Here is a 55822-nt window from a genome sequence, read left to right on the forward strand (position 1 = left end):
TCCGGGCACCCCGACGCGCTCCTCGGTGACGTCCGGCGCCACCTGCCAGGGGGTGTCGAGCAGGGTGTCGTCGTCGTGCTCGGCCAGCCAGGTGCGCGCCGCCAGCCCGGCGAGGACGGCGGGCCCCATGGGGCTCGCGACCGGGGTGCGCACGTCCGTGAGGTCGGTCCACGGCTCCCGCCCGGTGAGCGGCCGCTGCACCGTGACGACGCCGAAGCCGAGCCGGTCCACGCCGCGCTCGGCGAAGTCGTCGAGCCACGCGGCATACAGCGCGTCGAACTCCGGGGTGCCGGGCTGGTGGCCGCCGTCCCGGATCCACGTCTCGGCGTAGTCGGCGACGTCCTGCTCCTCGCGCTGCACGACCCAGGCGTCCAGCCCGGCGCCCTCGAACCACGCCGCGACGCGGTCGGTCCACCCCTCGCCCGGGCCCAGCTCCCAGTTGGCGAGGAGCTGGCCGATCCCGCCGGGCCGCAGATGCGCCGCCAGGTCACGGACGAGCCCGGCGACGAGCGCGTCACCGGCCCGTCCACCGTCGCGGTACTCGTAGAGCGGCACCCCCGGACGTCGCGGCGTGACGACGAAGGGCGGGTTGCTCACCACGAGGTCGAACTGCTCGCCCGCGACCGGCTCGAGCAGGCTGCCGCGGCGCAGGTCAGCGTCGATCCCGTTGAGCGCCAGGGTGAAGCGCGCGAACTCCAGGGCCCGCGCGGAGGTGTCGGTCGCGACGAGGTATGCCGCGTGCCCCGCCAGGTGCAGCACCTGCACGCCGCTGCCGGTCCCGACGTCGAGGGCCCGCTCCACGCGCGGTCGCGGGGTCCAGCTCGCCAGGGTGGTGGAGGCACCGCCGATCCCGAGCACGTGGTCGACCGGCAGCGGACCGCCGGTGGCCATCTCGGAGCGGTCCGAGACGACCCACCACCGGTCCTCGTCGGTGGCGTACGGCCGCAGGTCGCAGGCGGCGACGAGCCCGTGCTCGTCCTCGACGGCCAGCCGAAGGTCGACGAGCCCGCCCGAGCCGGTCCGCGGCAGCGCCCGGTCCACCTCCGGCGCCGGGACCGCGCGCCCGAGGGCGAACAGCCGGCAGAGCACCGCGACCGGCTCCTGCGAGCCCTCCGTGGCGCGCAGGGCGGGGAGCGGCTGCTCCCGGTGCAGCGCGGCCACGGCCACCGGCCCGAGCACCTGCGCGAGCCGGTCGACGGTGTAGTCGACCTCCTCGAGGTCGGCCCGCAGCCCGGCGAGCCCGGCCGCGTGCTCGGGCCCGGACGCCGGCGGCGGGAGGCTCAGCTCTCCACCGCGGTCGCGGGCTCGCTGTCGCCGATGGCGATGTCGCGGCGCTTGGACACCACGACCGCCGCCACGATGACCGCGAAGGCCGCGAGCGCGATGCCCCACCGGATGGCGGCGTTGGCGCCGTCGCCGTAGGTGAGGCCGATGATCGCGGGGGCGATGAGGAGGGCGACGAGGTTCATCACCTTGATGAGCGGGTTGATCGCGGGGCCGGCGGTGTCCTTGAACGGGTCGCCGACGGTGTCGCCGATGACGGTCGCCTCGTGGGCCGAGGTGCCCTTGCCGCCGAAGTTGCCGTCCTCGACGATCTTCTTCGCGTTGTCCCACGCCCCGCCGGCGTTGGCGAGGAAGACCGCCATGAGCACCCCGGTGCCGATCGCGCCGGCCAGGTAGCCGGCCAGGGCGCCGACGCCGAGGCCGAAGCCGACCGCGATCGGGGCGAAGACGGCGAGCAGGCCGGGGGTGGCCAGCTCACGCAGCGAGTCGCGCGTGCAGATGTCGACGACCCGGGCATACTCCGGCTTCTCGCTGTAGTCCATGATCCCGGGCTTCTCGCGGAACTGCCGGCGCACCTCGAAGACGATGGCGCCCGCCGCGCGGGTGACGGCGTTGATCGCCAGGCCGGAGAAGAGGAAGACGACGGCGCCGCCGATGAGCACGCCGACGAGGGCGCGCGGGTCGAAGACGAGGAAGGACTGGAGCACCTCGCCGCTCGCGTCACCGGCGGTCTCCAGCGCCTGGAGGATCGCGTCGAGGTAGGACCCGAAGAGCGCGGTCGCGGCGAGCACGGCGGTCGCGATCGCGATGCCCTTCGTGATCGCCTTGGTCGTGTTGCCGACGGCGTCCAGCTCGGTGAGGATCTGCGCCGCCTCACCGTCGACGTCGCCGGACATCTCCGCGATGCCCTGGGCGTTGTCGGAGACCGGGCCGAAGGTGTCCATCGCCACGATGACGCCGACCGTCGTGAGGAGACCGCAGCCGGCGAGCGCCACGAAGAAGAGGGACACGATGAGCGAGCCGCCGCCGAGGGTGAAGATCGCGAAGATCGCGGCGGCGATCGTCACCGCGGTGTAGACCGCGGACTCCAGACCCACGCCGATGCCGGAGAGCACGACGGTGGCCGGCCCGGTGAGCGAGGTGCGCGCCACGTCGTTGGTGGGCTTGGTCTCGGTGCCGGTGAAGTAGCCGGTCAGCCAGAGGATGAAGGCGGCCAGCACGATGCCGATGACCACCGAGACGGCACCGCCCACGGCGGCGTTGATCTGCTCGCCGCCCCCGGCGCCGTCCTGGAGCGCGAAGCCCGCGGTGACCTCGAGCGAGCTCGGCAGGAAGAGGAAGGCGGCGATCACCGAGGCCACGGCGGCGATGGCGGCCGAGATGTAGAAGCTGCGGTTGATGGCCTGGAGGCCGTTCTCGCCCGCCCGGGCCTTGGTGATGAAGACGCCGATGATGGCGGTGATGACACCGATGGCCGGGACGACGAGCGGGAAGGTGAGCCCGCCCTGGTCGCCGAGCGCCGCGGTGCCGAGGATGAGCGCCGCGACGAGGGTGACGGCATATGACTCGAAGAGGTCGGCCGCCATGCCGGCGCAGTCACCGACGTTGTCGCCCACGTTGTCGGCGATCGTCGCCGCGTTGCGCGGGTCGTCCTCGGGGATGCCCGCCTCGACCTTGCCGACGAGGTCGGCGCCGACGTCGGCGGCCTTGGTGAAGATGCCGCCGCCGACGCGCATGAACATCGCGAGCAGCGCGGCGCCGAAGCCGAAGCCCTCGAGCACCTTGGCGGCGTCACCCTGGTAGACGAGGACGACCACGGCGGCGCCGAGCAGGCCGAGGCCGACCGTGGCCATCCCGACGGTGCCGCCGGTGCGGAAGGCGATCCGCATGCCGTCGTCCCGGCCGGTGGTGCGGGCCGCCTCGGCGACCCGCATGTTGGCGGCGGTCGCGAGGTTCATGCCCAGCCAGCCGATGGAGGCGGAGAAGACGGCGCCGAAGAGGAAGGCGGCCGAGCGGCCGATGCGGATCATCATGTCGTCCGCCGGCAGCGCCAGCAGGAGCACGAAGGCGACGACGGCGAAGACGGCCAGGGTGCGGAACTGCCGCCCCAGGTAGGCCGAGGCGCCCTCCTGGACCGCGCCGCCGATCTCCTGCATCGAGCCGGAGCCGGGCGAGGCGGCCAGCACCTCCTTGCGGAACATGAAGCCCATGACGAGGGCGACGAGGGCGATGCACAGCACCACGATGACGATCGAGGTGTCGGCACCCGAGAGCGAGACATCGCTCACGGCGGCGACTGGGGACATGTGTGCCTCCTGGGCTGGCCCGCACCGTTGCGGGCGACGGCGCGGGCGAGCCCGCGGGACATCGTTCGGATGGGGTCACTGTAGTGATCTGGGACACGCAGTCCTAGTACCCGCCCCGTCGGGCGGCGGGTGGGTCGGTGCCCCGGCGTAGCGTGGACGTCGAGATGGACGACGCTCAGCAGACGGGCCTCGACCCGCGGGCCACCCTGGACCACCTGTCCCGCGGTGCGCGCGCGGACCGGCTGGTGCACGTCCGCACGGTGGCGGCCCGCGAGGGTCGGACGGTGCCCTGGCCGACGTGGTGCGCGCCCCCGGTCACCGCGGCGCTCCACGGCGAGGGCATCCAGGTGCTGTGGGAGCACCAGGCCACCGTCGCCGAGCTCGCCCGCGCCGGCCGGCACGTGGTCGTCGCCACGGGGACGGCCTCGGGCAAGTCCCTGGGCTACCTGCTCCCGGTGCTCACCGCCCTGTGCGAGGGCACGGAGGCGGTGACCGGGCGCGGTGCGACCGCGCTCTACCTGGCCCCGACCAAGGCGCTCGGCGCGGACCAGGAAGCGCGGCTGCACGCGCTCGCCGTGCCGGGCATACGGGTGGCCCGGCTCGACGGCGACACCCCGACCGAGGAGCGGCGGTGGATCCGGGAGCACGCCCACTACGTCCTGACCAACCCCGACCTGGTGCACCACACCCTGCTCCCCGGCCATGAGCGGTGGTCCGCCTTCCTCCGGGCGCTGCGGTATGTCGTCGTCGACGAGTGCCACGTCTACCGCGGGGTCTTCGGTGCCCACGTCTCGGCGGTGCTCCGCCGGCTGCTGCGCGTCGCGGCGCGCTACGGCTCCACCCCCACCGTCATCCTCGCGTCGGCGACCGTCGCCCGGCCCGAGGAGCTGGCGGGCGCCCTCGTCGGCCAGGAGGTCGCCGCCGTGACCCAGGACGCCTCGCCGCGGCACGAGAGCGTCGTCGCGCTGTGGCAGCCCGGGGAGACCGAGGACGGCCGGCGGCGGGGCACCGTGACCGAGGCGGCCGACCTCCTCACCGACCTCGTGGACGCCGGGGTGCAGACCGTGGCCTTCGCGCGATCCCGCGTCGGGGTGGAGCACGTCGCCGCCCGCGCCCGCGAGGCGCTGGAGGCCCGGCACGCGCGACCCACCACCTCGCCGGTGCCGCAGGTCGCCGGCTACCGCGGGGGCTACCTGCCGGAGGAGCGCCGCGCCCTGGAGTCCTCCCTGCGCGACCGGTCCGTCATGGGTCTGGCCGCGACCAGCGCCCTGGAGCTCGGCATCGACATCGCCGGGCTGGACGCCGTGGTCATCGCCGGGTGGCCGGGCACCCGCGCCTCCTTCTGGCAGCAGGTCGGGCGGGCGGGGCGCCGCGGCGCCGCCTCCCTGGCGGTGCTCGTGGCCGCCGACGACCCGCTGGACTCCTACCTCCTGAGCCACCCGGACCTCGTCTTCGACGAGCCGGTGGAGAACTGCGTGCTCGACCCGGAGAACCCCTACGTCCTCGGCCCGCACCTCGCCGCCGCCGCGGCCGAGCTGCCCCTGACCCTGGAGGACGAGCGCTGGTTCGGCCCCGGGCTGGCCGGCCTGGCCGAGCAGCTGGTCGTCGGGGGGATCCTGCGGTCCCGGCCCACGGGCTGGTACTGGGCTCGGCCCGAGCGGGCCACCGACCACGTGGCCCTGCGCGGGGCGGGCCAGACCGTACAGATCGTCGACCGCTCCAGCGGCCGGGTGCTCGGCACGGTCGACGAGGCGCGAGCGCTGGGCACCGTCCACGAGGGCGCGGTCTACGTGCACCAGGGCGAGCCCTACGTCGTCACCGAGCTGGACCTCGACGGCGCGGTCGCCCTCGTCGCCGCGGGCGACCCCGGGTGGACCACCCGGGCGCGCAGCGAGAGCAGCTTCGCCATCCGGGAGACCCTGGACGTGCAGCCCTGGGGGTCGGCCACCCTCGCCTCGGGGCGGGTCGAGGTCACCACCCAGGTCACCTCCTTCCAGCGGGTGCTGCCGGACGGCACCGTCATCGGCACCCATCCCCTCGACCTGCCGTCCCGGACCCTGTCGACCCGGGCCGTGTGGTGGACCCTGCCGGTGGAGGAGCTGGCCCTCGCCGGGGTCGCGGAGCAGGACGTCCCGGGCGCGCTGCACGCCGCGGAGCACGCCTCGATCGGCATGCTGCCGCTGCTGGCGACGTGCGACCGGTGGGACATCGGCGGCGTCTCGACCCCCTCGCACCCGGACACCGGACTGCCCACCGTCATGGTCTACGACGGCTACCCCGGGGGTGCCGGCTTCAGCAGCCGGGCCTACGCCGAGGCCGCCCACTGGCTGGCGGCGACCCGCGACCTCGTCCGGTCCTGCCGCTGCCGGGATGGGTGCCCGGCGTGCGTGCAGTCACCGAAGTGCGGCAACGGCAACGAGCCGCTGGACAAGGCGGGGGCGGTGCTCGTGCTCGACCACCTGCTCAGCGAGCGGACCGTCGTCGTCCCGACCGGCTAGAGGACGCGCCGGGCGGGCTGACCTGCGATACTGTCGCGCCGTGGGGCAGGCATGTCAGCCCCTGCCCGGGGCGGCTCCGCCGCAGCTCACGAAAGGTCCGTCATGGTTGTCTTCGGCCTCATCCTCCTGCTCGTCGCGCTCGCCATCGTGATCTACATGTGGCTCGCCACCGCGGGCATGGACCCCATCGCCATCACCTACGGCTTCCTCAACGTCGAGATCACCCCGATCTGGCTCTTCATCGTGGGTGGCATCACCCTGGCCGCGGCGACGTGCGGGCTCTGGCTCCTCGCGGTCGGCACCCGCTCGAAGGCACGCCGGGCCAAGGAGGTCCGCCAGCTGCGTCGCCAGGCGACGGACTCCGACCGGCGCACGGAGCGCGAGCGGGACGCCGCACAGCTCGGCAAGGGCAGCACGTCCGGGTCGGGCACCGCGCCACGGGGCACCGGGTCCTCCGGCTCGGGCGAGGGTCCCATCCTCCCGCGCCCGGCATCCGACCGTCGTCCCGGGAGCACCACGGGCAGTGGGGGCACCACCGGCACCTCCTGACGGGAGCGGCGGGACTCGACCCCCCTGCGGTCGAGCCCCGGCACACCGATGTCGCCCCGCCGCAAGATCGAGGTGCCTCCCCGCTGTCCCGTGCACCAGGAGACCTCACCCCGCACAGGTGAGGACAACCTGACTTCTCACCTGAGCGGACGGATGCCAGGGCAGCTGCTCGCAACGGTGAAACTCGCCGGTCTGCCCGCAGCCCGTGACGGCGAGGACGGAGGGGGGCGAGGTCGGTCCCGACCTGCGCCAGCGACGCCGATAACGGTGAAACTTCACCGGTGAGCGCAGACGCTTCGCTCGGGTGGGCAGCACCATGGGCGCAGGACCGCCGCAGAAGGGGGAGTCGATGTCGGGGAGGCGAGGGCCGTCCACGAGGAGCGTGGTGCACGCGAGCCCGTTCGACGCCGCGCTGCGCACCGCCCTGGCCGACAGCGGGCTCACCCTGGAGCGGGTGCGCGAGCGGCTGCGTCGCCGCGGGCTGTCGGTGAGCCTGTCGACGCTCAGCCACTGGCAGACCGGGCGCAGCCAGCCCGAGCGGGGGACCTCGCTCCAGGCGGTCCGGGAGATCGAACGCATGGCGGGGCTCGCGCCCGGCAGCCTCATCTCGCTCCTGGGACCGAACCGGCCGCGGGGCCGGTGGAGCCACCCCGGCGCGGCGGCCCTGGTGGCCGCGGTCGACCGGTCGGTGTCCAGCGAGCTGAGCGCGACGCTGGAGCCGCTGATCCAGCGGTCGGCCGGGGTGCTGACGACGAGGATGATCCACGAGACCGCCCACCTCGACGCCGAGGGTCGGCTCCGATCCGTCCGGACCAGGCTGGTCGTCGAGGCGGCCAGCGGCTTCCCCGATCGGTACATCGCCGTCTACGTGGGCTACGAGGGATCCTCCTCCGGCCTGCTCGGTACACACCGCGGGGTGCCGGGTGGGCCGGGTCCGTCGGCACGGGACCGCGCCGATCATCGCCGCCGAGATGCTCTTCAGCGCGCCGTTGCTCCCGGGTCAGCACCACGTGCTGGAGTACGAGACCTCCGACCGCGGTCGCTCCACGACACCCCGCTACGCGCGGTTCGTCCCCAAGGGGACCTCCTCGGCCGTGCTCTCAGCGGTCTTCCACCCTTCCCGGGTGCCCGCCCGGTGCTTCGGGAGGTTCGGGGACGAGGAGCAGCGCGAGGTGAGCCTCGGCGCGGACCTCGCGGCGCACCTGCTCAGCCTCAGGCAGGGCGCGGCACCGCTCGAGCTCTCCTGGGAGTGGGGCGAGGCGGCACAGCCCCGGCGCGCGCCCGTGCGGTGACGGTCCACGGCGTGGGCGGCACCGGCGTGCGCACGGTCACGACGACGTCCGGCCAGGTCCGACCACCGGCCTGCTCGGCCGCGCAGCTCTGCAGACGCGAGTGGTGACGGGCCGCGACCTCACCGGCGGTGGTGCAGGCCTGCGCCGTGCCCGCTCCCTGGACCGCGGCGCCGGCGGCCGCCAGGGACGCGAGGTCGGCGGCGGTGCGTGCCTGCTGCCCGGCCACGAGCACCGCGACCAGGCCGAGGGCCAGCACCAGCACGCTCACCAGGCCGGCGACCACCCCGACGGCCAGCAGGCTGGCCGAGCCGGCCTCCCGGTCCAGCCGGCGCAGCCGCCCCAGCCGGTCCGGTCGGCGTGTCACGGCGCCGCTCCCGGCTCCCACAGGGCACGGGCCGAGGCTCGGGCCGCAGGGAGCCCCGGCAGCCAGCGGGCACGGGCGGGAGCGCCGACCTGCACGGTCGCGCCCTGCGCGTCACCGCTGATGCTGATGCGCGCGCCCTCCGGTGCGCGTGAGGCGGCCAGCTGCTCCACGACAGCGGTCTCCTCGCCGCGGGATGCGGCGCGCGCCGCAACGCGCGCCGCATCCTCGCACCGCACCTGGTCCACCCCGAGGGCGAGCGCGGTCAGGCAGATCGCGAGCACCAGCACGACCGAGGGGATGGTCAGCGCCAGCTCGGCGCTGACCATCCCGCGCTCCGTGGACCGGTGCCCGCGACGGCTCACAGCGACACCGAGAGCGCGGTGGTGATCACCGAGGTGACGACCCCCTTGATCGCGCCGGACTTGAGGATGGCGAGCAGCACGGCGGCGAAGGCGCAGGCCGCGATGGTGCCCACGGCATACTCCGCCGTGGTCATCCCTGCCTCCCCGCGACGCCGCAGGTCCTGCAACATCCCGCGCAGCCGGATGGTGGTGTTCTTCATGGTCCCCTCCTTGTGGGTTGGTGCGCCTCCGGGTACGGAAGCGCTCGTGTCGGCCGTCCGTCGGCCGGTTCGTGGGCCTCACCAGGACAGGTCCCGGACGAGGGCGAGGACGAGCGGGGCCACCGTCGTCAGGACGAAGGCCGGCAGGAAGGCCAGCCCCAGGGGCAGGACGAGGCGGACGCCGAGCCGGGCGGTCGCCACCTCCGCGCGGGCCACGGACCCGCGCCGCAGGTCGGTGGCGGTCTGCCGCAGCGCCGGGCCCGGGGGCACACCCGCCAGGGCCGCGACCTCGATGGTCCGGCGCGCGGGCTCCCACCGCGCGCCCGCCCGGTCCCAGCTGGGTGCGGCGTCGACGCCGTCCAGCAGGTCGAGCCCCACGGCGTCGAGCTCGGCCCGCAGCGGCTCGTCCAGCTCGAGAGCGACGGTGCGGGCGGCCGTGCCGAGCGACACCCCGCCCTGGAGGGCGAGCGCCATCAGGTCGAGAGCCTCCGCCACGTCCGCGGAGCAGGGTCCCCGGCTGTGCGTGGCCGCCGGGCGGTCGGCGGGGGTCCAGCTCGCCCGCGGGGCTCGCACCCGGACGAGCGGGACCAGCGCCGCCGTCGTCGCGACGAGCAGGACGAGGAGCGAGGGATCCACGGCGGAGGTCGGCACGCTCATCGGACGTCCGCCATGACCTGCGCGACCAGTCGCCGGACGAGCAGCTGCCCGACCAGGAGAAGCACCGCCCCGGCGCCCAGGCAGAGCAGGGCCGGTGGTGTGCCGTAGAGCGCGACCGGCCCCACGCCCAGCACCGCCGAGAGGGCGACACCCGCCACGGGCAGCCAGGTCAGCACGGTGGCGGTGGCCCGCGCCCCGGCGCTCGCGGCCCCGACGGCACGCTCCAGCCGCTGCCGCTCCCGGGCCACGTGCGCGCTGACCCGTAGGGCGTCGGCGATCGGAGCCCCGCTCCGGGTGGCCACGGCCCAGCTGCGGGCGACTGCCGCCAGGGTGGGGCTCCCGGTGACGTGGCCGAGACGACCCCAGACCGGTGCCAGCTGCTGCCCCTCGCCGGCAGCGCGGGCCAGGGGCTGCCAGTCGGGTCCCTCCGCAGCATCAGCGTCCCCGGCCCGCTCCGGCACGGCGAGCGCGACCGCGCGTGCCACGGGCAGCCCTGCCTCGAGGGCGGCGGCGATCGTCCCCACTACTGCCAGCTCCAGCGTCGCGCTCCGCTCGGCACGGGCGGCCCGCCGTCCTGCCCGCGTCCGCCACCGGAGCACGCGGGAGCGGCCGGCGCCCGGGCTCCCCGTGCGGCGCGAGCGCCCGTCGGACTGCTCGGGTGCCGCGAGCGGCGAGGCATCTCTCGCGGCCGGGGGTGCGAGACCAACGAGCGCGGCCATCGCCGCCAGCACGGCCAGCAGGACGACCAGGACGGCGCTCGCAGGCACCGCGCTCACCACGGCAGCTCCCCCCGGTCCAGCCCGGTCCGGCGCACCAGGTGCTCGAGAGCAGGCCCGGGGCGCCAGGCCAGGGGGCCACCGGTCAGGGCGGGCACGGCCAGGACGCCGCCCGCGGGGTCCGGACGCAGCACAGCCACCTCGCGCAGGGCCCGCCGGCCCTGCGCGTCACGAGCCAGGTGCAGCACGACCTCGATCGCGCTGCCCACCTGGGCGCGGACAGCCGAGCGGGACATCTCGGCCAGCGCGCCGAGCGCCTCGAAGCGCGCCACGACGTCGCCGGCCGAGTTGGCGTGCACGGTGCCGCAGCCCCCTTCGTGGCCGGTGTTGAGCGCGGTCAGCAGCTCGCGCACCTCTGCCCCTCGCACCTCCCCGACCACGACCCGGTCGGGTCGCATGCGCAGGGACTGCCGGACCAGGCTGGTCATGGTGACCTCGCCGCGGCCCTCGACGTTGCGCGCCCGGCCCTGCAGGTGGACCACGTGGGGGTGGTCGATGCGCAGCTCCCGGACGTCCTCGACGACCACGATGCGGTGGCCCGGGTCGCACCGCGAGAGCATCGCCCCGAGCAGCGTGGTCTTGCCCGTCCCGGTGCCGCCGCCCACGACGAAGGAGACCGTGGATCCGATCACCGCGTCGAGGACCCTCCTGCCCAGGTCGTCCATCGTGCCCCAGGCCTGCAGGTCCTCCAGGGTCGGCACCCGGCGGCGCGGGACGCGCAGGCTGATGTGCGCCGTGCCCTCGACCAGCGGGGGCAGCACCGCGTGCAGGCGCACTCCGCCGGGCAGCAGGCCGTCGACCCAGGGGCTCGACTCGTCGAGGCGTTGTCCGGCCACGGCGGCGAGCCGGACGGCCAGCCGCCGCACGCTGCGCTCGTCGGCCAGCCGGACCCCGGCCCGGTCCACGCCGCTGCCGCGGTCGCACCACACGCTGTCCGGCCCGTTGACCAGGATGTCGGTCACCGCGCCGTCGGCGAGCAGCGCTGCCAGCGGGCCGAGGGCGGCCCGCAGGTCCGGCTCGGCCGGCGGCGACAGGCTCGGTGGTGAGGTCATGGCCCGACCGTGCCCTGCCCGGGACGGCCGCACCAGGGCTCACCCCGGATCTGTGGACGACCGGCCTCCGGGGCGCAGGGTGTGGACGCGCGGGACAGGACTCAGGACAGAACCCTGGCGATGCCATCGCTGCTGGTCGGAAAGGCCTGGGAAAAGGGGACGGCCCCGGCGGGGGGGAAGCCGGGGCCGTCGGTGTCCAGGATCAGGGGGGGATGACCCTGAACACCCGCGCTCAACTCTTGCGAGGAGCGCTGTTCCTCAAGTATGCCTCACCGGAGAACCCGATTGCAAGCTGTACCCGACACCTCGGGTGCTGGACATCTGCGCTGGTCGCCCGGCCTCCCGGCATACCCCCGGGGGGTTGGTGACGAAGCGGTCTCACCCCGACGGCGACGCCCCTCCGCGCGCGCCCGCCGGGTCGGGCGTCCCGAGGTGCCCGGCCCGGACCGCGTCGGCGATCCGCTCCCCCTCGGCGGCGGCCCGTGCCACGGACTCCGAGCAGTGGACGAGCCAGAGCCGGACCCCCTCCCGGTCACCGCTGGCGTAGGCGGCCAGGGCCCCGCGGTAGTCGGTCCCGGCCCGGTCGGCGTGCCCCGCCTCCGGCACCGCCACCCCGGTCGGGTCCACGCCGCACACGGTCAGCACGGAGCGCTCGAGCGCCCGGGCGACCAGTCCGTTGCCCGCGACGAAAGGCCGCGCCACGGCGATCTCGGCGTGCGCCACGGACGCGACGAGCAGCGCCGGCGACCGGCCGGCCACCGCCGACCCCAGCAGGGCGTGGACCGCTCCGAGCCGGGCGAGCGCCTCCTCGGCGGACGGCGCCGGACCGAGCACCTCCTCGCCGGTCGTCGGCTCCCCCGGCCGCCGCGGACGACCGAGCTGGTGCTCCGGGGACAGCCCGGCGGCCGCGGCCGTGTGCAGACCGGCGACGAGCTGGGCCGGGGCCCGCAGCTGCGCGACCGCCACGCCCTCCGTGCGGGCGGTGACTCGCGCGGCGGCCAGGACGGTGCGCCAGACCGGGTCGGACGCCCGGGAGGTCCAGCCCTCGGCCCCGCGCAGGAGGTCGCGCACCACGTCGACGCTCGCCTGCGAACCGGCCGGCTCGGCCCCCTCGAGGAGCGCCGTCGCGGTCGCCCCCCGCACGCGCGACTCGGCCGCCGCCTCCGGCGTCCGCCTCCGCAGCCCCTCGTGCCACCGCAGCCGCGTGCAGGCCTCCCGCGCGACCTCCATCGACTCCGCCACCCCGTCGAGCCGGGCGAGGCCCGAGACCGCGCTCTCTGCCGTGCCGCTCATCCGGCCACCCTACGACCCGGGCCGAGGTCGGGGCCGGGCCCGCCCGCCCTCACGCAAGCCCCTGTACCTGGCCATTTCTTTAACAAATCTTTGCCGAAAGTGGCCTTGAGCACGGTGGGCATCCTGGCAGACTGGACATATCGACAACAGGAGCCCCCTCCTCGGAGGGCGCGGCTCCGCCGGCTGTCACGGGACCGGTTCGTCGACATGGTGCCCGCTCGGCACTGAACAGGGGGTGCCGAGCGGGCACCATGGCTTTCCCCAGTGGCCTCGGGGCGGCAGCGAGTCCGCGCGTGCTGCGGCCCGGACCAGCACGGGATAGCATCCTCGGCATGGCAAATCCTGCGGAAACTGACTCCACAACGCTGACCGGCAGCACCGGCAAGCGTTCCCTCGGCGAGCTCGTGTCGGACGTCTCGCTGGACGTCTCGCAGATCGTGCGCGGCGAGGTCGAGCTGGCCAAGGCCGAGATCAAGCAGGACGTCGCCCACGCGGGCAAGGGCGCGGGGATGTTCGCCGGTGCCGGCGTGCTCGGTCTCTACGGCCTCGGGCTGCTCTGGCTCGGCCTGGCCGGGGTCATCGCGATCTGGCTGCCGTGGTGGGCGGGTCTGCTCATCATGGCCGGCTTCCTCTTCCTCGTCGCCGGGATCCTCGCGCTCATCGGCAAGGGCCAGGTGGGCAAGGTCCACGGCAAGCCGGACCGGGCGATCCGTGAGGGCAAGGAGACCGTGGACACGGTCAAGGCGGCCGCCCAGGGGCAGCAGCGCAGCGCCGCCATCGAGACCTCCCAGAGCTGACTCAGAGCCGCAGCTCCCGGGTGGGGGCATCCGGCCACGGCACGGTGAGCCCGCCCAGGTCCAGCACGCGGTCCAGCACGCCGGCGGTGAACCCCCACAGCAAAAGGCCGTCGACGTCCCACGCCGGCCCGACGAAGCCCGAGGGGTGGTGCACCCGGAACCGTCGCGCCGGGTCGACGAGGTCGCGCACCTCCGGTTGCAGCACGCGGGCGACCTCCCGCGGGTCCTTGGCCCAGAGCGTCTCCGGGGTGGGCTCCCGCCACCACGCGAGCACCGGGGTCACGTCGTAGCCGGAGACCGGGATGTGCAGCGTGGGCAGCAGCGCCAGCACGTCCACGGTCGCCGGGTCGAGCCCGACCTCCTCCCACGCCTCGCGCAGGGCGGTCGCCGCCGCGTCCCGGTCGCCCGGCTCGGTGCCGCCGCCGGGGAAGGCCGGCTGCCCCGCGTGCGAGCGCATGGTGTGCGCCCGCTCCGTGACGACCACCGTGCTCGCCTCCGGGTCGCCCGCCGTCCGCACGCCGGGCGCGAAGAGCACGAGCACCGCCGAGTGCCGCCGGCCCCCGTCGGGCGGCGGCAGGAACCGGCTGAACCGCTCGCCGGGGATCGTGGGCGCCCTCGTCGCCAGGTCGGTGAGCCAGCGCGGTGGCGGGGCATGCGCGGGGTCGACGCTCATGCGCGCGGACCGGTCCGCACGAGCTTGGCCGCGGCAGCCGCCTCCGTCGGCCCGGCGCCGTAGGACGGGCACTGGCGGGCCACCGGGCATACCCCGCAGGCGGGACGCCGGGAGTGGCAGATCCGCCGCCCGTGGAAGATCAGCACGTGCGAGAGCTGGGTCCAGTCCCGCCGCGGGAAGAGCTCGCCCACCTCGCGCTCGACCGCGACCGGGTCCTCCTCGTCGGTCCACCCGAAGCGTCGCACCAACCGCCCGAAGTGGGTGTCGACGGTGATGCCCGGCACGTCGAAGGCGTTGCCCAGCACGACGTTGGCCGTCTTGCGACCGACGCCGGGCAGGCTCACCAGGTCGGTCAGCCTGCCGGGGACCTCGCCGTCGAAGCGCTCGACCAGGGCCGCCCCCAGCTTGAGCAGCGACTGGGTCTTGGCCCGGAAGAAACCCGTGGGCTGGATGATCGCCTCGACGTCGTCGCGGTCCGCCTCGGCGAGCGCACGGGCGTCGGGGTAGCGCGCGAACAGGGTCGGCGTCACGCCGTTGACCCGGACGTCGGTCGTCTGCGCCGAGAGCACGGTCGCCACCAGCAGCTGGTAGGGGTCCTCGAAGTCGAGCTCGCAGCGGGCGTCGGGGTAGTGCTCGTCGAGCAGGCGCCACATCCGGCGGGCGCGCCGGGTCAGCGCCAGCCGGCTCTCCCCGGTCGGTGTCGCGTCCTCCAGCTGGGTCTGCCCGCTCTCCTCGCTCACCGGACAAGCCTAGAGGTGACCTCCGACACACCTGATCCGCCCATCCGCGCCCGCCTCGTGGCACCATGAACCGGTGGACCGGCACGTGGTGATGAAAGCCCCGCTGTTCGCCGCGCTCGACGCCGCGACGGCAGACCAGCTCATGGAGTCGATGAGCCCACGTCGCCTGGCCCGTGGCGACGTCGTCTTCCACGAGGGCGACCCGGGTGACTCGCTCTACGTCATCACCCGCGGGAAGGTGAAGCTGGCCCGGGCCGCCGCCGACGGCCGGGAGAGCCTGCTGTCGGTCCTGGGGCCGGGCGAGATGTTCGGCGAGCTCAGCCTCTTCGACCCGGGCCCGCGGCTGACCACCGCCCACGTCGTCTCCGACACCGAGTTCATCTCGCTCGGCAACGACTCGCTGCGCTCCTTCCTGGAGCAGCACCCCGAGGTCGCCATGCAGATGCTCGCCGGGCTCGCGCACCGGTTGCGCAAGACCAACGAGGGCTTGTCGGACCTCGTCTTCACCGATGTCCCCGGTCGGGTGGCCAAGGCGCTGCTCGACCTGTCCGACCGCTTCGGGCGCCGCTCGGAGGCCGGTCTGGTGGTCGCCCACGACCTCACCCAGGAGGAGCTGGCCCAGCTGGTCGGCGCGAGCCGGGAGACGGTCAACAAGGCGCTGGCGGACTTCGCCCAGCGCGGGTGGGTGACCCTGGGCGCGAAGTCGGTCACCCTCATCGACGCCGAGCGGCTGCGCCGCCGCGCCCGCTGAGGCGGTCTCAGCCCACCGGCTCGCCGAGGTAGGCCAGCTGCGCCAGGACCGAGAGCCGGGCCGCGGGCCACACCGCGCGGGGCGTGTCGGCATACACCAGCTCAACCACGCGGTCGGCGAGGTCGCGCCCCTCGGTCTCGGCCGAGGACCCCGTCCGCAGCTGCTCCACGGCGTCGCGCACCTGGTCCAGCCGCTGGTGCCGATGGGTCCAGTAGCGCTCGAGGACCCCCTCGGCGTCGGGGACCACCGGGCCGTGCCCGGGCGCGATGCTCGTCACCTCGCCGCTGGCGGTGAGGTCGCGCAGGCGCTGCAGCGACTCCAGGTAGGACGTGAGGTCGCCGTCGGGGTGGGCCACGACCGTCGTCCCCCGTCCCAGCACGGTGTCGCCGGTGAGCAGCACCTGCTCGGCCGGCAGCAGGAAGCAGACCGAGTCCGAGGTGTGCCCCGGGGTGCGCACGGCGAGCAGCTCCAGCCCGCCGACCACGAGGCGCTCGCCGTCCGCGAGGTCGTCGTGACCCCCGCCTGCGCGCCGGACCGGGGCGCCGGTCAGCCCGGCCCAACGGTCCGCGGACTCCGCGTGGTCGGCGTGCCCGTGGGTGAGCAGGGTGAGAGCCACACGCGCCCCGCGAGCGGCCACGTGGTCCAGCACGGCCCGCAGGTGTCCCTCGTCCAGCGGGCCGGGGTCGACGACGACCGCCTCGGTGCTGCCCGGCTCGAGCAGCACCCAGGTGTTGGTGCCCTCCAGGGTCATGGGCGAGGGGTTGGGGCACAGGACGGCGTGGGCGCGAGCGCCCCAGGGCCCACCGGTCCAGGCGTCGTCGGCGGAGGTCATGGCCCCACCCTCTCACCGCGGTGGGCAGGTGTCGCCGGGGCTGCACGTCCCCACCGCGGTCGGTAGGTGTCGCCGGGGCAGCAGGTTGCTACCGCGGTATGCGCATGGCCAGGCTGTCGCCGTGCTCGACGGGGACGGGGAGCACGGGGCGCACCTGCACCGGCTCGCGGACCCAGTCGTCCAGGTCGGGGCCGCTGACGCCGGCCAGCTCCTCCACCATGACCAGCGTCGGCGGGAGCAGCACGTCGCGGCCCGCCTCCCGGTCCTGCAGGATCTGCCCCGGCGAGCGCCAGCCGGCGACCTCGGCCTCGGTGCTGGCGTCGTCGGCCCGCTGCCCCTCGGGCATCCGGGCGGCGAAGAAGGTGGTGTCGTAGCGGCGCGGCTCGCACTCCGGGGTGATCCAGCGGCCGCGCACACCGAGCAGGTCGGTGCGCAGCACGAGGTCGTGCCGGGCGAGCAGCTCGGCGAAGCTCAGGGAACGATCCAGCAGGGCGGCCCGGCCCTCCCGCCACACCGGGTCGCGCAGGTCGGAGACGACCTCGTCCGCGGCCGGCCCCGCCAGCAGCACCCCGCACTCCTCGAAGACCTCGCGGGCGGCGGCGGTCACCAGCTCGCGGGCGCCGTCCGCGTCGGTGCCGAGCCGTCCGGCCCACTCCTGCGCGGACGGTCCGGCCCAGGGGACGTCGCGGTCGGCGTCACGCGTGTCCACTCCCCCGCCGGGGAAGGCCAGCATGCCGGCCGCGAAGGCCATGCTCCCGGCCCGGCGGAGCACGAAGACCTCCAGCTCCGGTCGGTCGCGCAGCAGCATGACGGTGGCCGAGCGGCGCGGCTCCGCGACCGCGCGCCGGTCCTCGGGCGTCGCGAGCCAGGCCCGCGCGGCGTCCGCGACGACCGGTGGCACGGCGAAGTCGCGGTATGCCGGCTCCTGGTCCGCGAGGCCGTGCGCCACCGCGGTCAGTCCCGCACGGCGACGGTGATCTCGACCTCGACCGGCACGTCGAGCGGGAGCACGGCCACCCCGACGGCCGAGCGGGCGTGCACGCCCGCGTCGCCGAAGGCGTGGCCCAGCAGCTCGGAGGCTCCGTTGACGACGCCCGGCTGCCCGGTGAAGCCCGGGTCGCTCGCGACGAAGCCGACGACCTTGACCACCCGGACCACCCGGTCCAGGTCGCCGACCACCGACTTCACCGCGGCGATCGCGTTCAGGGCGCATACCCCGGCCAGCCGGGTCGCGTCCTGCGGGGACACGAGGCCGGGACCCTCGCCCACCTTGCCGGTCAGCTCGAGCTCGCCGTCGACGAAGGGGACCTGGCCGGAGCTGAAGACGAGGTCGCCGTGCCGGACGGCGGGGACGTAGGCGGCGACCGGCGCCGCGACCTCGGGCACGCGGTGGCCCAGCTCCGCCAGGCGGGTCTCCACGGCGCCGGTGACCGGCTCGGGCGGGGTCATCGGCGTCCTCAGGCGTTCTTGGGGCGCTTGAGGTAGGCCACGAGGTTGCTGCCGTCGCCGGGCCCGGGCACGACCTGCACGAGCTCCCAGCCGTCCTCGCCCCACTGGTCGAGGATCTGCTTGGTCGCGTGGATCATGAGCGGAACGGTGGCGTACTCCCACTGGTGCGCAGTCGTCATGGGCCCGACCATACCGGGGGCCGGCGCCACGGCACGGCCGCGGGCGCGCTGACAGGACCTCTCAGAAAACTCCCGTAACGTATCTGGTATGCGCTCTGCTCTCACTGTCGCACGGGTGACCTCCCTGCTCGGGGTCTTCCTCGCCGTCTCGATCCTCATGGGGATCATCGGTGCCGGCCTGCTCGCGCCCGTCGTCGGGGCCAGCGGCCTGGCGGCACGGGAGAGCGTCGGCATGTTCGAGGAGCTCCCCGGCGACCTGGAGCAGAACCCGCTCGCCCAGCAGTCGCGCATCCTCGCCGCCGACGGGACGATCCTCGCGACCCCCGCCGAGCGCAACCGGATCATCGTCGACAGCGACGAGATCAGCCAGAACATGAAGGACGCGCAGGTCGCGATCGAGGACGCGCGCTTCTTCCAGCACGGGGGCGCCGACGTCGAGGCCCTCGCCCGCGCCGTGGTGCAGAACACCACCACCGACACCACCCAGGGCGGGTCGACGCTGACGCAGCAGTACATCAAGCTGGCGCTGACCGAGCAGGCGCTGAAGGAGGGCGACACCGAGGCCGCGGCGAACGCCCAGGCCCGTTCCGGCATGGAGGGCTACGTCCGCAAGCTGCGCGAGCTCAAGTACGCCATCACCCTCGAGGAGCGGCTGACCAAGGACGAGATCCTCGTCGGCTACCTCAACCTCGCCTTCTACGGCGACAACGTCTACGGCGTCCAGGCGGCCGCCCGCCACTACTTCAGCGTCGACGCCGCGGACCTCACCGTCTCGCAGTCCGCGCTGCTCGCCGGCATCGTCCGGGCCCCCAGCACGACCAACCCGGTGGCCGACCCCGAGCTCGCGCAGTCCCGGCGCGACCTCGTCCTCGGCAACATGCTCGACCAGGACATGATCACCCAGGAGGAGCACGACGACGCGGTGGCGCAGAACGTCGGTGACATGCTGGAGATCCGCGACAGCCAGCGCTCCTGCCTGCGCTCCCGCAACCCCTACTTCTGCGACTACGTCGAGGCCTGGCTGCTGGAGCAGCCCGCGCTCGGCAAGACCCGCGACGAGCGGCTGGAGAACCTCACGACCAACGGCCTGACCGTCGAGACCACGCTGGACCTCGACCTCTCGGCCGACATGAAGGACATCCTCCAGGACGCCACCCCGCAGGGCAACGACTACAACCTCGGCTCCGCGGCCACGGTCGTCCAGCCCGGCACCGGCAAGATCCTGGCCTTCAACCAGTCGAGCACCTACTCCTTCGAGGACAGCCCGGACAAGGTCCAGGAGACCTCGGTCAACTGGAACGTCGACAACGCCTACGGCGGACCCGGGGGTATGGCGATCGGCTCGGTCGCGAAGGCATACACCCTGGTCGAGGCGATGAAGAAGGGCGTGCCGGTCGAGGCCACCCTCAACGTGCGGGCCCCGGAGGACAGCACGTACGGCAACGTCTGGCTCGAGGACCCGGAGAACCGGCCCAGCTCCTACCCGCCCGCCGACGAGGTCTTCCCGGCCGGCATCTTCTTCCGCGACGACTTCGAGGACGGCTGCACCATCGGCGAGGACCACTGGGCGGTCCGCAACGCCAACGACGAGAACCACCAGCGCACCATCGAGCTGCGCAAGGCCGCGGCGCTGTCGGTCAACACCGCCTTCGCGACGCTGGCCTCGCAGGTCGGCACCTGCGACATCGCCGACACCATGACCGAGATGGGCCTGCACGCGGCCAACGGGCAGGCCTACGGCCTGGACCCGGGCAACGCCGAGACCACGCTCGCCCCCTCGCTGGTCCTGGGCGCCGACACGGCCAGCCCGCTGACGGTCGCCGCGTCCTACGCGACCTTCGCCTCCGGCGGGGTCTACTGCCCGCCGGTGCCGGTGACCAAGGTGACCGACGCCAACGGCGAGGAGCTGCCGCTGGAGCTGGACGAGTGCGAGCGGGTCATCGACGAGGACGTCGCGCTCGGCGCCATCGAGCTGCTCGAGGGCGTCCTCACCATCGAGGGCTCGGGCTACCAGGCCATCCTCGACGACGACCGCCCCGCCGGCGGCAAGACCGGCACCAACAACGACTCGACCGCCACATGGTTCGCCGGGTTCACCCCGCAGCTGTCCACGGCCGTCTTCATCGGCAACATCCCCGGTGGAGAGGGCTACGACGGCGACCTGCAGGACATCACCATCGGCGGGCGCTACATCGAGGGCCCGCTCTTCGGCTCCTCGCTCGCAGGGCCGACCTGGAAGCGGATCATGGACCGTGCCTCCGAGGGGATGGACGTCGAGCGCTGGGAGGAGCCGCCGAGCGACATCCTCAACGGCGAGCGCGCCACCGTCCCCCGGGTCGTCGGCATGGAGGTCGGCGAGGCCCAGGAGCGGCTCGAGGACGTCGGCCTCACCGGCAGCGTGGAGCGCGTCGCCTCGAGCCAGCCCGAGGGCACCGTGCTCTACACGACGCCGGGCGTCGGCTCCTCGGTCCAGACCTCCAGCCCGGTGACGCTGCACGTGTCCAGCGGTGTCGCCCCGGCGGCCAGCGTGGCACCGGCGCAGCCGCGCCAGCAGCCGAGGCAGCAGCAGCCCCGCCAGCCGCGCCAGCCCCAGCCCGAGCCGAGCCCGGAGCCGGAGCCCGAGCCCACCGAGGCGGCGGCGGCCGAGCCCGAGCCGGAGCCTGAGCCGGAACCCGAGCCCGAGCCGACGCAGGACCCGGAGCCCGAGCCCGCCCCCGTGCCGGAGCCGTCGGACCCCCCGGGCACGGATCCCCGGGGCGAGGACTGAGCCGCACGAGCGACGACCCGGGGCCGGCCGGGTGAGACACTGACCGCATGAGCGACGCGACCGGTCTCAAGGCCACCCTCCAGCACGACCTCACGTCCGCGATGCGGGCCAAGGACAAGGTCCGCGCGGGCACCCTGCGGATGGCGCTGACCGCCGTGACGACCGAGGAGGTCTCCGGCAAGGAGGCGCGCGAGCTCACCGACGACGAGGTGCTCAAGGTCATCACCAAGGAGGCGAAGAAGCGGCGCGAGGCCGCCGAGGCCTACTCGGGGGCGAACCGGCCCGAGCTGGCCGCCCAGGAGGAGGCCGAGCTGGAGGTGCTCGAGGCATACCTCCCGGCGCAGCTGTCCGATGACGAGCTCGCCGAGATGGCCCAGCAGGCCGTCACCGAGACGGGGGCGAGCGGGATGCGCGAAATGGGCCAGGTCATGAAGGTGCTCCAGCCGCGGATCGCGGGGCGGGCCGAGGGCGGGCGCGTGGCCGCCGCCGTGAAGCAGGCTCTGGGCGCCTGACCCGATGACGTCGGTATGGCGCCCGCTCGCCGGGGCCACGGCAGCCGCGGTCGGCCTCGGCGCCGGTGCTGCCGCCTACGCGACCTGGGTGGAGCCGCGGTGGTTCGTGCTGCGCCGGGGGGACGTGCCCTGCCTGCCGGCCGGCGCCTCTGCTTTGCGGGTGCTGCACCTGTCCGACCTGCACCTCGTGCCCGACCAGAGGCGCAAGCGTGACTGGGTGCACGCCCTGGAGGACCTCGAGCCCGACCTGGTGGTCCACACCGGTGACCACCTCGCCGCGATGGACGCGGTGCCGGCCGCCCTCGACACCTACGGCGGGCTGCTCGACCGGCCGGGCGCCTTCGTCCTCGGGTCCAACGACTACTACCCGCCGACGCGGAAGAACCCGCTGCGCTACTTCAACGACAGCCACCGCAAGGGGGCCGAGCTGACACCGGAGGTGCTCCCCACCCAGGACCTCGTCGACGGTCTCACCGGGCGCGGCTGGGAGGACCTCACGCACCGGCGGGTGCGCCTGGACGTCGCGGGGCTCGACCTCGAGCTCGTCGGCACCGACGACGCGCACCTCGAGCGGGACGACTACGCCAGCGTCTCCGCGCCGGCCGCCGCGGACGCCGACCTGACGATCGGTGTCACCCACGCGCCCTACCGGCGGGTGCTGGACCCCATGGCCGCCGACGGGGCGCGGCTGCTCATCGCCGGGCACACCCACGGCGGGCAGCTGCGGGTGCCCGGTCACGGCGCGCTCGTCACCAACTGCGACCTGGACACCTCCCGGGCGCGAGGCCTGTCGCGCTGGTGGCCGGGCGCCGGCGCGAGGCCGTCGTCGCAGGCACCGACCGACGCCGCGTGGCTGCACGTCTCGGCCGGGCTGGGCGGCAACCCCTACACACCCTTCCGCTTCTGCTGCCGCCCGGAGGCGACGCTGCTCACGCTGACGCCGGCCTCACCCTGAGGCCGGGCACGGCTCAGCCGTAGGGATCGCCGCAGCCGCCTCCCTGCTCCCACCCGGTCACCCCGGGCACGTCCTCGGGGTCGTCCCCCGGCCTGGCGTTGCCGAGCAGCACCCGGGTGAGCTCTTCGTGCCCGGCGAGCAGGCCGTCGAGGGCGCTGCGCAGGTGCTCGTCCCCGGGCTCCTCACCGGCCATCGCGGCGGCCAGCACGGCGCGGCGCACGAGCTCCTTGACGAAGGAGGCGGTCATCCCCTCGGTGCGGCGGGCCGCCTCGGCGAGCGCCTCGTCCCCGAGGTCCAGCCCGCCCTGGTAGAGCTCGAGCAGCCGGCGGCGCCCGGCCTCGTCCGGCAGCGGGATCTCGACCGCCAGGTCCACCCGCCCCGGCCGCTGCACCAGCGCCCGCTCCAGCGCCTGGGCGCGGTTGGTGGTGAGCAGGAAGGTCACGTCGGCGTCGGCGTCGAGCCCGTCCATCGCGTCGAGCACCTCGAAGAGCAGCGGCCGGCCGCTGGGGCCCATGCCCCGGTCCTCGGCGACGAGGTCGCAGTCCTCCAGCACGACCACCGCCGGCTGCAGCGCACGGGCGAGCGAGGCCGCCAGCGAGATGTAGCCCAGGGACTCCCCCGCGAGCACGACGACCGTGTGACCGGGGTTGCGGGAGATGAGGTGGCGGACGGTGTGCGTCTTGCCCGTGCCCGGCGGGCCGTGCAGCAGCAGGCCCCGCTTGAGGTGCTGGCCGTGCCGCCGCAACGTGTCGGCGTGCTCGGCGATGCCGCTGACGTGCCCGGCGATCCGCGCCAGCGACCCCGGCGGCAGGATCACCTCGTCCTCGCCCACCTCCGGGCGCGGCAGGAAGGTGACCCCCTGCGCCTCCGGGCCGTAGCCGGAGGACTCGAAGGCGATGACCTGCCCGCGCAGCACGCTGCGCTCCAGCGCCACCTCGCGCAGCTCGTCCAGCAGCGCGGCCCGGGTGTCCTCGTCGGCGCAGATCACCTCCAGGGAGCCCGTGTCCCGGCCGTACTGCCGGTTGCTCCTGCGCTGCATGACGACCACGGGGTGGCCGGCATACCGGAAGAGGCGCAGCCCGAGGCCGATCGCCCGCCGGTGCTCGGTCGGACCCACCGCCACGGAGGCGTAGTCGACCTGGCCCACGACACCCTGGCCGTGCCCGCCGCCGACGAGATCGCCCAGCGAGACGTGGTGCCGCATGTCACCGCCGCCCACGCCGAGCTCGGCCGACTCCGGGTCGCGCCCGGCGACCTCCGCCAGCGCGACGTCCCAGTCGGCATACCGGTGGTTCATCACCTCCTCGGTGACCACGGCGATCTCGGCCACCGGCGCGCCGAGGTATGCCGTCAGCCGGTCGGCGAGCGGCTCACCGCTCGCCGCCCCCATGGCGCGGTGCGACAGCTCCACCGCCTGGGTGAAGGTGCGCAGGAACTCCCTGACGTCGTCGTCCATGGCCCCACCCTAGGATCGGCCACCGACGACCCCCACGGATTTAGCCACGGCCCTGGCCGTGGGCTATCCTTGCGGACGCTGCGTGCGGCCTTTCGGGCCCGCGCACGAGCCACGGGGTGTGGCGCAGCTTGGTAGCGCGCTTCGTTCGGGACGAAGAGGTCGCAGGTTCAAATCCTGTCACCCCGACCCATCGCATACCGGCCCTGACCAGCACAGACACGGTCAGGGCCGGTCCTGCTCCCGCCCACCGATCTAGAGTTCGGCCATGGCGACGTGGCGGCCGGACGTGCTGGGGGCACCCTTCGAGCAGCTCACCCTCGCCCTCGGCGTGGACGGGCTGCACGGGCCGCTCGTGGCCACCCTGGTGCGCCGGCTCCCCGAGCCGGCCCCGGATCCGCTGCTGCCGGACGTGGACGTCCTCTACGTCCACGGCTGGAGCGACTACTTCTTCCAGACCGAGCTCGCGGACTTCTGGACCGGGCTCGGTGCCCGCTTCTTCGCCCTGGACCTGCGCCGCTACGGCCGCAGCCTGCGGCCCGAGCAGGCCCCGGGTTTCGTGGAGTCCCTGGACGACTACGACGCTGACATCGCCGCCGCGCTCGACACCATCGCCGCGGACGCGCCCGGCCCCCGCCGGATCGTCCTGCTCGGCCACTCCACCGGCGGCCTGACGCTCACCCTCTGGGCGGCGCGCCACCCGGGACGGTGCGCGGCCGTCGTCCTCAACTCCCCGTGGCTCGAGCTGCAGGTCGGGCGCGTGGGTCGGCGTGCGGTGGCGCCCCTCCTCGGGCTGCGCGCCCGCAACGACCCGCGCCAGACCGGGCTGAGCCTGGACCTGGGGCACTACACGCAGGCGCAGCGCGTCATCGGGTCCCTGCCGCCCGCCCACCTCCCGGCAGAGTGGCGACCGGAGCGCGGCTTCGCGCCCCGCCTCGCCTGGGGCAGCGCCATCCTCGACGGCCACCAGCGCATCGCCCGGGGTCAGGTCGACCTCGACTGCCCGGTGCTCGTCCTGCTGTCCACGCGGTCCACCTCGCCGTTCACCTGGAGCGCGGCCACGACGGCCGCCGACTCGGTCCTCACCGTGGAGGAGATCGCCTACGCCGCGACCCGGGTCGGGCACTACGTCACGCTGGCCCGGGTCGCCCACGCCGTGCACGACGTCTTCCTCTCCCTGCCGACGCCGAGGGCGCAGGCCTATGCCGTGCTGCGGCGCTGGACGCTCGCCCACCTGGGGCACTCCCCGACGGAGGAATGTCGCCTCACCCCTACGGGTTGCTAATCTGGCCCGCATGTCCCGCCCGGCTCACCGCTGCGACCGCAGCAGCGGCGCGTCCAGGGCGGGCCGCCGATGAGTCTGCTCTGGACGCTGATCATCTCCGCGGTGACCGTCCTCGCGACCTTCCCGCTCACCAGACTGCTCGGTCGGCACGCCGGCTGGCCGATCGCGGCGCTCTACCTCGCCGCGGCGGGGGCATACTGGCCCGCCGCCCGTGAGGTCATGCACCACGGCACCGTCGAGTGGTCGATGCCCTGGGTGCCCACGCTCGGCCTCGAGCTGTCGCTGCGCGCCGACGGCCTGGGCACCGTCTTCACCTTCATCGCCCTGGTCATCGGGGCGGTCGTGCTCGCCTACTCCACGGCCTACCTCCAGCCCGGGCGCAACCTCACCTTCTACTTCTACATGGCGATGTTCACCGTCTCCATGGTCGGGCTGGTGCTGGCGGACGACCTCATCCTGCTCTTCCTGTGCTGGGAGCTCACCTCGCTCGCCAGCTTCTTCCTCATCGCCCGCTCCGGGTATGCCGGTGAGGCCGCCTCGATGCGCACCCTGCTCATCACCTTCCTCGGCGGGCTCGGGCTGCTCGCGGCGGTCACGGCGATCATCGTCCGCACCGGCACGACCACGCTGTCCGAGGCGCTGGCGCACGAGGTGTGGGACACCAGCCCCGGCTTCACCGCGACCGTGGCGCTGCTCGTCATCCTCGCGGCCTTCACCAAGTCGGCGCAGTTCCCCTTCCACGTCTGGCTGCCGGACGCCATGGCCGCCGCGACCCCGGTCAGCGCCTACCTGCACGCCGCCGCGGTCGTCAAGGCCGGCATCTTCCTGCTCATGCGCTTCTCCCCGGCCTTCCACGACGTGCCGGTGTGGAACGTCCTGCTCATCACGACCGGCCTGGTCACCTGCGGGATCGGCGGCTGGTTCGCGCTGCAGAAGACCGACCTCAAGAAGCTCATGGCCTACTCCACGGTCAGCCAGCTGGGGCTCATCGTCGCGACGATCGGCGTCGGCACGGAGTATGCCCTCGCCGCCGCGATCCTGCACGTCATCGCGCACGCGCTCTTCAAGTCCGGGCTGTTCATGATGGTCGGCGTCGTCGACCACGCCACCGGGACCCGCGACGTGCGCCGCATGCCGGTGCTCTCCTCCGCGATGCCGCTCGCGTTCTGGGTGACCGTACTCGGGTGCGCCTCCATGGCCGGGGTGCCGCCGATGCTCGGCTTCGTCTCCAAGGAGAGCATCCTCACCGCCATGCGCGAGGCGCCCGGCGGGACGGTCGCCGCCTGGGCCGCCTTCCTCGGCGTCGCCCTCACCGCGGTCCTCACCTTCGCCTACTGCGCCAAGATCGTCTTCAACGGCTTCTACGACGGTCGCGGCCAGGCCAAGTGGCCCGAGGACCGGCCGCTGCACACCACGCCGTGGGCGCTGGGCACCTTCGCCGCCATCCCCATCGTCGTCGGGCTGCCGCTGGCCTTCGTCGTGGGCGCCCTCGACACCCCGGTCGGCCGGGCCACCGCCGCGATGCTGCCCGTCGACGCCGAGGAGCCGCACCCGCACCTGGCGCTCTGGCACGGTCTCAACCTCGAGCTGTTCACCTCGCTGGCCATCATCGCCGTGGGTGTCTTCATCATCCTGCGGCGACGCTTCTTCTTCCCGGCGCGCGAGCACGACACCTTCTCCTTCGACGGCGCGGACGTCATCAGGGTCATCAACGACACCGCGGCGGAGTTCGGGAAGTCCCTGTCCATGCTCGTCCGGGCGGACAACCCGACGCGGCACGTGGCGGTGCAGTTCGTCGCGCTCGCCGCGCTGGTGCTGGGCGGGGTCGCCGTCCTGGTCTCCGGGGACCACCTGCTGCCCATCCAGGACGGCCTGGTCAGCCCGGTCGACATCGTCGTCATGGTCATCATCGCGATCGCCGTCGGTGTCCTGTGCCGCGCGAACTCGCGCCTGGCCGCCGTGGTCGCGCTGTCCACGGTCGGCGCCGCCGTCACGGTGCAGATCTTCGCGCTCGGCGCGCCCGACGTCGGCATGACCCAGCTGCTCGTCGAGGCCCTCACCGTCCTCATGATCATGCTCGTGCTGCAGCGCCTGCCGCAGACCTTCGGCCGCGGGCCGCGCTGGGGCCACAAGGCGGCCCTGCTGCTCGCCGTCGTCGGCGGCCTCTCGGCGGGCCTGGCCACCTGGGCCCTGACCGGCCGGCGCGACCGCAGCGACATCGCCCTCTACTACCTCGAGGAGGGCCCGGTCGAGACCGGCGGCGACAACGTCGTCAACACCATCCTCGTGGAGTTCCGCGCCCTGGACACCTTCGGCGAGCTCACCGTCCTCGGCATGGCCGCGGTCGCCATGGTCGCCATCATCTCGACGGTCCGCGACAAGTACCTCGACCCGCCGCCGGAGGCCGACCGCAACTACGTGCCGCCGCCCGAGGTGCCGCTGCGCGAGCGCGGCTCGACGGCATACCGCGCCGTCACCGAGGCCTGGGGCAACGCGGTGCCGATGCAGCTGCTCGTGCGCGTCACCGCCCCGCTGCTCGCGATCATCTCGGCGATCCTCTTCATCCGCGGGCACAACTCCCCTGGCGGTGGCTTCATCGCGGCCCTGGTCGGGTCCTCGATCGTCGCGCTCATCTACCTCGCCACCTCGCGCGACCGCATGGTGGGCCCGCCGCGGCTCCCGCTGCGTCTCGTCGCGATCGGCGTGCTCATCGCCGTGGCGACCGGCGTGCTCGGCCTCGTCGGCCACGTGTCCTTCCTCGAGCCGCTGCACACCTACATCGGCAGCTACAAGCTCATCTCGCCGATGGCCTTCGACCTCGGCGTCTACCTCGCCGTCCTGGGCCTGGTCATGGAGGCCTTCAACCTGCTCGGCGCCACCGGCGGCGAGGGCACCCGCGAGCGCGCCGACGAGGCGATCGAGGGCGAGATCGGCGGCCCGATGGACACCTCCCGCGGCGAGCGGTATGCCGAGACCCGCCTCGGGATCCCCGGGCGCGGCTCCACCTACCTGCAGCAGGACCTGCCACCACGCAAGGGAGGTGACCGCGAGTGATCCTGCCCATCACCATCGGCGTCCTCACCGCGGGCGCGATCTACCTCATGCTCCAGCGCGGCATGGTCCGGATCATCTTCGGCCTGTCCCTGCTGGCGCACGCCGCCAACCTGCTCATCCTGTCCGCCGGCGTGACCGCGTGGCGTGGTGAGCCGCTGCCCAGCCGCACCGGGGTCGAGACGGCCGGTGACCCGCTGCCGCAGGCCTTCGTCCTGACCGCGATCGTCATCGCGCTCGCCGTCACCGTGCTCATGCTGGCCATGGCGGTCATCGGGCACAACGACGACACCAAGCGCATGCCCGAGACCGGGGAGACCCACCGCCGATGATCATGACCGCAGCCCTCCTCCCGCTGCTGGCCGCGATCCCCATCGCGGCGGCCGCGGCCACCGTGCTCTGGCGCAACCCGGTGTGGCAGCGCATCTGGCTGCTGGGCATACCCGTGCTCACCGGGGCGGCCGGGCTGGACCTGCTGATCCAGCACCGGGAGACCCCCGTGCTCGCGGAGAACGTCGGGGCCTTCGTCCCGGGTGTCGCGATCCCGTTCGTCTCGGACACGTTCAGCGCGCTCATGATCCTGGTGACCTCGTTCACCGTGCTCATGTGCCTCATCTTCATGACCTTCACGGGGGAGAGCAGCTACCGGCTGATGCCCCCGCTGGTGCTCATGCTGCTGGGCGGCGTCAACGGCGCCTTCCTCACCGGGGACCTGTTCAACCTCTTCGTCTTCGTCGAGGTCATGCTGCTGCCGAGCTACGCGCTCATCGCCGTGACCGGCACCTGGCGGCGGCTCGGGGTGGGCCGCACCTTCGTCGTGGTCAACCTGCTGACGAGCACGATCCTGCTCATCGGCGTGGGCCTGGTCTACGCGACCGCGGAGACGGTCAACCTGGCGCTGCTCGTCGGCGCGGGCAGCGACCCCCGCACGATGCTCAGCTCGGGGGTCGTGCTGCTGGCGCTCTCGATCAAGGCCGCGGTCGTCCCGATGCACACCTGGCTGCCGCGCAGCTATCCCGCCACCTCCGCGGCGGTCATGGGCCTGTTCTCGGCGCTGCACACCAAGGTCGCGCTCTACGCGCTCTACCGCATCACCTCGACGCTCTACGAGGGCCAGCCGCCGTGGGTCATGGTGCTGGCGGTGCTCGTCGGGCTGTCCATCGTCGTGGGCTCCTACAGCACCTTCGGCGAGCGGGTCATGCGCCGCGCGCTCTCCTGGCAGATGGTCGCGGGAGTCGGCCACATCCTGCTCGGGCTGCTGCTCTTCACCCAGTTCTCGCTGGGCGCCGGCATCTTCTACATGATCCACCACATCATCACCATGGGGGCGCTGATCCTCGGCGCCGGCGCGATCGAGCAGACCTACGGCTCCGGGCGCTACGAGCGGCTCTCCGGCATCATCCGGCGCGACCGGATGCTCACGATCGGGTATGCCCTCGCGCTCATGTCGCTCATCGGCCTGCCCCCCAGCTCGGGCTTCTTCGGCAAGGTCGGGCTGGTCCAGGCCTCGGCCCAGGCCGGGGGTGCCTGGCAGGTGGTCTACATCACCCTCATCTGCGTCGGCGCGCTGGGCTCGCTGGTCGCGATGCAGCGGCTGTGGGTCGGCGTCTTCTGGGGCCCGGACATGGAGGACTACCGCCCCGACTCGCCGGAGACCGGGCGCGGACCCAAGACCCTGCTCACCGACGACGTGCGCGTGACCCCCCGGCTCATGGCCCCGATGGCGGTGCTCGTCGTGACCCAGCTGACGATGTTCGTGCTGGCCGGGCCGATCATGGAGATCACCACCCGGGCCGCCACCGGGCTGGTGGACCTCGCTCCCTACGTCGAGGCGGTGACCGGCTGATGCTCAACCCCCTGCGCGCCGCCGTCTACGGCGGCTGGCTGGCCGGCGAGGTGATCCGGGGCGCGCTCCGGATCGGGGCCGACGTCGTCACCCCGGGCCTGCGCATGTCCCCGGCCATCGTCGAGCTCCCGCTGCACTGCGAGACGGACCTGGAGATCAGCACCATGGCCTCCTCCATCACCATCACGCCGGGCACGATCACCGTGGGCATCGCCCCGCGGACCGGCCACGCCCCGCCGACCCTCTACGTCCACGCGATCTACGGCCACGACCGCGACGAGGTGATCGCCGAGCTGCGCGTCATGGAGCGGCACCTGCTCGTGATGACCCGGGGCCGCAGCGGCAGCGACCGGGCGATGGAGGTGGAGCCGTCGTGAGCGTCATCGTGTGGACCGCCGTCGCGATCCTGCTGCTCGCGGCTGTCTTCGGGCTGGTCCGGGTCATGACCGCACGGGACGACGCCTCGGTCGCGGCCGTCAGCGACCTCATCTACTTCTGCGCGGTCGGGATCTTCCTCATGATCGGGATGGCGGCCGAGTCGATCGTCCTGCTCGACGTCGCGTCCCTGGCGGCGCTGGTGGGCATCCTCGCGACCGTCTCCCTGGCCCGCATCCTCACGAGGGGGCGCCGATGAGCATCGTCCTGAGCATCCTCATCGGGGTGCTGTGCATCGGCGGCGCCCTCTTCGTGCTCATCAGCGCCTGGGCCATGCTCCGCGCCCGGGACGGGCTGTCCCGGATCAACGTCATGTCCGGCGCGACCGGCATGGGTATGCCGTGGATGGTCACCGGCGTCTACATCCACCACGTCTGGGTGCACGGCTTCAGCGTGGTCGACCTCATCAAGCTGTTCGTGGCGATCGCCGGCTTCATCATCCTCAGCTCGGTGGCCTCGAACTCGCTGGGCCGCGCGACCTACCGTTCCGGTGCCCCCCTGGACCCGGCGACGGACCCCAACGACCTGGCCTGACGGCATACCCGCCGGACGGCCGGGTCGACGTCCTACGTGGCGCGGTGCAGGGCCTCGAGCTCGGCCTCCATGACCTGCTCGTCGTCGGCGTCGAGCCGCACGTGCGCCAGCAGCGTGTGCAGCACGCGCAGCGCCGAGGCCGCGCGCTCGCCCCACGAGGACAGGTAGCTGAACTGCCACCACCACATCGCCTCGGTGGGCCGCCCGGCGAAGTAGTGCTCCCGGCCGTGGGCGAGGTCCGCCGCGACGGCGACGAGGTCGTCGGCGAGGGAGCCGCGGGTGACCTCGCCGGAGAGCACCGGGTCCTCGAGGTCGCAGTAGTCGTCCAGCCCGCCGAGCATCCCGTGCAGGGCCTCCCGGATGCGCTCCAGATCGGCGTCCGGCCCGGCGTCGGGCTCGAAGCGCTCCCGCGGGACGACGTCCATCAGGGCGCCGAGCCGCGCACCGGCGGAGCAGAGCTGGCCGACGCTCAGCAGCAGCAGCGGCAGCGCCGTGCCCGCCTCGTCGCCGGACGCGACCGTCTCCAGGCTGGTGAAGTAGGCCTCCACCTCGTCGTGCATCTCCCGCGCCGGCTGGGCCCAGTCCTCGTCGACCATGGCCCCACCCTAGAGGCAGGTCAGCCGGTGGTGCCGGTGGAGATCATCCGGCGGCCCTCGAAGGCACGGCCGAGGGTGACCTCGTCGGCATACTCCAGGTCCCCGCCGACCGGCAGCCCGGACGCCAGGCGGCTCACCCGCACCCCGTCGTAGGGCTTGAGCAGCCGGGCGAGGTAGGTGGCGGTGGCCTCCCCCTCCAGGTTGGGGTCGGTGGCGATGATGACCTCGGCCACCTCGCCGTCGGCCAGGCGCGCGACCAGCTCGCGCACGCGCAGGTCCTCCGGGCCCACGCCGCCGATGGGGTTGATGGCCCCGCCGAGGACGTGGTAGCGCCCGCGGAACTCGCGGGTGCGCTCGATCGCGGCGACGTCCTGGCTCTGCTCGACCACGCAGATCATGGTCGGGTCGCGGCGCTCGTCGAGGCAGATGCGGCACCGCTCCGCCTCGGCGACGTTGCCGCACACCTCGCAGAAGCGCACCTTCTCCCGGATCTGCAGCAGCGCCTCGGCCAGCCGGGTGATGTCCTCCGGGTCGGTCGCGAGCAGGTGGAAGGCGATCCGCTGGGCGCCCTTCGGGCCGACACCGGGGAGCCGCCCGAGCTCGTCGATCAGGTCCTGGACCACGCCTTCATACACAGCACCGCACTGTATGCCGTGCCGCCGACAGTCGCGCCCCCGGGCGCGCCCGGGCGTCGGCAGCCGGAGCGGCTCAGGCGGGGGCGTCGCCGGAGCGCTGGGCGTACTCGCCGGCGCGCTCCTGGCCGGACATCGCCGCGATGCGCTCCATCACCTCGTCGGTGAGCTCGCGGCGCGCGCGGCCCTGCGGCACGTCGTCGAAGCGCCCGGCGACCTCGATGGCCGGGCCGAACTCCACGCGGACCTGCGCCCGCCGCGGCAGCCGGGAACCGACCGGCTGGATGTCCTGCGTCCCCTGCAGCGCCACCGGCACGATTGGGCACCCCGCCTCCAGGGCAAGCCAGGCGACCCCGGTCTTGCCGCGGTAGAGCCGGCCGTCACGCGAGCGCGTGCCCTCGGGGTAGATGCCGAAGGCACCTCCCTCGCGCAGGTGCGCCAGCGCCAGGTCCAGCGACTGCTGCGCCGCCCGGGTGTCGTCACGGTCGACGGGGATGGAGCCGACGCCGGTGAACCACTCGCGGCTGATCCAGCCCCGCACCCCCGTCCCCGTGAAGTACTCCGACTTGGCCAGGAAGGCGACCTGTCGGGGCGCGGTCAGCGGGATGACCACGCTGTCGATGAAGGAGCGGTGGTTGCTGGCGAGGATCACCGGGCCCTGCATCGGGACGTTGTCCCGGCCGACCACCTCGGGTCGCCAGATCGCGGTGGCCAGCGGCGTCACCACGGGGTGCAGCAGCTCGTAGATCATGGCCGGGCCGTCCTCACGCCACAGGGTCGTCGTTGATGGCGATGACAGTACCCCCCAGCACGCTCTCGACCACGGGTTGACCCACCGCCCCGGAGGTCGCGAGGTCCTCGTCGTCGTCGCTCGGGGCGTCCCCGCCGGGAGAGCGCGCCGGAGCGGGCGCGGGCTCGTCGGCGGCGGACGGCGTCGGAGGAGTGGCCTCCGGTCCCGCACCGTCGGGCCTGGACGGGTCCGGACTCGTGCTCGTGGAAGCCTCCGGCTGCCCGGTCGCCCAGGCGGGCGCACCCTGACCGCCGGAGGTCTGCTGGGACCACTCGGGCTGGTCCGCGGCCTGCGGACGGGCCGCTCCCGCCCCCAGCTGCTCGGCCAGGCCGGCGTCCCCGGGCCTCGTCCCACCCCCGGGCTCCTCGGCGGAGCGCGTCCCGCGTCCGCGCACGCGCACCTCTCCCTGGCCCGCGTCCGTCGCACCGGCTGCCCCGGCCGCGGCGGACGACCGGTCGCCCCGGGTGCGGATCCGTCCCCGCATCGGGGTGTCCGGCAGGCCCGTGGCAGCACCCCTCGGCTCCTGCGGTGTCCCCGCCGGTTGCTGCGGCGGCCTCCCCGCCTCCTGGTCCGACGTTCCCGCCGAGCGCTGCGGCGGCGGCCCCGAAGACCCGGGCTCCTCATGCTCCGGCTCCGGACCCGGGTCGGGCTCCTCGGGCGGCGGTTCGTCCCCGGGGGCGGGCCCGGTCGAGGGGGGGCCACCCGGCGCGGATCCCGTCCCACCAGCGGGCCCGGCGGCCCCCTCACCACCGCGCGCGGTCGCCTCGATCCGGATGTCGAGCGCGAGCGCGTCGATCACCCCCTGGCGCAGCGCCTCCTCGTGCGAGGTGCCCATGAAGTGCCGGATCCAGCGCTCGTCGGGCATACCGATGAGCAGCCGCGACCCGTCGAAGTCGACGACCTGCATCGACTCCAGCGCCCCGGCCGTGCGGCGGCTGATCTGCCGGACCGCGGCGATGATCTCGGGCCACTGCCGTCGCACCGCCGCGGTGTCGAGGTGGCCGGGCTGCTGGGTGTCCGCCGGCTCCGGGATCTCCACCCGGTCCGGCTCGACCCGGGTCGCGGCCGTCTGGTCGCGGCGCGCGGCGGCAGGCGCCGCTCGCCGCCCCGACCCCTCCGCCGGGTCGCCGGCCCCGAGCCGACGCTCGATCCGCTCCAGCCGGGTGCCGTAGCCGTCCTCGCCCTCCGCGCCGGGCAGCAGCAGCCGGGCCGCCAGCAGCTCGAGCATGAGGCGGGAGGAGACCGCGCCGGTCATCTCCGACAGCCCCCGGCTCACGAGGTCACCCGCGCGCGACAGAGCGGCGGTGCCGTAGGCCTGGGCCTGGCGCCGCATCCGCTCCACCTGGTCCTCGGGCAGCCCCGGCAGCAGGCCGCCGGAGCGCTCCCCCACCGCGGCCAGCACGATGAGGTCGCGGTAGCGCTCGAGCAGGTCCTCGACGAAACGGCGCGGGTCGTGCCCCGACTCCATGACCCGGTCGATCTGCCCGAAGACGGTCGCTGCGTCCCCCGCGGCCACCGCCTCCACCACCGCGTCCAGCAGCTCGACGTCGGTGAACCCGAGCAGCGCGGCGGTGCGCTCGTAGGTGAGACCGCCCTCGCCGGCCCCCGAGATGAGCTGGTCCAGCACCGACAGCGAGTCGCGCACCGAGCCGCCGCCCGCCCGGGTCACGAAGGACAGCACCCCCGGCTCGAGCTCGACGCCCTCGGCCTCGCACAGCTGCTCGAGGTATGCCGTGAGCCGCTGCGGCGGGACGAGGTGGAAGGGGTAGTGGTGGGTCCGGGAGCGGATGGTCGCCAGGACCTTCTCCGGCTCGGTCGTCGCGAAGATGAACTTCACGTGCGGCGGCGGCTCCTCGACGATCTTGAGCAGGGAGTTGAAGCCCTCCCGGCTGACCATGTGGGCCTCGTCGATGATGTAGATCTTGTAACGCGCCGTGGCCGGCCCGAAGGCCGCCCGCTCGCGCAGCTCGCGGGTGTCGTCGACCCGGCCGTGGCTGGCCGCGTCGATCTCGATGACGTCGACCGAGCCGGCGCCGTCCCGGGCCAGCGCCACGCACGACTCGCACTGCCCGCACGGCTCCGGGGTGGGGCCCTGCTCGCAGTTGAGGCAACGGGCGAGGATGCGGGCGCTCGTCGTCTTGCCGCAGCCCCGCGGGCCGGAGAAGAGGTAGGCGTGGTTGACCCGCTCCGCCCGCAGGGCCTGCATCAGCGGCTCGGTGACGTGCTCCTGCCCGATGACGTCGGTGAAGGTCTCGGGCCGGTAGCGGCGGTACAGCGCGGTGCTCACGACACCTGACCCTAACGGCCCCCACCGACGCCGGGTGCGGACTCGTCCACAGGGCGCAGGATGGCGCTGCGGTGCGCGGCCCGGGTGAGCACGACGTAAAGCGCCCGCACCCCGCCCGGCGACTCGGCCACGATGCCGTCGGGGTCCACCACGACGGTGGCGTCGTACTCCAGCCCCTTGGTCGAGAGCGGGTCGATGAGCACGACCTGATCCCCCGTCACCACGGGCCGTAGCCGCTCGTGCCAGGACCACGGCGCGATGACGGCGACCTGCCCGGCCACCTCGCCGCACAGGTCGGCCACGGTCTCGGCGACGGACTCCGGGAGCGTGGCGGACGACACCGAGAGCTCGAGCGGGTCGTGCCCGGTCTCGCGCACCGCCTCCGGGATGTCCGCCTCGGGGACGTGCTCGGTGATGACCCGCGCGGCCAGCTCGAAGATCTCGCGCGCGTTGCGGTAGTTGGTGTCCATGTGGAAGGCCTGACGCGGCGCGGTCCCGAAGGCCTCCTCCCGCGCCTGCCCCGCCTCGCGCAGGTCGTCCCAGGAGGCCTGGGCGAGGTCACCGACGACCGTCCACGAGGCCCAGCGGCCCCGCCGGCCGAGCATCCGCCACTGCATCGGGGAGAGGTCCTGCGCCTCGTCCACGAGGACGTGGGCATACTCCTCCGCCTCGCCGGTGCGCCCGGCCAGCAGCCGCTCGCGAGGGTCGGTCGACACCCGCGAGCGCGCGCTCCCGCCGGACGCGGCCGCGACCGTCTCGCCGTCGGCCCCGACGCGCAGCGCGGACACGCCGTACTGCGAGGCGTCGTCCAGCTCCTCGATCTCGAAGAACCCGCGGTCCTCGCTCGGCAGGTCGACGGGCGGGCCGAGACGCGCCGCCAGGTCGTCGACGAGCGCGACGTCGGCGACCGTCCAGGTGCCGAGCTCCAGCGCCTGCCGGTACGAGGCGGCGAGGTCGGCAGCCGCCTCCGGCGGCAGCCCCCCGAGCCGCCGCACCAGCTCCTCGTCGGCCAGCCAGAGCAGCATCTCGCGCGGGTCGACGGGTGCCCACCACTGCCGCATGAAGGCCTCGACGTCGCCGGAGTCGGTGAACCGGTCGACGAAGTCCTCCCGCTCGCCCTGCTCGACCTGCTCCCACGCCAGGTGCGCCAGCGCCTCGACGGCGGCGTCGTAGCCGGCGTTGCGGTGGTGGTGGCGCAGCACCTGGGCGCGGGCGCGGTCCAGCGCGGCGAGGTCGAGCCGGATCGCGTGCCCGCCGACGAAGGTGCGCAGCTGTGTGGGCGATCCGGGGATCGGCTCGCGCACCAGCCGGGACAGCACCCTGCGGATCCGGAGGCTGCCCTTGGTGGCGGCGACCGCCGGCGGGTCCAGCCGGGTCGCGGTGATGCCCGCCAGGACGTCACCGAGGGAGCGCAGGACCACCGAGTCCTCGCCCAGCGAGGGCAGCACCCGCTCGATGTATGCCGTGTAGGCCGCGGACGGTCCGACGACGAGGACCCCGCCGCCCTCGAACCGGCGCCGGTCGGAGTAGAGCAGGTAGGCGGCGCGGTGCAGCGCCACGACGGTCTTGCCGGTGCCCGGCCCCCCGGTGATCTCGGTGACCCCCCGGGCGGAGGCGCGGATCGCCTCGTCCTGGTGCTGCTGGATCGTCGCCACGATGTCGCGCATCTGCGCCCCGCGGCTGCGGGTGAGCGCCGCCATGAGCGCACCGTCGCCGACGACCACGACGTCCTCCGGCGGGTCGGTGACCATGAGGTCGTCCTCCACCCCCACGACCTGCTCGCCCCGGCAGCGCAGTACCCGGCGGCGCAGCACGCCCTGGGGGTCCACCGGGGTGGCGCGGTAGAACGGCGCGGCCGCGGGGGCACGCCAGTCGACGACGAGCGGCTCGTAGTCGTCGTCGCGCACCCCGAGGCGGCCGACGTAGCGCACCTCCCGGGTGGAGCCGTGCTCGTCGGCGACGTCGTGCTCGAGGTCCAGGCGGCCGAAGACGAGCCCCTCGTGCTGGTGCTCCAGGGAGGCCCGGCGCTTGCTGGCCGAGTAGACCAGCGCGTCCCGCTCGAACAGGCCCGCCAGCTCCTCCTCCCGTGGGTCCCCCGTCCCCCGACGATCCGTCTGTCCCCGCGACATCCCCTCGGCGTGCACGAGCTCCACCCGCGCCGCCGCCTTGCCCAGCTCGTCGTAGACACGGTCCACGTGCGCCTGCTCCGCGGCGATCTGCGCCGCGACCTCGCGGTCGGTCGACACCACGTCGGTCATCCGCCCACCTCATATCCGGTGCGTAGGCCCCGGGGCGGTCACGTCCGCCCCCGCAAAGAGAGAAGTCTATCCCGCCCTTGCCTCAGACCCAGCCACGCCGTACGGCCTGGGCGCCCGCGTGGAACCGGGTGGCGGACCCGAGGTGCTCCATCATGTAGCGCACCCGGCGCTCCACGGTACGTACCGAGATCCCGTGCCGGCGGGCGATGACCTGGTCCGAGGCCCCGCTGGCCAGCAGGACGAGGATCGCGTGGTCCCGCTCGTCCAGCGGCGCCGAGGAGCCGCCGGCCTCCTTGCGCTCCGCGGCCTCCCGCATCGGCTTCACCGGAGCCGCCAGCATCCAGGTGCGCTCGACGAGGTTGGCGACGGCGGCGACCGGGGCGGCCACCCGCGTCTCGAACGAGCCGATCCCGTCCGGCTCGAACCGGCTGATGTCGATGAGCGCCATGTCGTCGTCGCACACCACGGCGCTCACCGGCACGCCGTTGCCGGTGCGGACCGCCGCGCCCTCACGCAGCGCCGCCTCCATCACCGCGCCCGCGCTCGGCAGCTCCAGCAGGGAGGTGTCGAGGATGAGCCGGCGTTCCACCCCCTCGCGCACCGACAGCAGGTCCGGGTCCTCGGCGGCCAGCTCCAGCAGCCGGCGGCTGGCGACCGACCCGTCCAGGGCCCACCACAGCCGGTCCGTCGTCGCGAGGTGCATGGCGGTGATGCGGCCGACGACGTCGTCGATGCCGGCGAGCAGGTCCATACCGGGCAGCCGCTCGGGCGCGCTGTCGACGGCCGACCGACGCCAGGCACGCTCCAGCTCCCCCGCCGTGGCGCGCGCCAGCCGCAGCCGGTGCTCGGTCACCTCGGCGTGCCGCGCCACCGCCTCCCGGGGCGGCATGACGACCCAGGTGTCCGCCTCCTCGCCGGCCCGCAGGAAGCCGCGCGCCTCCAGCTCCATCGTGGCGTCGTCGATCTCGGCATCGGTGAGACCCTCGTCGCGGAAGAGCTCGCGCGTGGGGGCGCCGAACCGGACGGCCCTGCGGAACACTGCGGACACGAACTCCTCGTAGGCCGAGCCGTGCAGCCGGGCGGGCGGGGTCGGGTTCATCGGACCATGATGGCGGATCTCCGCCAATGGCAGGGCGCCGACACCCTGAGCGTGACATCGCCCCACCGATGTGTCACTGTGGTGGGTGTCGGCTTCGGTCGACAGCAGGGAAGTGCGAGTCGCGCGGGCAGCCCCCCATCAGCCCACGCAGACCCTGCCCTGCAGGTGGTCCCCTGGGAGATATCCCCCCTGCCTCCCAGGGGACCACACCTGTCTCCGGCGACGGTATGCTCCGCCCTCCCCGTGACCCGAGCGGGGCCCCGTGGCCGATAGGCTGCTGGCCCGTGGTGGTCCTCGTCCTCGGATCCGGTGCGCGCGAGCACGCGCTGGTCCGCTCCCTGAACCTCGATCCCGCGGTCGACCGGGTCCTCGCGATGCCGGGCAACCCGGGCATCGCGACCCTCGCCGACTGCCTCCCCGGCGACCCGGGTGACGCCGCGGCGGTGGTGGACGCCGCCCGGGAGCACCGCGTCGACCTCGTCGTCGTGGGGCCGGAGGCGCCGCTGGTCGCCGGGGTCGCCGACGCCGTCCGGGAGGCGGGCATACCGTGCTTCGGCCCGTCCGCGCAGGCGGCCGCGCTGGAGGGGAGCAAGGCCTTCGCCAAGGAGGTCATGGCCGCGGCCGGGGTCCCCACCGCGGCGGCGCACGTGTGCACGAGCACCGACGACGTCGAGCGCGCGCTCGACGCGACCGGCCCGCCCTACGTCGTCAAGGAGGACGGCCTCGCCGCCGGCAAGGGCGTCGTCGTCACCAGCGACCGTGCCCGCGCGGCCGAGCACGCCGCGGCCTGCCTGGCGCGCGAGGGTGCCGGCGTCGTCGTCGAGGACTTCCTCGACGGCCCCGAGGTCTCGCTCTTCTGCCTCAGCGACGGGCAGGACGTGGTCGCCCTCGAGCCGGCCCAGGACTTCAAGCGGGTCGGTGCCGGCGACACCGGCCCCAACACCGGGGGGATGGGGGCATACTCCCCGCTCACCTGGGCGCCCGACGACCTCGTGGCGCAGATCGTCAGCACCGTCGCCCGGCCCACCGTCGCCGAGATGGCCCGACGGGGCACCCCCTTCGTCGGGCTGCTCTACGTCGGCCTCGCGCTCACCGCGCGGGGACCGCAGGTCGTGGAGTTCAACGCCCGCTTCGGCGACCCGGAGACCCAGGTGGTTCTCGCCCGGCTGCGGACACCGCTCGGCGCCGTGCTGCGGGCGGCGGCGACCGGGTCGCTGAGCCAGCTGCCCGCCCTGGAGTGGTCGCCGCGCTCGAGCGTCAACGTCGTCGTCGCGGCCGAGCACTACCCCGCGAGCCCGGCCACCGGTGACCCGGTCACCGGGATCGAGCAGGCCGAGCAGGTGGAAGGTGTCCACGTCCTGCACGCGGGGACGAGCCTCGAGGACGGCTCCGAGGACGGGAGCGCGGCATCGCTCGTCTCCTCCGGCGGCCGGGTGCTCAGTGTCGTCGCCCTGGCCGACGACCTGGCGCAGGCGCGGGCGCGGGCCTACGAGGCCGTCTCCCGGATCTCGCTGCGCGGCAGCCACACCCGACCCGACATCGGGCTCACGGCGGAGCGCGGCAACGTCTCCGCCCCCGGTCAGGAGGACTGACATGACGCTCGAGGGCCACCAGCTGCTCTACTCCGGCAAGGTGCGCGAGCTCTACGCCCCGCTGCACGCCGACGGCTCCGTGGACACCTCCCGGCTGCTGCTGGTCGCCTCGGACCGGGTCAGCGCCTACGACCACATCCTCGACACCCCGATCCCGGACAAGGGCGCGGTGCTCACCCAGCTCTCCCTGTGGTGGTTCGACCAGCTCGCCGACCTCGCCCCGCACCACGTGGAGTCGACCGACGTGCCCGAGCAGGTCGCCGGGCGCGCCGTCTACGTGCGGCGGCTGACGATGCTTCCGGTCGAGTGCGTCGCCCGGGCCTACCTCACCGGTGGTGGGCTCGCGGAGTATGCCGCGACCGGCACCGTCTCGGGCGTCCCGCTGCCCTCCGGCCTGGTCGACGGGTCGCGCCTGCCGGAGCCGGTCTTCACCCCGAGCACCAAGGCGCCGGTCGGGCAGCACGACGAGCCGATCAGCGTGGACGAGGTGGCCCGGCTGGTCGGGCCGGGCCTGGCCGACCGGCTGCGCGGACTCACCGTGGAGATCCTCGCGCGGGGCAACGACATCGCCGCCGGGCGCGGCATCCTCATCGCCGACACCAAGGTGGAGTTCGGCGTCGACCCTGCCGCGGTGCCGCTCGGCGGCGACGGGGAGCCGCAGTGGTCCCGGGTCGACCCGGACGCCGTCGAGATCGTGCTCGCCGACGAGGTGCTCACGCCGGACTCCTCCCGCTTCTGGCGGGCCGAGGACTGGACGCCGGGCCGGCCGCAGACGTCCTACGACAAGCAGGTGCTGCGCGACTGGCTGACCTCTCCCGCCAGCGGCTGGGACCGGGCCGGCGACGCCCCTCCCCCCGCCCTGCCCGAGGCGGTCCTCGAGCTCACCCGCGCCCGCTACGTCGAGGCCTACGAGGCCCTCACCGGGCACACCTTCACCCCCACCCGCTGACCAGCCGACCACCACGGGAGCCGCACCGCCATGGCCGACGACCACGTCCTCACCACCGTCCCCGGCGGGACCGCCCTCTCCGACTTCCGCGCCGCGGGTCTGCTGCGCCGGCTGCAGCGGGTCGCCCCGCAGGTCACCGGCCTGCGCGCCCGCCACCTGCACGTCGTGGCCACCGACACCGAGCCCACCCCGCAGGAGCTCGCCGACCTCGGCGCGATCCTCACCTACGGCGACCCGTGGCCGGACGACGTGGAGGCGACCGGGCATACCTCGCACGTCCTGGTCTCCCCCCGCCTGGGCACGATCTCGCCGTGGTCGAGCAAGGCGACCGACATCCTGCACAACTGTGGCCTGGACGTGCGGCGGGTGGAGCGGGTGACCGACTACCACCTCGAGGTCGCCGGCGACCCCCTCGACGAGCAGGCCTGGGGCGCGTGCGCCGACCTGGTGCACGACCGGATGACCGAGTCCGCGCTCCCGGGCGACGTGGCCGGGGCGACGGCGCTCCTCTTCGCCGACCGGGTCGCCGCGCCGATGGAGCGGGTGGACGTGCTCGGCCGCGGGCGCGAGGCGCTGGAGGAGGCGGACGCGCGCTTCGGGCTGGCGCTGTCGCCGGACGAGATCGACTACCTCGTCGAGTCCTTCACCGGGCTGGCGCGCAACCCCACCGACGTCGAGCTGACGATGTTCGCCCAGGCCAACTCCGAGCACTGCCGGCACAAGATCTTCAACGCCGACTTCGTCGTCGACGGCGAGGTGCAGGGGCAGAGCCTGTTCGCGATGATCCGGCACACCGAGCAGGTCGCCGGCGCGGGCACGGTCGTCGCCTACAAGGACAACGCCTCGGTGATGGAGGGCGGCCCGGTGCGGCGCTTCCTGCCGGGCGACGGGCATACCGGTCCGGGTCGGTATGCCCTGCGCGAGGACGACGTCCACGTCCTCATGAAGGTGGAGACGCACAACCACCCGACCGCGATCTCGCCCTTCCCCGGTGCCGCGACCGGGGCGGGCGGCGAGATCCGCGACGAGGGCGCGACCGGGCGGGGCAGCGCGCCCAAGGCCGGGCTCGTCGGCTTCGCCGTGTCGAATCTGCGGCTGCCCGGCACCGACGAGCCCTGGGAGACCGACGGGGACGGGGCGCAGGCGCCCGCGCACCTCGCGAGCCCGCTGGACATCATGGTCGACGGGCCGCTGGGGGCGGCGGCCTTCAACAACGAGTTCGGCCGCCCCGGGCTGGGCGGCTTCTTCCGGGTCTACGAGCAGGACGTCGACGGGGTGCGGCGGGGATACCACAAGCCGATCATGAGCGCCGGCGGGCTCGGGTCGATCAGCGCGGACCAGACGGAGAAGGTGCGCTTCGGGGCCGGCACGCTGCTCGTGCAGCTCGGCGGTCCCGGGATGCGGATCGGGATGGGCGGTGGCGCGGCGAGCTCGATGGCGGCGGGTGCGAACGCCGCCGAGCTCGACTTCGACTCGGTGCAGCGCGGCAACCCCGAGATGCAGCGGCGCGCCCAGGAGGTCGTCAACCACTGCTGGGCTCGCGGGGCCGACAACCCGGTGCTGGCGATCCACGACGTCGGCGCGGGTGGGCTGTCCAACGCCTTCCCCGAGCTCGTCGACGACGCGGGGCTGGGGGCGCGCTTCGACCTCACGCAGGTGCCGCTCGCCGAGACCGGGCTGTCGCCGAAGGAGATCTGGTCCAACGAGAGCCAGGAGCGCTACGTCCTGGCGATCGCGCCGGGGTCGCTGGAGGAGTTCGCCGCCCTGTGCGAGCGCGAGCGCTGCCCGTATGCCGTCGTCGGCGTCGCGCAGGACGACGGACAGCTGGTCGTGGGCGACGGCGCGGCGGACGAGACCTCGGCCGCCGACCACCCGGTCGACATGCCGATGGAGGTGCTGCTGGGCAAGCCGCCCCGGATGACGCGCGACGTGCGGCGCGTGGTGCGGCGTGGCGAGGAGCTGGAGCTGGGTGACCTCACCGGCGAGGTCCTGCGGGAGGTGGCGTATGCCGTGCTGCGGCACCCGAGCGTCGCGTCCAAGCGCTTCCTCGTCACCATCGGCGACCGCACCGTCGGCGGGCTGAGCCACCGGGACCAGATGGTCGGGCCCTGGCAGGTGCCGGTGGCCGACGTCGCCGTGACCCTCAGCGACCTCGTGGGGCTGGCCGGGCAGGCGATGGCCACGGGCGAGCGGATGCCGCTGGCGTCGGTCGACGCGCCGGCCTCGGGGCGCATGGCGGTGGGCGAGGCGCTGACCAACCTGCTGGCGGCCCCGGTCGAGCTCGGCGGCGTCAAGCTCTCGTGCAACTGGATGGCCGCCTGCGGCGAGCCCGGGGAGGACGCCGCGCTCTACGACACCGTCCGCGCCGTGGCGCTGGAGCTGTGCCCGGCGCTGGGCATCTCGGTGCCGGTCGGCAAGGACTCGTTGTCGATGCGGACCCGCTGGACCGACGGGACCGGGGCGGAGCGCAGCGTCGTGTCGCCGGTGTCCCTCGTCGTCTCCGCCTTCGCGTCCCTGCCGGACGTGCACGGCACCTGGACCCCGCAGGTCGGTGCCGACGACGTCCTGCTGCTCGTCGACCTCGGCGCCGGTGCCGACCGGCTCGGCGGCTCGATCCTGGGCCAGGTCCGCGGCGCGTTCGGCGGCGCCGTGCCGGACCTGGACGACCCGGCCCGCCTGCCCGCCCTGGCCGCAGCCCTGGGTGAGCTGCGCGCGGCCGGGGTGGTGACGGCATACCACGACCGGTCGGACGGAGGTTTCTGGGCGACCCTGTGCGAGATGGCCTTCGCCGGCGGGGTCGGGGTCGACGTCGAGCTGCCCACGGGCGTGGCCGGGCTCTTCGGCGAGGAGCTCGGGGCGGTGCTCGGGGTGCGCGCCGACCGGGCCGACGAGGCCGAGCAGGTCCTCGCCCGGCACCTCGGCGACGGGGTGGTGCACCGTCTCGGGACCGCGACGACGCAGCGGCGGGTCGTCGTGCGCGGGGACGGCGTCGTCCTCGACGAGCCGGTCCGCGACCTCGCCCAGGCGTGGGACGAGGTCTCCTGGCGGATCGCGTCGCTGCGCGACAACCCGACCTGCGCCGACGAGGAGCACGCCGCCGTCGGCGGCGACGACCCCGGGCTCGTGGTGAAGCCCACCTTCGACCCGGTGCAGGACGTCAGCGCGCCCTACGTCGCGCGCGGTGCCCGGCCCAGGGTCGCGGTCCTGCGCGAGCAGGGGGTCAACAGCCACGTCGAGACCGCCTTCGCCTTCGACCGCGCCGGGTTCGAGACCTACGACGTGCACATGACCGACCTGCAGGCCGGCCGCTCCGACCTCTCCGACGTCGTCGGGCTCGTGGCCGCGGGCGGGTTCTCCTACGGCGACACGCTCGGGGCCGGCGAGGGGTGGGCCCGCTCGGTGCTCTTCGACCCGCGGCTCACCGAGGTCTTCGCCGCGTTCTTCGAGCGGCCCGACACCTTCGGGCTCGGCATCTGCAACGGCTGCCAGATGTTCGCGGCGCTGGCGGCGCACATCCCCGGGGCGCAGGCGTGGCCGCGCTTCGTGCGCAACGCCAGCGAGCAGTACGAGGCGCGGCTCTCCCAGGTCGAGGTCCTGGACAGCCCGTCGATCTTCTTCACCGGTATGGCCGGGTCACGGCTGCCGGTCGCGGTCGCCCACGGGGAGGGCCGCGCCGACTTCTCCCGCCAGGGCGACGCCGACGCGGTCCGGGCCGGGCTGGCGGCCGTGCGCTACGTGGACGGCCAGGGAGAGGTGGCGAGGGCATACCCGGCGAACCCGAACGGCTCCCCCGACGGCCTCACCGCGGTGACCACCCCGGACGGGCGCTTCACCGCGATGATGCCGCACCCGGAGCGGGTGCAGCGCAACGCGCAACTGTCGTGGACGACCGGCGCGGTCGAGGACGCGAGCCCGTGGCTGAGGATGTTCCGCAACGCCCGGGTCCGGGTCGGCTGACGGGGCGGCGGCATGAGGTTCCTCCTGGTGCCCGGTGCGGGCGGGCAGGCCTGGGACTGGCACCGTCTGGTGCCGCTGCTCGGCGACGCGGTGGCGGTCCAGCTCCCGGCCGGTGACGACGAGGCCGGGCTGGGCGAGTATGCCGACGCGATCGTCGCCGCCGCCGGCACCGATCCGGGGCCGGTCGTCGTGGTCGGTCACTCGATGGGCGGGCTGTCGGCGCCGCTGGTGTGCGACCGGCTCGACGTGCGGCGGCTCGTGCTGCTCAACGCGATGATCCCGGCACCGGGCGAGAGCGGCGGGCAGTGGTGGGAGGGCTCGGGGCACTCCCGCGTGGACATCGGGGAGCTCGACGAGGCCGAGCGGTACTTCCACGACCTGCCGCCGGCGCTGCGGGCCGAGGCGCTCGCCCGCCCGGAGCCGGAGCAGAGCGGGACGCCCTTCGCCGAGCCGTGGCCGCTCGCGTCGTGGCCGGAGGTCGAGACGCAGGTGCTGGCCGGTGCCGAGGACCGGCTGTTCCCGGTCGACTTCCAGCGGCGGCTGGCGCGCGAGCGGCTGGGCCTGGAGGTGCAGGTGGTGCCGGGCGGGCACATGGCCGCGCTGAGCAGGCCGGAGGAGCTCGCCGCCGCCCTGCTGAACTGACCGCGGTGGGTTCGTGTCGCCCTGGCAGCACATCCCCACCGCGGTGGCTCAGGGTCGCCGGGGCCACACATACCGACCGCGGTGGCTCAGGGTCGCCCTGGCAGCACATCCCCACCGCGGTGGCTCAGGCCTGCTGGGCCCACTCGTCCAATGCCGCCTGCACGTCGGCGTCCGCCATGGTGACCTCGGTGCCGACGATCCACTGGTGCCCGAAGGGGTCGCGGAAGCGGCCCTGCCGGGAGCCGTAGGGCTGGTCGTCGACCGGGAAGACCTCCTCGGCGCCACGCTCCAGCGCCCGTGCCATGACGGCGTCCGGGTCGTCGGTGAGGACGTCGAGGATCACGCCGGTGCCGCCGCCCGCCGGGGCGGGGTCGGCGTCGTCCGGGTCCTTGACCTGCACCTGCCCACCATCAGGGAGCTCCAGGGCGGCGAAGACCACGGACTCCCCCATGGTGTGGCGGGTGAGCAGCCGCGCACCGAGGACCTCGGCGTAGAACGTCAGGGCCGCATCGGCGTCGCGGACCACGAGCTTGGGAGACACACGCATCTGGCTCATGGAACCCAGTCTGCCCCGTGATCGCCGTCGTCCGCTTGGAGGTTTCGGCGTTCCTGCGCGAGCCACACCGTCGGCGGGCAGCCGACCAGATCACGCCACTCGGCGTCGAGGTGGGCGAGGTCGGCATACCCCGTCATCTGCGCGACGTCGGAGAGGCTGCGTCCGCCGTCCGCCACCAGCCCCGCTGCGCGCTCGAAGCGCGCCAGGCGGGCCAGGTGCTTCGGCCCGATGCCGAGCTCGGCGCGCACGACGGTCCGGAGCTGTCGAGCGCTGAGGTGCACCTGCCGGGCGACCTCGCTGATCCGGATGCGGCCGTGCCGGCCACGGATGAGCGCATAGGCCGCGACCACCTCCGGGCGGGGCGGCGGTGTGTCTCGGCGGGCCCGGGCCCATGCGGCGATCACCGCAGCCTCGGTCCCGGGAGGTGTCGTCGCGAGCTGCTCGGCCAGATGCCGCGCCTCGCGCGGCAGCACCGCGTCGGCGTCCACGGTGGTATGCCCGTCCGCGCCGGGCGCCAGCTCGGCGGCCGGCATCGCGAGCAGCCGACGGGCCATGAGGGGGTCGAGGGCGAGGTGGACCCCGGCCCAGGAGCCACGCTGCCGGGTCCAGGCGCCCTGGGTCTGCAGCCCGCCGACGAGGCTGGGCAGTGCTCGCTGCGCCGAGCGGGCACCCCCGGTGCCGCCACCGACGAGGAAAGGGTCCGCAGTGCCGAGGATGAGGGTGAGGGTGGTGCCGGGCAGCCCACGATGCCACCGGTCACCCGACGGCTCGGGGTCGGCGAAGGCGACCGCCGAACGCACTCCGCTGCGATGCATACTGGGCCAGACGAGCGGCCGGGGAGCGCCTGCAGTCACCTCCTGCGGTCCCACCCGCTCAGCGTGCCACGCCGGACGGCATCGCGCAGTCGACGCTCGCTCCACCAGGTCTGTCGGCGAGGAGGGCTACGGTCTGGACATGAGCACCGCGCGGAGCCCGCAGACGGACCGGCCGACCTTCCCCGAGGGCTACGGCATACCGTCCACGGCCGAGGGCCTGCTGCGGTGGGACGAGGTGGAGCCGCGGCTGCGGGAGGCGCAGCACTACTGGCTCTCCAGCGTGCGCCCGGACGGGCGGCCGCACTCCGTGCCGCGCTGGGGCGTGTGGCTGGACGGGCGGTTCTGGTACGACGGCGCCCCGACGACACGGCATACCCGCAACGTCGAGGCCAACCCGGCGGTGACGCTGACGCTGGAGAGCGGCACCGAGGTGGTCATCGTCGAGGGTGAGTCGCGCGCGACGCGGGCCGAGGCCGACGGGCTCGGCGGGAGACTGGCGCAGGCCTTCGGGAAGTATGCCGACTCCGGCTACTCCCCCGGCCCGGACTCGTGGGCCGGCGAGGACGGCGGCGGCCTGCGCGTGCTCACGCCGCACCGGGTCCTGGCGTGGTTCGCCTTCCCGACCGACTGCACCCGGTTCACCTTCGACGGCGGTGACTGAGATGGGCCGGCACGAGGGAGGGAGCACGGAGCGGCCGGCCGTCTTCTTCGACGGACCGGCGGACTTCCGCGCGTGGCTGGAGGAGCACCACGAGAGCGCCGACGAGCTGTGGATGGGGCTGCACAAGAAGCACGTGAATCCCCAGGGCCTGACCTGGGCCGAGGCGGTGCCGCAGGCGTTGTGCTTCGGCTGGATCGACTCGGTGAGCCAGCGGATCGACGAGGACTCCCGGCGGCAGCGGTGGACCCCGCGCCGCCGGGGCAGCATCTGGAGCGCCGTCAACGTCGCGCACGTGGAGAGGCTGACCGCGGCCGGTCTCATGCGACCCGCGGGGGTCGCCGCCTTCGAGGCGCGCAGGCCGGAGCGCACGGGGGTCTACTCCTTCGAGCAGGAGGGGCGCGAGCTCGACCGGGAGCAGCTGGCGGCGCTGCACGCCGATCCCGCCGCCCGGGCCTTCTGGGAGGCGGCCACGCCGAGCTACCGCCGAATCGTGACCGGCTGGCTGCTCTCGGCCAAGCGGGAGGCCACGAGGCAGTCCCGGCTGCGGCAGCTGGTCGAGGACTGCGCGGCCGGCCGGCTGGTGCCGCCGCAGCGCTACGGCGAGACGCCGAGGTGGGTGGACCGTGCGGCCGCGGCCGCCCGGGACGCGGGCGGGGCGAGATGAGCGCCTCCGGCCCTCGGCGCTGGACCCTGGACGACGTCGCCCGAATGCGGCTGCTCTCGCAGCGGCTGGTCGACCCGCTGCCCACGCCGGGTGACGTGGTGCGTCACCTGACCTGCACCCAGGGTCAGGACTACCCCGGGTCCACGCTGTCGCTCGCCCTGCGCACCACCTCCCGCCGGCTCGACGCGGTGCGCGAGGCCTACGACGGCGGCGAGATCGTGCGCAGCTGGCCGATGCGCGGCACGCTCTTCGTCGTTCCGGCGCAGGACCTCGGCTGGATGCTGGGGCTGACCGGGGCCAAGATCCGGCGCGAGACGTCCCGCCGCCGCGAGCAGCTCGGCCTGGACGACGCCACGCTGGCGCACGCCGAGACGGTGGCGCTCGAGGCGCTGAGCGGCGAGGGCCTGACCCGCAGCGAGCTGCTCGGCGTCTGGGAGGACGCGGGCCACGCGACGGGCGAGGGTCGCGGCTACCACTCGATCTTCCACCTGGCCCTGAGCGGCTTGGTCTGCCAGGGCCCGACCGAGGGCAGGGAGCAGCGCTTCGTCCGCACCGAGGACTGGATCCCGGCGCCGCGCACCCTCGAGGGCGAGGAGGCGGTGCTCGAGTGGTTCACCCGGTATGCCCGCAGCCACGGCCCGGTCCCGGTGGCCGACTTCCTGTGGTGGACCAAGCTCCTCAAGCGCGACGTCGCGCCCGTGCTGGACGACGCGCGGCAGCAGCTCGAGGTCATCACCGTCGACGACGTCGAGCACTGGGTCGACCCGGCCGTCGTCGAGCGGTACGCGTCGCAGCGGCGCAGCACCGCTGCCCCGCTGCTGCTGCCCGGCTTCGACGAGCTCGTGCTCGGTTACGGCGACCGCGGAGCCGTGCTCAGCAAGGTCGAGGAGGCCGAGGTCGTCCCGGGTGGCAACGGCATCTTCCGCGCGACGGTGGTGCGCGCCGGCCGGGCCGTCGGCACCTGGAAGCGGCCTCGGCGCGCCGGTGACGTCGTCGACGTGACGCCGTTCGGCACCGCCCTGCCCGGCCCGGTCGAGCGCGCCCTCCCCCGCCTCACCGCCGCCCTGCCGACCTGAGCCCGGGGCATACCTCTCCGGTCAGCTCAACCGGTCCGCGAGGATCGGCACGCCCGGTCCGGACAGGTCGGGCAGGTAGGCCGCTCGACCCGCCATGACCATGACGAGCGCCAGGGTCGGGCCGCGCACGAGCGGACCGTCACCGGCGGCGAAGGTGGTGTCGGTGGCCTCGAGGCGCAGACCCGTGGCGAGGGTCCGGCTGGGCACCGTGAAGTCGCGGCCGGCGAAGAACTCCGCCACCTGCGCGACGCGCCCCGGGTCGGGCCCGCTCGTGAGGCCGAGCGGCTGACGGATGTCCTGGCCGTGCACGACGACCTCCCCGAGCCAGGCGGGGGTGTGGCCGGAGGCGGCGGTGGTGCTGTCGACGACCCGCCGGAACCCGGCCAGGGTCTCATCCGCGGACGCACCGAGGTGCTCGGCGAGACGGCGCTGGTTGTGCAGGTCGAAGTCGAAGCGCGCCCCCAAGACGCTGGTGAGCCAACGGACCCTGCCCACGCTGGCCGCCGCGGTGAGGTGGGCCACCACCTCGCGCACGCTCCAGCGCCCGCACAGGCTGGGGGCCCCCCACTGCTCCGGGGTGAGCGTGGTGAGGTCGTCGGCGAGAGCGGCGCGTTCCGCGTGCACCGCGGCCCACAGGTCCTTCCTCGTCCAGGTGTCCACAGGCATACCTCGTCCCGGTCAGGGGTGGGGTCAGGGGCGGTCGGTGTCCTGCTCCTCGCGGAGCACGAGGCGCAGGCGCTCGAGGTCGCGGCGCATGGCGCGCTTCATGCCGAGGGTGACCGCGCCCGAGGCCAGCGTCGTCATCGCCTTGGGCCGGCCGGCGTTGCGCAGGCTCATCCCGGTGCGCGGGCTGCCGTCGACCTCCTTCTCGTCCCACCACGTGTAGGTCGTCTCCACGGGGAACGGGCCGTCGTCGGTGCGCATGACGAGACGCTCGTCGGGCACGAGGTCGACGATCTCGTAGGTGTAGGCGAGGCAGCGCCCGAGGAAGCGCGTCACGAAGTCGAGCCGGGCCCCCTCCTGCACCACCGGCGCGCCCTCCCAGCGCACCGAGCGGATGTTGGCCGACCACCGCATCGCCTGGTCCGGGTCACCCGCGACAGCAGCCACCAGCGAGCGGGGCGCGTCGAAGATGGTGGCGACCGTCACATCCATGGGCTCAGGGTATGCCCGCGCACCCCGTGGCGCGCCTCGCGCCGGACACGCGGCGCGCACGGCGTCAGGCGACGGCGCTCTCGTCCCGGCCCAGCAGGTCGTGGCGGACGATGACCTCGTCGCGGCCCGGGCCGATGCCGATGACCGAGATGCGGGCGCCGATGAGCTCCTCGAGCCGCTCGACGTAGCGCTGGGCGGCCGGCGGGAGGTCGCTGAACTCGCGCGCGCCCGTGATGTCCTCGGTCCAGCCGGGCAGCTCCTCGTAGATCGGCCGCGCGTGGTGGAAGTCGGACTGGTTGGCCGGCATCTCGTCGAATCGCTCGCCCTGGACGTCGTAGCCCACGCAGACGGGCAGCGTCTCCAGCCCGGTGAGCACGTCCAGCTTGGTGAGCACGACGTCGGTGAGGCCGTTGACCCGCCGTGCGTAGCGCCCGACGACGACGTCGGCCCACCCGCACCGGCGGGGGCGGCCGGTCGTCGTGCCGTACTCCGCGCCGACCTGCCGCAGGTGCTCGCCCTGCTCGTCCTCCAGCTCGGTGGGGAAGGGCCCCTCCCCCACCCGGGTCGAGTAGGCCTTGAACACGCCGATGACGCGGTCGATCCGGGTCGGCGGCACGCCGGAGCCCGTGCAGGCGCCCCCCGCCGTGGCGTTGGAGGAGGTGACGAAGGGGTAGGTCCCGTGGTCGACGTCGAGCAGGGTCGCCTGACCGGCCTCGAAGAGGACGGTCTTGCCGGCGTCCAGGGCCTCGCCCAGCTCGAGGACGGTGTCGGCCACCATCGGCCGGATGCGCTCGGCGTGCCGCAGCAGCTCCTCCATGACCTCGTCGACCTCGACGGCGCGCCGGTTGTAGATCTTGAGCAGCAGCTGGTTCTTGACGTCCAGCGCGGCCTCGACCTTCTGCCGCAGGATCGACTCGTCGTAGAGGTCCTGCACCCGGATCCCCACCCGGCTCATCTTGTCCGCGTAGGTCGGGCCGATCCCGCGCCCGGTCGTCCCGATGCGCCGCTTGCCGAGGAAGCGCTCGGTCACCTTGTCCAGGACCCGGTTGTAGGGCGGGATGAGGTGGGCGCTGGCGCTGATGCGCAGCAGCGAGGTGTCGATCCCCCGGGCCTCCAGCCCGTCCAGCTCCTCGATGAGCACCGCGAGGTCGATGACGACGCCGTTGCCGATGACCGGGGTGCAGCCCGGGGAGAGGATGCCGCTGGGGAGCAGGTGCAGGGCGTACTTCTGGTCGCCGATGACGACGGTGTGACCGGCGTTGTTGCCGCCGTTGAACTTCACGACGTAGTCGATGTCCGAGCCGAGCAGGTCGGTCGCCTTGCCCTTCCCCTCATCGCCCCACTGGGCGCCCACCAGGACGATGGCTGGCATGGTGTGGTGCCTTTCTCTCGCGGCCGGGACGCCTCACTCTATCGACGCCGCACCGGCCCGCCGACCACGCGTCACTCGACCAGCCCGCGGCGGCAGACCGCCAGACCGAGCTGGAAGCGGGTGTCGGCGCCGTGCTCCTCCATGAGCGCCGCGACCCGCCGGCGCACGGTGCGCAGACCGAGGCTCATCTGCCGCGCGATCGCCTCGTCCTTGAAGCCGAGCGAGAGCAGCTCGAGCAGCTTGACGTCCTGGGCCGAGGCGTCCCGCGACATCACCGGCTCGGCCCGGCGCCAGAGCTCGTCGAAGAGCGCCACGAAGGCGTCGAGGATCACCGGCGCCCGCAGGAGCAGGAAGCCGGCGTCCTCGCCCTTCTCCTGCAGCAGGACCCCGGAGCGGCCGAAGACCGCGAACTCGACCCGGATCCCGTCGTCGGGGAGGTAGCGCTGCTGCTCGCCGACGCCGGCCCGCCACTGCGCGAAGGAGTGCCACTGCGGGTCGGTGAGCACGGACAGCGGGAAGATGCCGCGCACGTCGCGTCCGCTGCCTCCCATCCCGTCGGCCGACTGCCTGCGGACCGCCGCCTCCTGCGCCGCGACGGCGTCCGGCGTGACCGTGACCCACAGGATCGGTCCCCGCGAGGTCCGGACGAGGTGCTCGACCACCGACCCCGTCTCGGTCGGCGCCACCTGCTCCCACGCCGGCACCCGGGGACCGGACAGCTGCAGCCCGCGGCGGTAGTCCGACTCGAAGCTCTCCAACGACTCCCGCAGCCCGAGCAGGCGGCGGCGTCGCTCGTCGAGATCGGACTCCTCCGCGTCCAGCAGCCGGCCCACGCTGGCGCGGGGGTCGTCGACCTTGACGGTCCCGTCGCTCGTCCGGCGCGCCAGCCGCATCTGCTCCAGGTCCTGCATGACCCGCTCGGTCTGCCGCAACGGCCAGCCCAGCGCCTCGGCGTGGTCGGACATCGGCGCGGGCGCGGAGCGCAGCACGTGCCGGTAGAGCTGCTCGGCCGCCTCGGTCAGCCCGACCGACCCTGGTTGAGCATTCATCTATGGCAGCATAGGGCCACTGGCAGGCTTATGTCAGTAACATGACGGCGGTCGTGGTTGTATGAACGCATCGGACGCACGTCAGGGGACGCGATCGTTCCGATCTTGGGGAGCGAGCGGCACCCGGGGCGGTCACGGACCCGGGGGCCGCTCGCACGTCCGGGGGTGGTCAGGCGCAGCGACGCGATCCCAGCATCACCGACGCGGAGGCATACCGGACGTCAGAATCCCAGGTCACGGGCCCCGGACGCCGAGGACGCCCGGAGGAACTCGGTGCACCGGTGCTGCTCCTCGGTCTCGCCGATCCGGCCCGCGGCGGTCGCCAGCGCACCGAGCGCACGGAGGAAGCCGCGGTTGGGCTCGTGCTCCCAGGGCACCGGTCCCTGCCCGCGCCAGCCGGCCCGTCGGAGCTGGTCCAGACCCCGGTGGTAACCGGTGCGCGCATAGGCGTAGGCGGTGACGTCGTCCCGGTCGTGCAGCGCGTCCTCGGCGAGCATCGCCCAGGCGAGGCAGGAGCTCGGGTATGCCGCCGCCACCGTCCGCGGGTCGCCCTCCTCCAGGGCGCGCGCCGCCGGGTCCTCCGGCAGCTCGGTGGGCGGGATCCCCAGCAGGTCCGAGGGCCCGGTCACTGGTGCGTCCCGGCGGAGCGCAGGTTCTCGCAGGCCTCCACGACCCGCTCGGACATCGCGGCCTCGGCCACCTTGCCCCAGGCGCGCGGGTCGTACTGCTTCTTGTTGCCCACCTCGCCGTCGACCTTGAGGACGCCCTCGTAGTTGCTGAGCATGAAGCCGGCCACCGGGCGGGTGAAGGCGTACTGCGTGTCGGTGTCGACGTTCATCTTGACCACGCCGTAGTCGACCGCGTCCGAGATCTCCTGCGTCGTCGAGCCCGAGCCGCCGTGGAAGACCAGGTCGAAGGGACGGCTTTCCGCGTCCTTGCCCAGGGCCTTCGCCGCGGCCTCCTGGGCGGTCTGCAGGATCTCCGGCCGCAGCTTGACGTTGCCGGGCTTGTAGACGCCGTGGACGTTGCCGAAGGTCAGCGCGGTGAGGTAGCGGCCCTTCTCGCCGCTGCCCAGGGCCTTGATCGTGGCGACCGCGTCCTCGGGGGTGGTGTAGAGCTGGTCGTTGATCTCGTTGGCGACACCGTCCTCCTCGCCGCCGACGACGCCGATCTCGACCTCGAGGATGATCTTGGCCGCGGCGCACTTCTCCAGCAGCTCCTCGGCGATCCGCAGGTTCTCCTCCAACGGGGTCGCCGACCCGTCCCACATGTGCGACTGGAAGTAGGGCAGCCCGCCGTCCTTGACCCGCTCGGCGGAGGCGGCCAGGAGGGGGCGCACGAAGTCGTCGAGCTTGTCCTGGGGGCAGTGGTCGGTGTGCAGGGCGATGTTGACGTCGTACTTCTTGGCGACCTCGTGCGCGAAGGCGCTGAACGCCATGGCCCCGGTCACCATCTCCTTGATGCCCAGGCCGGAGAAGTACTCCGCGCCGCCGGTCGAGACCTGGATGATGCCGTCCGACCCGGCGTCGGCGAAGCCCTTGATCGCGGCGTTGAGGGTCTGGCTGCTGCTGACGTTGATGGCGGGGTAGGCGAAGCTGCCGGCCTTGGCCCGGTCGATCATGTCGGCGTAGACCTCGGGGGTGGCGATGGGCATGGTGTCCTCCTGGGGACGCGGATGACGTCAGGTCGCCCACCATGCTTCCACAGCGCCGGGGCGGGAGAGGGCGCGCCCGCACCCGCGCTCCCGGGCCACTAGGGTTGCGCGTATGACCGGCGCGTTCACCGACTACCCGACCACGCCCACCATCTTCGACGAGACGATGAGTACCGACGGCGCGGTCCGCCCCGGGTATGACCAGATCGCCACCCAGTTCGAGAACTTCGGGCTGGAGGACGTGCGCAACCGGGGCGAGTACGTCAGCAAGAGCTACCACGACCAGGGCGTGACCTTCGACTTCGAGGGCGAGGAGCGGCCCTTCCCGCTCGACATCATGCCCCGCGTCATCGACGCCGACACCTGGTCGCACGTCGAGGCGGGCGTGGCCCAGCGGGTCAAGGCCCTGGAGGCCTTCCTGGCCGACATCTACGGCCCGATGCAGATCATCACCGACCGCGTCCTGCCGCGACACATCGTCACCACCTCGAGCCACTACCACCGGGTCGCCTTCGACATCCAGCCGCTCAACGGCGTCCGGGTGCACGTCTCCGGCATCGACCTCATCCGCGACGGGGACGGCACCTTCCGGGTGCTGGAGGACAACGTCCGCATCCCCAGCGGGGTGTCCTACGTCCTCACCAACCGGCGGGCGATGACCTCGACCCTGCCCGAGGTGGTGGGGACCCACCGCATCCGCCCGGTCGCGGCATACCCCAGCCGTCTGCTCCGCGCGCTGCGGGCCGCGGCACCCTCCGGCATCACCGACCCCGAGGTCGTCGTGCTCACCCCGGGCCCCTACAACTCGGCCTACTTCGAGCACTCGCTGCTCGCGCGGCTCATGGGCTGCCGCCTCGTGGAGGGGCGTGACCTGGTCACCCAGGGCGGCCGGGTGATGATGCGCACCACGCACGGGCTGCAGCCGGTCCACGTGATCTACCGCCGGGTCGACGACGACTTCCTCGACCCGGTCGCCTTCCGCAACGACTCCGTGCTCGGCTGCCCGGGCATCCTCAACGCGGCCCGCGCCGGCAACGTCACCATCGCCAACGCCGTCGGCAACGGGGTGGCGGACGACAAGCTCATGTACTCCTACGTGCCCGACATCATCCGCTACTACCTGGGC

At 73.8% G+C, this 55822-nt stretch carries 53 protein-coding genes and 1 tRNA gene (2 of these 54 cut by a window edge); 24 read left to right on the forward strand and 30 right to left on the reverse strand.

Annotation, left to right across the window (positions count from 1 at the left end; translation table 11 throughout):
- A protein-coding gene (locus SGUI_RS07555; RefSeq protein WP_237141473.1) for a DUF7059 domain-containing protein crosses the window boundary here: on the reverse strand, nucleotides 1-1179 show its 5' portion. Its footprint begins 225 nt before the window's first position; 1179 of the gene's 1404 nt are visible here — the first part of the coding sequence; the start codon lies at nucleotides 1177-1179; its stop codon lies off the left edge, out of view.
- 101 nt (nucleotides 1180-1280) lie between these two features.
- The gene (locus SGUI_RS07560; RefSeq protein WP_066638305.1) at nucleotides 1281-3590 is read right to left on the reverse strand and encodes a sodium-translocating pyrophosphatase; all 2310 of its coding nucleotides are present in this window, start codon (nucleotides 3588-3590) and stop codon (nucleotides 1281-1283) included.
- Nucleotides 3591-3754: 164 nt separating this feature from the next.
- Between SGUI_RS07560 and SGUI_RS07565 the strand changes: the two genes are divergently transcribed.
- The 3 genes from SGUI_RS07565 (at nucleotide 3755) to SGUI_RS07580 (ending at nucleotide 7929) form a co-directional block, all read left to right on the forward strand.
- Nucleotides 3755-6088 carry a DEAD/DEAH box helicase gene (locus SGUI_RS07565; protein WP_066638308.1) on the forward strand — a complete coding sequence of 778 codons (2334 nt, stop codon included), beginning with the start codon at nucleotides 3755-3757 and terminating at the stop codon, nucleotides 6086-6088.
- Nucleotides 6089-6190: 102 nt separating this feature from the next.
- Complete coding sequence (locus tag SGUI_RS07570) at nucleotides 6191-6637, forward strand: hypothetical protein (RefSeq protein WP_066638311.1); 447 nt, start codon at nucleotides 6191-6193, stop codon at nucleotides 6635-6637.
- A gap of 923 nt (nucleotides 6638-7560) precedes the next feature.
- Nucleotides 7561-7929, forward strand: coding sequence for a hypothetical protein (locus SGUI_RS07580; RefSeq protein WP_066638315.1), 369 nt, complete (start codon nucleotides 7561-7563; stop codon nucleotides 7927-7929).
- Here SGUI_RS07580 and SGUI_RS17060 read toward each other — a convergent pair.
- From SGUI_RS17060 to SGUI_RS07610, 7 genes are all read right to left on the reverse strand, one after another.
- Nucleotides 7850-8293 carry an Rv3654c family TadE-like protein gene (locus tag SGUI_RS17060; protein ID WP_191090965.1) on the reverse strand — a complete coding sequence of 148 codons (444 nt, stop codon included), beginning with the start codon at nucleotides 8291-8293 and terminating at the stop codon, nucleotides 7850-7852. The two genes, SGUI_RS07580 and SGUI_RS17060, sit on opposite strands and share 80 nt — an antisense overlap.
- On the reverse strand, nucleotides 8290-8655 hold the full coding sequence (locus SGUI_RS07585) for a TadE family type IV pilus minor pilin (protein WP_237141474.1): 366 nt from the start codon (nucleotides 8653-8655) through the stop codon (nucleotides 8290-8292). Before SGUI_RS07585 ends, SGUI_RS17060 begins: the two co-directional genes overlap by 4 nt.
- Nucleotides 8652-8855, reverse strand: a complete 204-nt coding sequence (locus SGUI_RS07590; RefSeq protein WP_066638327.1) for a DUF4244 domain-containing protein — start codon at nucleotides 8853-8855, stop codon at nucleotides 8652-8654. The genes SGUI_RS07585 and SGUI_RS07590 overlap by 4 nt, the downstream gene beginning before the upstream one ends.
- Before the next feature lie 78 nt (nucleotides 8856-8933).
- Complete coding sequence (locus SGUI_RS07595; protein ID WP_066638330.1) at nucleotides 8934-9512, reverse strand: type II secretion system F family protein; 579 nt, start codon at nucleotides 9510-9512, stop codon at nucleotides 8934-8936.
- Nucleotides 9509-10288, reverse strand: a complete 780-nt coding sequence (locus SGUI_RS07600) for a type II secretion system F family protein (RefSeq protein ID WP_157621770.1) — start codon at nucleotides 10286-10288, stop codon at nucleotides 9509-9511. The genes SGUI_RS07595 and SGUI_RS07600 overlap by 4 nt, the downstream gene beginning before the upstream one ends.
- Nucleotides 10285-11340 carry a TadA family conjugal transfer-associated ATPase gene (locus tag SGUI_RS07605; protein WP_066638334.1) on the reverse strand — a complete coding sequence of 352 codons (1056 nt, stop codon included), beginning with the start codon at nucleotides 11338-11340 and terminating at the stop codon, nucleotides 10285-10287. The genes SGUI_RS07600 and SGUI_RS07605 overlap by 4 nt, the downstream gene beginning before the upstream one ends.
- Nucleotides 11341-11718: 378 nt before the next feature.
- The gene (locus tag SGUI_RS07610; RefSeq protein ID WP_066638336.1) at nucleotides 11719-12633 is read right to left on the reverse strand and encodes a Fic family protein; all 915 of its coding nucleotides are present in this window, start codon (nucleotides 12631-12633) and stop codon (nucleotides 11719-11721) included.
- Between the two features lie 332 nt (nucleotides 12634-12965).
- Between SGUI_RS07610 and SGUI_RS07615 the strand changes: the two genes are divergently transcribed.
- Entirely contained in the window at nucleotides 12966-13430 is a 465-nt protein-coding gene (locus tag SGUI_RS07615) for a phage holin family protein (RefSeq protein ID WP_066638338.1), read from the forward strand.
- A 1-nt stretch (nucleotide 13431) separates the two neighbouring features.
- On the opposite strand, the gene SGUI_RS07620 is transcribed toward SGUI_RS07615, so the two are convergent.
- Nucleotides 13432-14103: an NUDIX hydrolase gene (locus SGUI_RS07620; protein ID WP_066638340.1), complete on the reverse strand. Its 672-nt coding sequence runs from the start codon at nucleotides 14101-14103 to the stop codon at nucleotides 13432-13434.
- Entirely contained in the window at nucleotides 14100-14756 is a 657-nt protein-coding gene (nth, locus tag SGUI_RS07625) for an endonuclease III (protein WP_083190832.1), read from the reverse strand. Before nth ends, SGUI_RS07620 begins: the two co-directional genes overlap by 4 nt.
- Before the next feature lie 160 nt (nucleotides 14757-14916).
- On the opposite strand from nth, the gene SGUI_RS07630 reads away from it, so the two are divergent.
- Nucleotides 14917-15594, forward strand: coding sequence for a Crp/Fnr family transcriptional regulator (locus tag SGUI_RS07630; protein WP_066638345.1), 678 nt, complete (start codon nucleotides 14917-14919; stop codon nucleotides 15592-15594).
- 7 nt (nucleotides 15595-15601) lie between these two features.
- Here SGUI_RS07630 and SGUI_RS07635 read toward each other — a convergent pair whose 3' ends face one another.
- From SGUI_RS07635 to SGUI_RS17385, 4 genes are all read right to left on the reverse strand, one after another.
- Nucleotides 15602-16426: an MBL fold metallo-hydrolase gene (locus SGUI_RS07635; RefSeq protein WP_066638347.1), complete on the reverse strand. Its 825-nt coding sequence runs from the start codon at nucleotides 16424-16426 to the stop codon at nucleotides 15602-15604.
- Between the two features lie 88 nt (nucleotides 16427-16514).
- Entirely contained in the window at nucleotides 16515-17375 is an 861-nt protein-coding gene (locus SGUI_RS07640) for an NUDIX hydrolase (protein ID WP_066638349.1), read from the reverse strand.
- A gap of 5 nt (nucleotides 17376-17380) precedes the next feature.
- On the reverse strand, nucleotides 17381-17875 hold the full coding sequence (locus SGUI_RS07645; protein WP_066638361.1) for a RidA family protein: 495 nt from the start codon (nucleotides 17873-17875) through the stop codon (nucleotides 17381-17383).
- A gap of 8 nt (nucleotides 17876-17883) precedes the next feature.
- Complete coding sequence (locus SGUI_RS17385; protein WP_022925427.1) at nucleotides 17884-18054, reverse strand: DUF4177 domain-containing protein; 171 nt, start codon at nucleotides 18052-18054, stop codon at nucleotides 17884-17886.
- A gap of 115 nt (nucleotides 18055-18169) precedes the next feature.
- Here SGUI_RS17385 and SGUI_RS07650 point away from each other — a divergent pair, with 115 nt between their 5' ends.
- From SGUI_RS07650 to SGUI_RS07660, 3 genes are read left to right on the forward strand one after another with little or no spacing between them, the layout of a single operon-like run.
- The gene (locus tag SGUI_RS07650; protein WP_066638363.1) at nucleotides 18170-20821 is read left to right on the forward strand and encodes a penicillin-binding protein; all 2652 of its coding nucleotides are present in this window, start codon (nucleotides 18170-18172) and stop codon (nucleotides 20819-20821) included.
- A 47-nt stretch (nucleotides 20822-20868) separates the two neighbouring features.
- The gene (locus SGUI_RS07655; protein WP_066638365.1) at nucleotides 20869-21333 is read left to right on the forward strand and encodes a GatB/YqeY domain-containing protein; all 465 of its coding nucleotides are present in this window, start codon (nucleotides 20869-20871) and stop codon (nucleotides 21331-21333) included.
- Nucleotides 21334-21337: 4 nt separating this feature from the next.
- Nucleotides 21338-22288 (forward strand): metallophosphoesterase, encoded by a 951-nt coding sequence (locus SGUI_RS07660; protein ID WP_066638366.1) that lies wholly within the window; start codon nucleotides 21338-21340, stop codon nucleotides 22286-22288.
- Nucleotides 22289-22301: 13 nt separating this feature from the next.
- Here the strand turns inward: SGUI_RS07660 and SGUI_RS07665 are convergent, their stop codons facing one another.
- Nucleotides 22302-23744, reverse strand: a complete 1443-nt coding sequence (locus SGUI_RS07665; RefSeq protein ID WP_083190564.1) for an AAA family ATPase — start codon at nucleotides 23742-23744, stop codon at nucleotides 22302-22304.
- A 112-nt stretch (nucleotides 23745-23856) separates the two neighbouring features.
- Between SGUI_RS07665 and SGUI_RS07670 the strand changes: the two genes are divergently transcribed.
- From SGUI_RS07670 to SGUI_RS07705, 8 genes are all read left to right on the forward strand, one after another.
- A tRNA-Pro gene (locus SGUI_RS07670) sits at nucleotides 23857-23930 on the forward strand.
- A 79-nt stretch (nucleotides 23931-24009) separates the two neighbouring features.
- Entirely contained in the window at nucleotides 24010-25026 is a 1017-nt protein-coding gene (locus SGUI_RS07675) for an alpha/beta hydrolase (protein WP_066638371.1), read from the forward strand.
- A gap of 69 nt (nucleotides 25027-25095) precedes the next feature.
- Nucleotides 25096-28080, forward strand: coding sequence for a DUF4040 family protein (locus SGUI_RS07680; protein ID WP_066638373.1), 2985 nt, complete (start codon nucleotides 25096-25098; stop codon nucleotides 28078-28080).
- Nucleotides 28077-28409, forward strand: a complete 333-nt coding sequence (locus SGUI_RS07685) for a sodium:proton antiporter (protein WP_066638375.1) — start codon at nucleotides 28077-28079, stop codon at nucleotides 28407-28409. Before SGUI_RS07680 ends, SGUI_RS07685 begins: the two co-directional genes overlap by 4 nt.
- A 2-nt stretch (nucleotides 28410-28411) precedes the next feature.
- Nucleotides 28412-29923, forward strand: coding sequence for a monovalent cation/H+ antiporter subunit D family protein (locus SGUI_RS07690; protein ID WP_066638376.1), 1512 nt, complete (start codon nucleotides 28412-28414; stop codon nucleotides 29921-29923).
- Nucleotides 29923-30300, forward strand: coding sequence for a Na+/H+ antiporter subunit E (locus SGUI_RS07695; RefSeq protein ID WP_066638377.1), 378 nt, complete (start codon nucleotides 29923-29925; stop codon nucleotides 30298-30300). Before SGUI_RS07690 ends, SGUI_RS07695 begins: the two co-directional genes overlap by 1 nt.
- Nucleotides 30297-30557 (forward strand): monovalent cation/H+ antiporter complex subunit F, encoded by a 261-nt coding sequence (locus SGUI_RS07700; RefSeq protein WP_066638379.1) that lies wholly within the window; start codon nucleotides 30297-30299, stop codon nucleotides 30555-30557. Before SGUI_RS07695 ends, SGUI_RS07700 begins: the two co-directional genes overlap by 4 nt.
- Nucleotides 30554-30892, forward strand: a complete 339-nt coding sequence (locus SGUI_RS07705; protein WP_066638381.1) for a cation:proton antiporter — start codon at nucleotides 30554-30556, stop codon at nucleotides 30890-30892. Before SGUI_RS07700 ends, SGUI_RS07705 begins: the two co-directional genes overlap by 4 nt.
- A 32-nt stretch (nucleotides 30893-30924) precedes the next feature.
- Here SGUI_RS07705 and SGUI_RS07710 read toward each other — a convergent pair whose 3' ends face one another.
- The 6 genes from SGUI_RS07710 to SGUI_RS07735 all read right to left on the reverse strand — a co-directional run bounded on the left by SGUI_RS07710 (nucleotide 30925) and on the right by SGUI_RS07735 (nucleotide 38554).
- Entirely contained in the window at nucleotides 30925-31488 is a 564-nt protein-coding gene (locus SGUI_RS07710) for a DUF5063 domain-containing protein (protein ID WP_066638384.1), read from the reverse strand.
- 20 nt (nucleotides 31489-31508) lie between these two features.
- Nucleotides 31509-32123 (reverse strand): recombination mediator RecR, encoded by a 615-nt coding sequence (gene recR / locus SGUI_RS07715; RefSeq protein WP_066638387.1) that lies wholly within the window; start codon nucleotides 32121-32123, stop codon nucleotides 31509-31511.
- 73 nt (nucleotides 32124-32196) lie between these two features.
- Nucleotides 32197-32871, reverse strand: a complete 675-nt coding sequence (locus SGUI_RS07720; protein ID WP_066638389.1) for a lysophospholipid acyltransferase family protein — start codon at nucleotides 32869-32871, stop codon at nucleotides 32197-32199.
- 13 nt (nucleotides 32872-32884) lie between these two features.
- On the reverse strand, nucleotides 32885-35197 hold the full coding sequence (locus SGUI_RS07725; protein ID WP_066638399.1) for a DNA polymerase III subunit gamma and tau: 2313 nt from the start codon (nucleotides 35195-35197) through the stop codon (nucleotides 32885-32887).
- Between the two features lie 11 nt (nucleotides 35198-35208).
- The gene (locus tag SGUI_RS07730) at nucleotides 35209-37455 is read right to left on the reverse strand and encodes a HelD family protein (protein WP_066638402.1); all 2247 of its coding nucleotides are present in this window, start codon (nucleotides 37453-37455) and stop codon (nucleotides 35209-35211) included.
- 82 nt (nucleotides 37456-37537) lie between these two features.
- Nucleotides 37538-38554 (reverse strand): helix-turn-helix transcriptional regulator, encoded by a 1017-nt coding sequence (locus SGUI_RS07735; protein WP_066638405.1) that lies wholly within the window; start codon nucleotides 38552-38554, stop codon nucleotides 37538-37540.
- A gap of 284 nt (nucleotides 38555-38838) precedes the next feature.
- Between SGUI_RS07735 and purD the strand changes: the two genes are divergently transcribed.
- From purD to SGUI_RS07755, 4 genes are read left to right on the forward strand one after another with little or no spacing between them, the layout of a single operon-like run.
- Entirely contained in the window at nucleotides 38839-40146 is a 1308-nt protein-coding gene (gene purD / locus SGUI_RS07740) for a phosphoribosylamine--glycine ligase (RefSeq protein WP_066638407.1), read from the forward strand.
- A gap of 1 nt (nucleotide 40147) precedes the next feature.
- Nucleotides 40148-41095 (forward strand): phosphoribosylaminoimidazolesuccinocarboxamide synthase, encoded by a 948-nt coding sequence (locus tag SGUI_RS07745; protein ID WP_066638409.1) that lies wholly within the window; start codon nucleotides 40148-40150, stop codon nucleotides 41093-41095.
- A 30-nt stretch (nucleotides 41096-41125) separates the two neighbouring features.
- On the forward strand, nucleotides 41126-45052 hold the full coding sequence (purL, locus tag SGUI_RS07750) for a phosphoribosylformylglycinamidine synthase (protein WP_066638411.1): 3927 nt from the start codon (nucleotides 41126-41128) through the stop codon (nucleotides 45050-45052).
- 12 nt (nucleotides 45053-45064) lie between these two features.
- The gene (locus SGUI_RS07755; RefSeq protein ID WP_066638413.1) at nucleotides 45065-45694 is read left to right on the forward strand and encodes an alpha/beta fold hydrolase; all 630 of its coding nucleotides are present in this window, start codon (nucleotides 45065-45067) and stop codon (nucleotides 45692-45694) included.
- 124 nt (nucleotides 45695-45818) lie between these two features.
- Here SGUI_RS07755 and SGUI_RS07760 read toward each other — a convergent pair whose 3' ends face one another.
- The gene (locus SGUI_RS07760; protein ID WP_066638416.1) at nucleotides 45819-46250 is read right to left on the reverse strand and encodes a VOC family protein; all 432 of its coding nucleotides are present in this window, start codon (nucleotides 46248-46250) and stop codon (nucleotides 45819-45821) included.
- Nucleotides 46247-47050 carry a helix-turn-helix domain-containing protein gene (locus SGUI_RS07765; protein WP_066638419.1) on the reverse strand — a complete coding sequence of 268 codons (804 nt, stop codon included), beginning with the start codon at nucleotides 47048-47050 and terminating at the stop codon, nucleotides 46247-46249. The genes SGUI_RS07760 and SGUI_RS07765 overlap by 4 nt, the downstream gene beginning before the upstream one ends.
- Before the next feature lie 154 nt (nucleotides 47051-47204).
- Between SGUI_RS07765 and SGUI_RS07770 the strand changes: the two genes are divergently transcribed.
- The 3 genes from SGUI_RS07770 to SGUI_RS07780 are packed head-to-tail and all read left to right on the forward strand — an operon-like array spanning nucleotide 47205 to nucleotide 49466.
- Complete coding sequence (locus SGUI_RS07770; RefSeq protein WP_066638422.1) at nucleotides 47205-47726, forward strand: pyridoxamine 5'-phosphate oxidase family protein; 522 nt, start codon at nucleotides 47205-47207, stop codon at nucleotides 47724-47726.
- Nucleotide 47727: 1 nt separating this feature from the next.
- Nucleotides 47728-48390, forward strand: coding sequence for a YdeI/OmpD-associated family protein (locus SGUI_RS07775; protein WP_066638425.1), 663 nt, complete (start codon nucleotides 47728-47730; stop codon nucleotides 48388-48390).
- The gene (locus tag SGUI_RS07780) at nucleotides 48387-49466 is read left to right on the forward strand and encodes a winged helix DNA-binding domain-containing protein (RefSeq protein WP_157621771.1); all 1080 of its coding nucleotides are present in this window, start codon (nucleotides 48387-48389) and stop codon (nucleotides 49464-49466) included. Before SGUI_RS07775 ends, SGUI_RS07780 begins: the two co-directional genes overlap by 4 nt.
- Nucleotides 49467-49487: 21 nt before the next feature.
- On the opposite strand, the gene SGUI_RS07785 is transcribed toward SGUI_RS07780, so the two are convergent.
- From SGUI_RS07785 to fbaA, 6 genes are all read right to left on the reverse strand, one after another.
- A complete protein-coding gene (locus SGUI_RS07785) occupies nucleotides 49488-50132 on the reverse strand; it encodes a maleylpyruvate isomerase family mycothiol-dependent enzyme (RefSeq protein ID WP_066638427.1) in 645 nt (214 codons plus the stop codon).
- A gap of 24 nt (nucleotides 50133-50156) precedes the next feature.
- A complete protein-coding gene (locus SGUI_RS07790; protein ID WP_066638429.1) occupies nucleotides 50157-50621 on the reverse strand; it encodes an SRPBCC family protein in 465 nt (154 codons plus the stop codon).
- A 64-nt stretch (nucleotides 50622-50685) separates the two neighbouring features.
- A complete protein-coding gene (locus SGUI_RS07795; protein WP_066638431.1) occupies nucleotides 50686-51993 on the reverse strand; it encodes an adenylosuccinate synthase in 1308 nt (435 codons plus the stop codon).
- A 71-nt stretch (nucleotides 51994-52064) separates the two neighbouring features.
- Nucleotides 52065-53042, reverse strand: a complete 978-nt coding sequence (locus tag SGUI_RS07800; RefSeq protein WP_066638433.1) for a helix-turn-helix domain-containing protein — start codon at nucleotides 53040-53042, stop codon at nucleotides 52065-52067.
- Between the two features lie 221 nt (nucleotides 53043-53263).
- Entirely contained in the window at nucleotides 53264-53671 is a 408-nt protein-coding gene (locus SGUI_RS07805; RefSeq protein ID WP_066638435.1) for a DUF3151 domain-containing protein, read from the reverse strand.
- Nucleotides 53668-54696 (reverse strand): class II fructose-bisphosphate aldolase, encoded by a 1029-nt coding sequence (gene fbaA, locus SGUI_RS07810; protein ID WP_066638436.1) that lies wholly within the window; start codon nucleotides 54694-54696, stop codon nucleotides 53668-53670. The genes SGUI_RS07805 and fbaA overlap by 4 nt, the downstream gene beginning before the upstream one ends.
- A gap of 112 nt (nucleotides 54697-54808) precedes the next feature.
- On the opposite strand from fbaA, the gene SGUI_RS07815 reads away from it, so the two are divergent.
- On the forward strand, nucleotides 54809-55822 hold the 5' portion of the coding sequence (locus tag SGUI_RS07815; RefSeq protein WP_066638438.1) for a circularly permuted type 2 ATP-grasp protein. Its footprint extends 582 nt past the window's final position; only the first 1014 of its 1596 coding nucleotides appear in the window; its start codon is at nucleotides 54809-54811; the stop codon falls past the right edge of the window.

The sequence above is a fragment of the Serinicoccus hydrothermalis genome (assembly GCF_001685415.1).
In the GTDB taxonomy this organism is placed as follows: Bacteria; Actinomycetota; Actinomycetes; order Actinomycetales; family Dermatophilaceae; genus Ornithinicoccus; species Ornithinicoccus hydrothermalis.

Coding starts and splice junctions, on each gene's coding strand:
- SGUI_RS07800 (WP_066638433.1), bottom strand. CDS start 53,042: ATGAATGCTCAACCAGGGTCGGTCGGGCTGACCGAGGCGGCCGAGCAG.
- SGUI_RS07595 (WP_066638330.1), bottom strand. CDS start 9,512: ATGAGCGTGCCGACCTCCGCCGTGGATCCCTCGCTCCTCGTCCTGCTC.
- SGUI_RS07755 (WP_066638413.1), top strand. CDS start 45,065: ATGAGGTTCCTCCTGGTGCCCGGTGCGGGCGGGCAGGCCTGGGACTGG.
- SGUI_RS07705 (WP_066638381.1), top strand. CDS start 30,554: ATGAGCATCGTCCTGAGCATCCTCATCGGGGTGCTGTGCATCGGCGGC.
- SGUI_RS07720 (WP_066638389.1), bottom strand. CDS start 32,871: ATGATCTACGAGCTGCTGCACCCCGTGGTGACGCCGCTGGCCACCGCG.
- SGUI_RS07570 (WP_066638311.1), top strand. CDS start 6,191: ATGGTTGTCTTCGGCCTCATCCTCCTGCTCGTCGCGCTCGCCATCGTG.
- SGUI_RS07770 (WP_066638422.1), top strand. CDS start 47,205: ATGAGCACCGCGCGGAGCCCGCAGACGGACCGGCCGACCTTCCCCGAG.
- SGUI_RS07615 (WP_066638338.1), top strand. CDS start 12,966: ATGGCAAATCCTGCGGAAACTGACTCCACAACGCTGACCGGCAGCACC.
- SGUI_RS07745 (WP_066638409.1), top strand. CDS start 40,148: ATGACGCTCGAGGGCCACCAGCTGCTCTACTCCGGCAAGGTGCGCGAG.
- SGUI_RS07590 (WP_066638327.1), bottom strand. CDS start 8,855: ATGAAGAACACCACCATCCGGCTGCGCGGGATGTTGCAGGACCTGCGG.
- SGUI_RS07605 (WP_066638334.1), bottom strand. CDS start 11,340: ATGACCTCACCACCGAGCCTGTCGCCGCCGGCCGAGCCGGACCTGCGG.
- SGUI_RS07635 (WP_066638347.1), bottom strand. CDS start 16,426: ATGACCTCCGCCGACGACGCCTGGACCGGTGGGCCCTGGGGCGCTCGC.
- nth (WP_083190832.1), bottom strand. CDS start 14,756: ATGTGGCGCCTGCTCGACGAGCACTACCCCGACGCCCGCTGCGAGCTC.
- SGUI_RS07730 (WP_066638402.1), bottom strand. CDS start 37,455: ATGACCGACGTGGTGTCGACCGACCGCGAGGTCGCGGCGCAGATCGCC.
- SGUI_RS07645 (WP_066638361.1), bottom strand. CDS start 17,875: ATGACCCCGCCCGAGCCGGTCACCGGCGCCGTGGAGACCCGCCTGGCG.
- SGUI_RS07785 (WP_066638427.1), bottom strand. CDS start 50,132: ATGCCTGTGGACACCTGGACGAGGAAGGACCTGTGGGCCGCGGTGCAC.
- SGUI_RS07665 (WP_083190564.1), bottom strand. CDS start 23,744: ATGGACGACGACGTCAGGGAGTTCCTGCGCACCTTCACCCAGGCGGTG.
- SGUI_RS07560 (WP_066638305.1), bottom strand. CDS start 3,590: ATGTCCCCAGTCGCCGCCGTGAGCGATGTCTCGCTCTCGGGTGCCGAC.
- SGUI_RS07565 (WP_066638308.1), top strand. CDS start 3,755: ATGGACGACGCTCAGCAGACGGGCCTCGACCCGCGGGCCACCCTGGAC.
- SGUI_RS07790 (WP_066638429.1), bottom strand. CDS start 50,621: ATGGATGTGACGGTCGCCACCATCTTCGACGCGCCCCGCTCGCTGGTG.
- SGUI_RS07735 (WP_066638405.1), bottom strand. CDS start 38,554: ATGAACCCGACCCCGCCCGCCCGGCTGCACGGCTCGGCCTACGAGGAG.
- SGUI_RS07710 (WP_066638384.1), bottom strand. CDS start 31,488: ATGGTCGACGAGGACTGGGCCCAGCCGGCGCGGGAGATGCACGACGAG.
- SGUI_RS17385 (WP_022925427.1), bottom strand. CDS start 18,054: ATGACGACTGCGCACCAGTGGGAGTACGCCACCGTTCCGCTCATGATC.
- SGUI_RS07775 (WP_066638425.1), top strand. CDS start 47,728: ATGGGCCGGCACGAGGGAGGGAGCACGGAGCGGCCGGCCGTCTTCTTC.
- SGUI_RS07695 (WP_066638377.1), top strand. CDS start 29,923: ATGCTCAACCCCCTGCGCGCCGCCGTCTACGGCGGCTGGCTGGCCGGC.
- SGUI_RS07660 (WP_066638366.1), top strand. CDS start 21,338: ATGACGTCGGTATGGCGCCCGCTCGCCGGGGCCACGGCAGCCGCGGTC.
- SGUI_RS07760 (WP_066638416.1), bottom strand. CDS start 46,250: ATGAGCCAGATGCGTGTGTCTCCCAAGCTCGTGGTCCGCGACGCCGAT.
- purL (WP_066638411.1), top strand. CDS start 41,126: ATGGCCGACGACCACGTCCTCACCACCGTCCCCGGCGGGACCGCCCTC.
- SGUI_RS07655 (WP_066638365.1), top strand. CDS start 20,869: ATGAGCGACGCGACCGGTCTCAAGGCCACCCTCCAGCACGACCTCACG.
- SGUI_RS07680 (WP_066638373.1), top strand. CDS start 25,096: ATGAGTCTGCTCTGGACGCTGATCATCTCCGCGGTGACCGTCCTCGCG.
- SGUI_RS07795 (WP_066638431.1), bottom strand. CDS start 51,993: ATGCCAGCCATCGTCCTGGTGGGCGCCCAGTGGGGCGATGAGGGGAAG.
- SGUI_RS07690 (WP_066638376.1), top strand. CDS start 28,412: ATGACCGCAGCCCTCCTCCCGCTGCTGGCCGCGATCCCCATCGCGGCG.
- SGUI_RS07610 (WP_066638336.1), bottom strand. CDS start 12,633: ATGAGCGGCACGGCAGAGAGCGCGGTCTCGGGCCTCGCCCGGCTCGAC.
- SGUI_RS07675 (WP_066638371.1), top strand. CDS start 24,010: ATGGCGACGTGGCGGCCGGACGTGCTGGGGGCACCCTTCGAGCAGCTC.
- fbaA (WP_066638436.1), bottom strand. CDS start 54,696: ATGCCCATCGCCACCCCCGAGGTCTACGCCGACATGATCGACCGGGCC.
- SGUI_RS07620 (WP_066638340.1), bottom strand. CDS start 14,103: ATGAGCGTCGACCCCGCGCATGCCCCGCCACCGCGCTGGCTCACCGAC.
- SGUI_RS07780 (WP_157621771.1), top strand. CDS start 48,387: ATGAGCGCCTCCGGCCCTCGGCGCTGGACCCTGGACGACGTCGCCCGA.